52 protein-coding genes and 1 other RNA gene (1 of these 53 running past the window's edge) are annotated in these 57671 nt (G+C 57.5%); 35 read left to right on the top strand and 18 right to left on the bottom strand.

Features of this window, described 5'->3' with window-relative positions; genetic code table 11:
• The 3 genes from inhA to GVL50_RS14280 all read left to right on the top strand — a co-directional run.
• On the top strand, positions 1–73 hold the 3' portion of the coding sequence (inhA, locus tag GVL50_RS14290; protein ID WP_159813762.1) for an isonitrile hydratase. Its footprint begins 614 nt before the window's first position; only the last 73 of its 687 coding nucleotides appear in the window; its start codon lies beyond the left edge, outside the window; it ends in the stop codon at positions 71–73.
• A gap of 215 nt (positions 74–288) precedes the next feature.
• On the top strand, positions 289–1080 hold the full coding sequence (locus tag GVL50_RS14285; RefSeq protein WP_159813760.1) for a CPBP family intramembrane glutamic endopeptidase: 792 nt from the start codon (positions 289–291) through the stop codon (positions 1078–1080).
• Positions 1081–1182: 102 nt separating this feature from the next.
• Entirely contained in the window at positions 1183–2748 is a 1566-nt protein-coding gene (locus GVL50_RS14280; RefSeq protein ID WP_159813758.1) for a PAS domain-containing methyl-accepting chemotaxis protein, read from the top strand.
• A gap of 264 nt (positions 2749–3012) precedes the next feature.
• Here GVL50_RS14280 and GVL50_RS14275 read toward each other — a convergent pair whose 3' ends face one another.
• Entirely contained in the window at positions 3013–3369 is a 357-nt protein-coding gene (locus tag GVL50_RS14275) for a DUF6124 family protein (protein ID WP_159813756.1), read from the bottom strand.
• A gap of 599 nt (positions 3370–3968) precedes the next feature.
• A complete protein-coding gene (locus GVL50_RS14270) occupies positions 3969–4649 on the bottom strand; it encodes an alpha/beta family hydrolase (RefSeq protein WP_159813754.1) in 681 nt (226 codons plus the stop codon).
• A gap of 95 nt (positions 4650–4744) precedes the next feature.
• Here GVL50_RS14270 and ccoN (GVL50_RS14265) point away from each other — a divergent pair, with 95 nt between their 5' ends.
• From ccoN (GVL50_RS14265) to GVL50_RS14175, 19 genes are all read left to right on the top strand, one after another.
• The gene (gene ccoN / locus GVL50_RS14265) at positions 4745–6169 is read left to right on the top strand and encodes a cytochrome-c oxidase, cbb3-type subunit I (protein ID WP_053118803.1); all 1425 of its coding nucleotides are present in this window, start codon (positions 4745–4747) and stop codon (positions 6167–6169) included.
• A gap of 10 nt (positions 6170–6179) precedes the next feature.
• Entirely contained in the window at positions 6180–6788 is a 609-nt protein-coding gene (gene ccoO, locus GVL50_RS14260) for a cytochrome-c oxidase, cbb3-type subunit II (protein ID WP_053118801.1), read from the top strand.
• A 5-nt stretch (positions 6789–6793) separates the two neighbouring features.
• Positions 6794–7009, top strand: a complete 216-nt coding sequence (locus GVL50_RS14255) for a cbb3-type cytochrome c oxidase subunit 3 (RefSeq protein WP_053118838.1) — start codon at positions 6794–6796, stop codon at positions 7007–7009.
• Positions 7006–7959 (top strand): cytochrome-c oxidase, cbb3-type subunit III, encoded by a 954-nt coding sequence (ccoP, locus tag GVL50_RS14250; RefSeq protein ID WP_159813752.1) that lies wholly within the window; start codon positions 7006–7008, stop codon positions 7957–7959. The genes GVL50_RS14255 and ccoP (GVL50_RS14250) overlap by 4 nt, the downstream gene beginning before the upstream one ends.
• 481 nt (positions 7960–8440) lie before the next feature.
• Positions 8441–9883 (top strand): cytochrome-c oxidase, cbb3-type subunit I, encoded by a 1443-nt coding sequence (ccoN, locus tag GVL50_RS14245; RefSeq protein WP_053118794.1) that lies wholly within the window; start codon positions 8441–8443, stop codon positions 9881–9883.
• Positions 9883–10491 (top strand): cytochrome-c oxidase, cbb3-type subunit II, encoded by a 609-nt coding sequence (ccoO, locus tag GVL50_RS14240; RefSeq protein ID WP_053118792.1) that lies wholly within the window; start codon positions 9883–9885, stop codon positions 10489–10491. Before ccoN (GVL50_RS14245) ends, ccoO (GVL50_RS14240) begins: the two co-directional genes overlap by 1 nt.
• Before the next feature lie 5 nt (positions 10492–10496).
• A complete protein-coding gene (locus GVL50_RS14235) occupies positions 10497–10682 on the top strand; it encodes a CcoQ/FixQ family Cbb3-type cytochrome c oxidase assembly chaperone (RefSeq protein ID WP_003175465.1) in 186 nt (61 codons plus the stop codon).
• Positions 10679–11662 (top strand): cytochrome-c oxidase, cbb3-type subunit III, encoded by a 984-nt coding sequence (gene ccoP, locus GVL50_RS14230; RefSeq protein ID WP_053118790.1) that lies wholly within the window; start codon positions 10679–10681, stop codon positions 11660–11662. Before GVL50_RS14235 ends, ccoP (GVL50_RS14230) begins: the two co-directional genes overlap by 4 nt.
• Positions 11663–11831: 169 nt before the next feature.
• On the top strand, positions 11832–12086 hold the full coding sequence (locus tag GVL50_RS14225) for a type II toxin-antitoxin system Phd/YefM family antitoxin (protein WP_178124190.1): 255 nt from the start codon (positions 11832–11834) through the stop codon (positions 12084–12086).
• Positions 12087–12494 (top strand): type II toxin-antitoxin system VapC family toxin, encoded by a 408-nt coding sequence (locus GVL50_RS14220; RefSeq protein WP_159813748.1) that lies wholly within the window; start codon positions 12087–12089, stop codon positions 12492–12494. It begins immediately after the preceding gene.
• Positions 12495–12628: 134 nt separating this feature from the next.
• A complete protein-coding gene (locus GVL50_RS14215) occupies positions 12629–12820 on the top strand; it encodes a hypothetical protein (protein WP_159813746.1) in 192 nt (63 codons plus the stop codon).
• 262 nt (positions 12821–13082) lie between these two features.
• The gene (ccoG, locus tag GVL50_RS14210) at positions 13083–14498 is read left to right on the top strand and encodes a cytochrome c oxidase accessory protein CcoG (protein ID WP_159813744.1); all 1416 of its coding nucleotides are present in this window, start codon (positions 13083–13085) and stop codon (positions 14496–14498) included.
• An 11-nt stretch (positions 14499–14509) separates the two neighbouring features.
• Positions 14510–15049, top strand: coding sequence for a FixH family protein (locus tag GVL50_RS14205; protein ID WP_159813742.1), 540 nt, complete (start codon positions 14510–14512; stop codon positions 15047–15049).
• Positions 15050–15189: 140 nt separating this feature from the next.
• Positions 15190–17640: a heavy metal translocating P-type ATPase gene (locus GVL50_RS14200; protein WP_159813740.1), complete on the top strand. Its 2451-nt coding sequence runs from the start codon at positions 15190–15192 to the stop codon at positions 17638–17640.
• A 22-nt stretch (positions 17641–17662) separates the two neighbouring features.
• Positions 17663–17875, top strand: a complete 213-nt coding sequence (gene ccoS / locus GVL50_RS14195) for a cbb3-type cytochrome oxidase assembly protein CcoS (protein WP_053118779.1) — start codon at positions 17663–17665, stop codon at positions 17873–17875.
• On the top strand, positions 17868–18551 hold the full coding sequence (locus GVL50_RS14190) for a sulfite exporter TauE/SafE family protein (RefSeq protein ID WP_159813738.1): 684 nt from the start codon (positions 17868–17870) through the stop codon (positions 18549–18551). The genes ccoS and GVL50_RS14190 overlap by 8 nt, the downstream gene beginning before the upstream one ends.
• A gap of 171 nt (positions 18552–18722) precedes the next feature.
• Positions 18723–20105, top strand: a complete 1383-nt coding sequence (gene hemN / locus GVL50_RS14185) for an oxygen-independent coproporphyrinogen III oxidase (protein WP_159813736.1) — start codon at positions 18723–18725, stop codon at positions 20103–20105.
• Between the two features lie 132 nt (positions 20106–20237).
• The gene (gene fnr / locus GVL50_RS14180; RefSeq protein ID WP_053118774.1) at positions 20238–20972 is read left to right on the top strand and encodes a fumarate/nitrate reduction transcriptional regulator Fnr; all 735 of its coding nucleotides are present in this window, start codon (positions 20238–20240) and stop codon (positions 20970–20972) included.
• A gap of 78 nt (positions 20973–21050) precedes the next feature.
• Positions 21051–21599, top strand: a complete 549-nt coding sequence (locus tag GVL50_RS14175) for an adenine phosphoribosyltransferase (RefSeq protein WP_024012326.1) — start codon at positions 21051–21053, stop codon at positions 21597–21599.
• Between the two features lie 90 nt (positions 21600–21689).
• Here the strand turns inward: GVL50_RS14175 and GVL50_RS14170 are convergent, their stop codons facing one another.
• The 5 genes from GVL50_RS14170 to dnaX form a co-directional block, all read right to left on the bottom strand.
• Positions 21690–22838: an acyl-CoA dehydrogenase family protein gene (locus tag GVL50_RS14170; RefSeq protein ID WP_159813734.1), complete on the bottom strand. Its 1149-nt coding sequence runs from the start codon at positions 22836–22838 to the stop codon at positions 21690–21692.
• 193 nt (positions 22839–23031) lie between these two features.
• A complete protein-coding gene (gene recR / locus GVL50_RS14165; RefSeq protein ID WP_008088815.1) occupies positions 23032–23634 on the bottom strand; it encodes a recombination mediator RecR in 603 nt (200 codons plus the stop codon).
• Between the two features lie 66 nt (positions 23635–23700).
• Entirely contained in the window at positions 23701–24735 is a 1035-nt protein-coding gene (locus GVL50_RS14160) for an NADP-dependent oxidoreductase (protein WP_159813732.1), read from the bottom strand.
• 269 nt (positions 24736–25004) lie between these two features.
• Positions 25005–25343 carry a YbaB/EbfC family nucleoid-associated protein gene (locus GVL50_RS14155; RefSeq protein ID WP_053118768.1) on the bottom strand — a complete coding sequence of 113 codons (339 nt, stop codon included), beginning with the start codon at positions 25341–25343 and terminating at the stop codon, positions 25005–25007.
• A gap of 67 nt (positions 25344–25410) precedes the next feature.
• Positions 25411–27510: a DNA polymerase III subunit gamma/tau gene (gene dnaX, locus GVL50_RS14150; RefSeq protein WP_159813730.1), complete on the bottom strand. Its 2100-nt coding sequence runs from the start codon at positions 27508–27510 to the stop codon at positions 25411–25413.
• A gap of 145 nt (positions 27511–27655) precedes the next feature.
• Here dnaX and GVL50_RS14145 point away from each other — a divergent pair, with 145 nt between their 5' ends.
• The 4 genes from GVL50_RS14145 (at position 27656) to GVL50_RS14130 (ending at position 31886) form a co-directional block, all read left to right on the top strand.
• A complete protein-coding gene (locus tag GVL50_RS14145; protein ID WP_159813728.1) occupies positions 27656–28405 on the top strand; it encodes an ABC transporter substrate-binding protein in 750 nt (249 codons plus the stop codon).
• A gap of 425 nt (positions 28406–28830) precedes the next feature.
• The gene (locus tag GVL50_RS14140) at positions 28831–30123 is read left to right on the top strand and encodes a site-specific integrase (protein ID WP_159813726.1); all 1293 of its coding nucleotides are present in this window, start codon (positions 28831–28833) and stop codon (positions 30121–30123) included.
• Positions 30124–30365: 242 nt separating this feature from the next.
• On the top strand, positions 30366–30719 hold the full coding sequence (locus GVL50_RS14135; protein ID WP_159813724.1) for a hypothetical protein: 354 nt from the start codon (positions 30366–30368) through the stop codon (positions 30717–30719).
• 285 nt (positions 30720–31004) lie between these two features.
• On the top strand, positions 31005–31886 hold the full coding sequence (locus GVL50_RS14130) for a hypothetical protein (protein WP_159813722.1): 882 nt from the start codon (positions 31005–31007) through the stop codon (positions 31884–31886).
• A gap of 778 nt (positions 31887–32664) precedes the next feature.
• On the opposite strand, the gene GVL50_RS14125 is transcribed toward GVL50_RS14130, so the two are convergent.
• Positions 32665–32973 carry a hypothetical protein gene (locus GVL50_RS14125; protein ID WP_159813720.1) on the bottom strand — a complete coding sequence of 103 codons (309 nt, stop codon included), beginning with the start codon at positions 32971–32973 and terminating at the stop codon, positions 32665–32667.
• Positions 32974–33096: 123 nt separating this feature from the next.
• On the opposite strand from GVL50_RS14125, the gene GVL50_RS14120 reads away from it, so the two are divergent.
• From GVL50_RS14120 to GVL50_RS14110, 3 genes are all read left to right on the top strand, one after another.
• Complete coding sequence (locus tag GVL50_RS14120; RefSeq protein ID WP_159813718.1) at positions 33097–33354, top strand: helix-turn-helix domain-containing protein; 258 nt, start codon at positions 33097–33099, stop codon at positions 33352–33354.
• 234 nt (positions 33355–33588) lie between these two features.
• Positions 33589–34740 carry a DNA cytosine methyltransferase gene (locus GVL50_RS14115; protein ID WP_256671866.1) on the top strand — a complete coding sequence of 384 codons (1152 nt, stop codon included), beginning with the start codon at positions 33589–33591 and terminating at the stop codon, positions 34738–34740.
• 78 nt (positions 34741–34818) lie between these two features.
• The gene (locus GVL50_RS14110; RefSeq protein WP_218586041.1) at positions 34819–35811 is read left to right on the top strand and encodes an HNH endonuclease; all 993 of its coding nucleotides are present in this window, start codon (positions 34819–34821) and stop codon (positions 35809–35811) included.
• On the opposite strand, the gene GVL50_RS14105 is transcribed toward GVL50_RS14110, so the two are convergent.
• The gene (locus tag GVL50_RS14105) at positions 35812–36237 is read right to left on the bottom strand and encodes a very short patch repair endonuclease (protein ID WP_159813716.1); all 426 of its coding nucleotides are present in this window, start codon (positions 36235–36237) and stop codon (positions 35812–35814) included. It lies immediately after the preceding gene.
• A 312-nt stretch (positions 36238–36549) separates the two neighbouring features.
• On the opposite strand from GVL50_RS14105, the gene GVL50_RS14100 reads away from it, so the two are divergent.
• Together GVL50_RS14100 and GVL50_RS14095 are read left to right on the top strand one after the other, a co-directional pair.
• Positions 36550–37104, top strand: coding sequence for a recombinase family protein (locus GVL50_RS14100; RefSeq protein ID WP_159813714.1), 555 nt, complete (start codon positions 36550–36552; stop codon positions 37102–37104).
• Positions 37105–37386: 282 nt separating this feature from the next.
• Positions 37387–38061, top strand: a complete 675-nt coding sequence (locus tag GVL50_RS14095; protein ID WP_159813712.1) for a hypothetical protein — start codon at positions 37387–37389, stop codon at positions 38059–38061.
• Positions 38062–38174: 113 nt separating this feature from the next.
• Here the strand turns inward: GVL50_RS14095 and GVL50_RS14090 are convergent, their stop codons facing one another.
• The 8 genes from GVL50_RS14090 to GVL50_RS14055 all read right to left on the bottom strand — a co-directional run bounded on the left by GVL50_RS14090 (position 38175) and on the right by GVL50_RS14055 (position 49996).
• Complete coding sequence (locus GVL50_RS14090) at positions 38175–39278, bottom strand: ATP-binding protein (RefSeq protein ID WP_159813710.1); 1104 nt, start codon at positions 39276–39278, stop codon at positions 38175–38177.
• Positions 39268–40035 carry a hypothetical protein gene (locus GVL50_RS14085; RefSeq protein ID WP_159813708.1) on the bottom strand — a complete coding sequence of 256 codons (768 nt, stop codon included), beginning with the start codon at positions 40033–40035 and terminating at the stop codon, positions 39268–39270. The genes GVL50_RS14090 and GVL50_RS14085 overlap by 11 nt, the downstream gene beginning before the upstream one ends.
• A gap of 497 nt (positions 40036–40532) precedes the next feature.
• An RNA gene (ffs, locus tag GVL50_RS14080) (signal recognition particle sRNA small type) lies at positions 40533–40629 on the bottom strand.
• 134 nt (positions 40630–40763) lie between these two features.
• On the bottom strand, positions 40764–41927 hold the full coding sequence (locus tag GVL50_RS14075) for a putative zinc-binding metallopeptidase (protein WP_159813706.1): 1164 nt from the start codon (positions 41925–41927) through the stop codon (positions 40764–40766).
• Positions 41928–42238: 311 nt separating this feature from the next.
• Positions 42239–44596, bottom strand: coding sequence for an NAD-dependent DNA ligase LigA (gene ligA, locus GVL50_RS14070; protein ID WP_159813704.1), 2358 nt, complete (start codon positions 44594–44596; stop codon positions 42239–42241).
• Between the two features lie 126 nt (positions 44597–44722).
• Complete coding sequence (gene zipA / locus GVL50_RS14065; RefSeq protein WP_053118755.1) at positions 44723–45586, bottom strand: cell division protein ZipA; 864 nt, start codon at positions 45584–45586, stop codon at positions 44723–44725.
• Positions 45587–45845: 259 nt separating this feature from the next.
• Positions 45846–49334 (bottom strand): chromosome segregation protein SMC, encoded by a 3489-nt coding sequence (gene smc, locus GVL50_RS14060; protein ID WP_159813702.1) that lies wholly within the window; start codon positions 49332–49334, stop codon positions 45846–45848.
• A 2-nt stretch (positions 49335–49336) separates the two neighbouring features.
• Positions 49337–49996: a GntR family transcriptional regulator gene (locus GVL50_RS14055; RefSeq protein ID WP_053118751.1), complete on the bottom strand. Its 660-nt coding sequence runs from the start codon at positions 49994–49996 to the stop codon at positions 49337–49339.
• Between the two features lie 290 nt (positions 49997–50286).
• On the opposite strand from GVL50_RS14055, the gene xdhA reads away from it, so the two are divergent.
• The 4 genes from xdhA (at position 50287) to guaD (ending at position 56449) form a co-directional block, all read left to right on the top strand.
• Complete coding sequence (xdhA, locus tag GVL50_RS14050; protein ID WP_159813700.1) at positions 50287–51741, top strand: xanthine dehydrogenase small subunit; 1455 nt, start codon at positions 50287–50289, stop codon at positions 51739–51741.
• A complete protein-coding gene (xdhB, locus tag GVL50_RS14045; protein WP_159813698.1) occupies positions 51734–54133 on the top strand; it encodes a xanthine dehydrogenase molybdopterin binding subunit in 2400 nt (799 codons plus the stop codon). Before xdhA ends, xdhB begins: the two co-directional genes overlap by 8 nt.
• A gap of 140 nt (positions 54134–54273) precedes the next feature.
• Positions 54274–55131: a xanthine dehydrogenase accessory protein XdhC gene (gene xdhC, locus GVL50_RS14040; protein WP_122592563.1), complete on the top strand. Its 858-nt coding sequence runs from the start codon at positions 54274–54276 to the stop codon at positions 55129–55131.
• Positions 55132–55144: 13 nt separating this feature from the next.
• Positions 55145–56449, top strand: a complete 1305-nt coding sequence (guaD, locus tag GVL50_RS14035) for a guanine deaminase (RefSeq protein ID WP_159813696.1) — start codon at positions 55145–55147, stop codon at positions 56447–56449.
• Between the two features lie 157 nt (positions 56450–56606).
• On the opposite strand, the gene GVL50_RS14030 is transcribed toward guaD, so the two are convergent.
• A complete protein-coding gene (locus GVL50_RS14030) occupies positions 56607–57371 on the bottom strand; it encodes a GntR family transcriptional regulator (RefSeq protein ID WP_159813694.1) in 765 nt (254 codons plus the stop codon).
• Positions 57372–57671: the final 300 nt, after the last annotated feature.

The raw sequence follows: 57671 nt of genomic DNA, 5'->3' as shown, positions 1-57671 counted from the left end.
GCGCGCAGCGCCTTCGTTGAAGTTACGCACGGAAATTACCGAACGTGCGGCGGCGAAACTCAACCTGCACTGATCCCCAACCCTACACAAATCCCTGTAGGAGCTGCCGAAGGCTGCGATCTTTTGATCTTGGCTTTTCAAGATAAAGATCAAAAGATCGCAGCCTTCGGCAGCTCCTACATGTTGTGTGTGCCGAGTATCTGTCCCGGTTTGCCGCCACACTTCACTTGTCCCCACGCCCTCGCCCGTGTAGAAAGCCCTTCCACAAAATGTGCACAGGGACTTTCGATGAAGGCTTTGCCATGGCTCTATCTGGCCCTTCTCAGCCTCGGTTACGGTTTGGCACTGAGCCACGGCCAACTCGGCTGGCTGGCGTTGATCTCGGTTGGGCTGCTGTTGTTCGCGGGCTTTGCCGTGCGCCAGCAACAGGTGCCGGTCGGGCGGTTTCTCGGCCACGGTCTGTTCATCGTGCTGGCGTTAGCGCTGGCGCTGCACTGGTTGCCGGGCTTCTCCAGCGCTCGGGTTATCGATCCGCAACGCTTCACCGATGACGCCGTGCCATTCGCGATGTACCTCAATCTCGACAAACCGTTGATTGGCTTCTGGCTGTTGCTGGTCTGCCCATGGATTGTCGCGCGGCGTTCGTTGCGACTGACGGTCTACGCCACCGTCGTCGCCCTGACCTTGAGCGTGATCCTCGCCCTCGGCGGCGCGGTATTGCTCGGCGTGATCGCGTGGGCGCCGAAGTGGCCCGATCAGGCCTGGCTATGGGTGCTGAACAATCTGCTGCTGGTGACGCTGGTCGAGGAAGCGCTGTTTCGCGGCTATATACAGGGCGGTCTCAGCCGTCGTTTGAAAAACCTGCCGTACGGCGAAAACCTCGCCCTACTGCTCGCCTCGTTGATTTTCGGCCTGGTGCATCTGGGTGCCGGTTGGCAGTGGGTGTTGCTCGCGAGTCTGGCCGGTGTCGGTTATGGCCTTGCCTACCGTTTCGGCGGACTGGGCGCGGCGATTGCCACGCATTTCGGCCTGAATCTGCTGCACTTCGCGCTGTTTACCTATCCGATGCTCGCCGGTTGAAGCAATGGCCGTTTTGCGACGCCATTCTTGAATCTGAAAAATAATTTCAATAAAACGCCGCGACCGCCGACAACCTTTCAAAGCCTTGCGGATTGAAAAACCATGCGTAATAACCAGCCCATCACACAACGCGAACGGACGTTCCCGGCTCAGCAGCGGTTGATTTCCACAACCGACGCCAAGGGCGTGATCACCTACTGCAACGACGCTTTCGTTGAAATCAGCGGGTTTTCGCGTGAAGAACTGATCCGCGCGCCGCACAACCTGGTTCGTCACCCCGACGTCCCGGCGGCGGTGTTTTCGCACATGTGGGGCACATTGAAACAAGGCTTGCCATGGATGGGCATTGTCAAGAATCGCTGCAAGACCGGTGACCATTACTGGGTTAACGCCTACGTAACACCGGTGTTCGACGGCAATCAGGTGGTCGGTTACGAGTCGGTGCGGATCAAACCCACCGCCGAACAGATCCGCCGCGCCGAAGCGCTCTATCAACGCATCAACCAAGGCAAGTCGGCGATTCCTTCCAGCGATAAATGGCTACCGGTGCTGCAAGACTGGTTGCCGTTCATTCTGGTCAGCCAACTGAGCTTCGTGATCGGCGCGACCCTCAATTCGCACTGGGGCTTCGCCCTCGCCGCCGGTTTGTCGGTGCCGCTGGGCCTGATGGGCCTGCAATGGCAGCAACGCGGGCTGAAACGCCTGCTGCGTCTGGCCGAACAGACCACCTCCGACCCGCTGATCGCACAGATGTACACCGACAGCCGTGGCGCGCAGGCGCGTCTGGAAATGTCGATCCTCAGCCAGGAAGCACGCCTGAAAACCTGCCTGACCCGCTTGCAGGACACCGCCGAACACCTGACCGATCAGGCCAGGCAATCCGACGTCCTCGCGCACAACAGCTCCAGCGGTCTGGAACGTCAACGCGTGGAAACCGAACAGGTCGCCACCGCCGTCAACCAGATGGCCGCGACCACGCAAGAAGTCGCGAGCCACGTGCAGCGCACGGCTGACGCGACGCAGGAAGCCAATCGCCTGACCGGTCGCGGTCGTGACATCGCTGGCGAAACCCGCGAAGCCATTCAGCGCTTGTCCGTCGTCGTCGGCGAGACCGGCCTGACCGTCACTCAACTGGCCAAGGACAGCGACGAAATCGGCGGCGTGGTTGATGTGATCAAAGGCATCGCCGATCAGACCAACCTGCTGGCGCTCAACGCCGCGATTGAAGCCGCACGTGCCGGCGAGATGGGCCGTGGTTTTGCCGTGGTGGCTGACGAAGTTCGCCAGTTGGCGCAACGCACCAGCGAATCGACCGGGCAGATTCACGCTCTGATCGCCAAGTTGCAGCAGACGGCTTCGAGTGCCGTGCAGACCATGGAAGCCGGGCATCGTCAGGCTGAAGAAGGTGTGGCGCGGGTACTGGAAGCGGATCAGGCATTGGTCGGGATCAGTGAAGCGGTGGCCAACATCACCGACATGACCACGCAGATTGCAGCGGCGACGGAAGAGCAAAGTGCGGTGGCTGAGGAGATTAGCCGCAACATCAGCAATATTTCGGAACTGGCGGATCAGACGTCGGAACAGGCGCACAACTCGGCGTTGCTGAGTGAAGAGCTGACGAAGACGGCGAATACGCAGTACTCGTTGGTGGAGCGGTTTAACCGCTAAAAGCAAAAGATCGCAGCCTGCGGCAACTCCTACAGGGATCGATGTAGGAGTTGCCGCAGGCTGCGATCTTTAGATCTTCAAAGCCCGGACAAGCGAAAGCTTTCCGGGCTTTTTATTGCCTAAGTGAAATCAATGAAACTGGCAGGCCTGATCGCGAACAGGCTCACTCCTACATTGAAGCTGCGGTGATCACAGCTTTTGCGCCCGATTACGCCCCCGCTGTAGGAGTGAGCCTGCTCGCGATCAGGCCTGAACTGTTGGTGCCTATTCCTTGGGCACCACGTTATCCAGTGCCTGATTGACCGCCAACTCCCCCAGCATCACAACCTGCGCAATGCCCAACAGCGTATTGCGGCTGGGGCCTTCCAACATCCCGGCGAAGTCACCGAGCATGACCGTGGCCGAGGCCAATGACTCACAGGCATTCGCCAATAAGGATTCAGTGTCGGTTTGCGGATTGACCATGAACATGCTGCTGGGACTATAAGGCGTGGCCATGATCTGCGTGGGTGCGAGGTAATGGTCGAGGGCGCGTTCGGCGGCGGCGTGGAGCTTCTTTGAATCGAATGATTCGTACGGTGAAGCCGGATCTGTGACCAGCGGTTTTGTGGTTTCGGACATAAGCTGAAACTCCTCGAAGCACTGCGAAAAAATGACACCGTATCAGGCCGCCTTCGCGAGCAAGCTCAGCTCCTACAAAATCAAGATCAAAAGATCGCAGCCTTCGGCAGCTCCTACATGGAATTCGCGGCGCAGCCGCCCCACTCAACAGGATGAGCGTTAGCTCGGCTGCTGCTGTTGATTTTGATTTTGATTTGGATCTTGATCCACAAGCGACGTCGGAAGGCTGAGTGGAGGGATTCATCCGGGGGTGGGAGCGCAGCGACCGTTTGGCGCAGCCAAACACATCGAGAGGAGGTGCAGCGCAGCAAACCGGAGGCGATGCGCCCGGATGGATCCCGCAGCGAAGGAACCCCGAGCCCCAGCGAGCGGGCCGAACGTAGGAGCAAGCGTTTTTTGCTTACTTTTTTAGGCGCTTGTAAAAAAGTGAGTCGCCGTAAGGGCGAAACCGTAAGTGGCCGTTACCGCAGCAATGGATATGTACTCAAAAAATATGTAGCAGCTGATATCCATCCCCCTCACCCCAGCCCTCTCCCCCAAGGGGGCGAGGGGGAAAGGGAGCAGATCTTCATGCAGTTCAAAATCTCAGCCCGGCTCGGTCACTTGCTGAGAAACTCGGATACTTTCTGCGCAGCACTGGCCAAATGCTGTTCATGCGTAAAACCTGAAGCCTTGAGCGGTTTCAAATCATGATCCCCGGCCACCAGCCAACACACCTTGATACTCGGCGATAACGCATACGCCTCCACGGCTTCACGATTGCCAAGCGCATCCCGCTCCCCCTGCACAATCAACGTCCGCGTCCGCAAAGAAGCCAAATGCTCAACCCGAGGCTTCTCCGGCTTCCCCACCGCATAAAACGGATACCCCAGACACACCAACGCATCCACGCCCAATTCGTCAGCCAAAAGACTCGCCATCCGCCCCCCCATCGACTTCCCGCCAATCGCCAAAACCCCAGTGACATGACGTCGCACTACAGCAAACACCTCACGCCAGCACTCCAACAGCTTCGGCGCCGGATTGGGCGGACGTTTACCACCGTCAACGCGCCGTTGCGCCATATACGGAAACTCAAACCGCAACACGTTAATCCCAAGAGCAGCAAGGCGCCCAGCCATGTCGTTCATCCAGTCGCTGTCCATCGGCGCACCAGCACCGTGAGCCAGGATCAACGTCGCCGCAGCTTCCCCATGAGCAGCATCCCAAAGCCACCCATGATCACGCACGCACTGCGCCCATTGATCCCCGTCAATACTGGCCTTGTGCTGTTTGTCCATGCTTGCCTCGCTTTTAGTCTGCCTATAACTCCAGACGAAGGATTCGCCGCGTCTTTTGCGCGGGCTCACTTCGGCTGAACCGTGGATGGGGAACCATGAACACTTCTATCAGTACCGCCTACAACTACAAGGTGGTCCGCCAATTCGCCATTATGACGGTGGTGTGGGGCATCGTCGGCATGGGGCTCGGGGTTTTTCTCGCGGCCCAATTGGTCTGGCCCGAACTCAACTTCAATTTGCCTTGGACCAGTTTTGGCCGCCTGCGCCCGCTGCACACTAACGCGGTGATCTTCGCGTTCGGCGGCTGCGCACTCTTCGCCAGTTCGTTTTACTCGGTGCAACGCACCTGCCAGACCCAATTGTTCGCGCCAAAAATTGCCGCGTTCTGCTTCTGGGGCTGGCAATTGGTGATCCTGTTGGCGGCCATCAGCCTGCCACTGGGTTACACCAGCTCCAAGGAATACGCCGAGCTGGAATGGCCGATCGACATTCTGATCACCATTGTCTGGGTCGCCTACGCCATCGTGTTCTTCGGCACGATCATGCAGCGCAAAACCAAACACATCTACGTGGGCAACTGGTTCTTCGGCGCGTTCATCATCACCGTGGCGATTCTGCACATCGTCAACAACCTTGAGTTGCCGGTGAGTTTCACCAAGTCCTACTCGGTGTACGCCGGTGCAACCGACGCGATGGTGCAATGGTGGTACGGGCACAACGCCGTAGGCTTTTTCCTCACCGCCGGTTTCCTCGGGATGATGTACTACTTCGTGCCGAAACAGGCCGAGCGTCCGGTGTACTCGTATCGTCTGTCGATCGTGCACTTCTGGGCACTGATCACCCTGTACATCTGGGCCGGCCCGCACCACTTGCACTACACCGCGCTGCCGGACTGGGCACAGTCGCTGGGCATGGTGATGTCGCTGATTCTGCTGGCACCGAGCTGGGGCGGCATGATCAACGGCATGATGACCCTCTCGGGCGCCTGGCATAAGTTGCGCAGCGATCCGATCCTGCGCTTCCTCGTGGTCTCGCTGGCGTTCTACGGCATGTCGACCTTCGAAGGTCCGATGATGGCCATCAAAACGGTCAACGCCCTCTCCCACTACACCGACTGGACCATCGGCCACGTCCACGCCGGCGCGCTCGGTTGGGTAGCGATGATTTCCATCGGCGCGCTGTACCACATGATCCCGAAAATCTTCGGCAAAGCGCAGATGCACAGCATCGGCCTGATCAACGCGCACTTCTGGCTCGCGACCATCGGCACCGTGCTGTACATCGCCTCGATGTGGGTCAACGGCATCGCGCAAGGCCTGATGTGGCGCGCCATCAACGAGGACGGCACGCTGACCTACTCCTTCGTCGAAACCCTGGTGGCCAGCCACCCTGGCTTCATCGTGCGGCTGATTGGCGGGGCGATCTTCCTCAGCGGCATGTTCCTGATGGCTTACAACACCTGGCGCACCGTGCGGGCCTCGCAGCCTGCTGACGTCGTCGCTGCCGCGCAGATGGCCTGAGGAGTCCGCCATGAAACACGAAACGATTGAAAAGAACGTCGGCCTGCTGATGTTGCTCATGGTGCTTGCCGTGAGCATCGGCGGCCTGACCCAGATCGTCCCGCTGTTCTTCCAGGACGTCACCAATAAACCGGTCGAAGGCATGAAGCCTTACACCGCGCTGCAACTGGAAGGCCGCGACATCTATATCCGTGAAGGTTGCGTCGGCTGCCACTCGCAGATGATCCGCCCGTTCCGCGCCGAAACCGAACGTTACGGACACTACTCGGTGGCCGGTGAAAGCGTCTGGGATCACCCGTTCCTGTGGGGCTCGAAACGTACCGGGCCGGATCTGGCCCGGGTCGGCGCGCGCTACTCGGATGACTGGCACCGTGCGCACTTGTACAACCCGCGCAACGTCGTACCGGAATCGAAAATGCCGGCCTACCCATGGCTGGTCACGCAAGCGGTCGACAGCAGCCACACCGAAACCAAGATCAAAGTCATGCGCACCCTCGGCGTGCCGTACACCGACGATGACATCGCCGGCGCGGTGGCCAGCCTCAAGGGCAAGACCGAAATGGACGCGCTCGTCGCCTACCTGCAAGTGCTTGGCACTGCGATCAAGAGCAAGAGGTGAGCACGATGGTCTTTGAAATGAGCGCAGGGCTGATCCGTGGTTTAGGCACCGTTGTCGTGTTTGTAGCGTTCGTCGGTTTGACCTTGTGGGTGTTCAACCGCAAGCGCACCCCGGAGTTCGCCGAAGCACGTCTGCTGCCGTTCGCCGACGAGCCACAGCCCGAAACGACCCCAGCATTTGAAACAACCCAAGCACCTGAACCAAGGAGTACCCGGCCATGACCACCTTCTGGAGTACGTGGATCTGCGTACTGACCATCGGCAGCCTGATCGGTCTGACGTGGTTGCTGATCGGCACCCGCCGGGGCGAGACCAAGGGCAGCGTCGACCAGACCATGGGCCACAGCTTCGACGGCATCGAGGAGTACGACAACCCGCTGCCGCAGTGGTGGTTCATGCTCTTCGCCGGCACGCTGGTATTTGCCGTGGGCTATTTGATTCTGTATCCGGGTCTGGGCAACTGGAAAGGCATCCTCCCGGGATACGAGGACGGCTGGACCGGTGTTCACGAGTGGGAAAAGGAAATGAGCAAGGCTGACGCCAAGTTCGGGCCGATCTTCGCCAGGTTCGCCGCCATGCCGGTGGAAGAAGTGGCGAAGGATCCGCAGGCGCTGAAAATGGGTGGCCGCCTCTTCGCTTCCAACTGCTCGGTGTGCCACGGCTCGGACGCCAAAGGCGCGTTCGGCTTCCCTAACCTCGCCGACAGCGACTGGCGTTGGGGCGGCGACGCCGAGACCATCAAGACCACCATCATGGGTGGCCGGGTCGCGGCGATGCCGGCGTGGGGCGAAGTGTTGGGCGAGGCCGGGGTGAAGAACGTGGCCGCGTATGTGCGTCATGATCTGGCCAAGTTGCCGTTGCCCGCCGACAGCAAGGCTGACCTGCAAGCGGGCCAGCAGGCGTTCAGCACCACCTGCGTAGCCTGTCATGGGGCAACCGGCCAAGGCACCGAAGCCATGGGCGCGCCGAATCTGACGCACCCGGCCGGGTTTATCTATGGCACCAGCCTGACCCAACTCGAGCAGACCATTCGCCATGGTCGTCAGGGTCACATGCCGGCGCAAAACGAGCTGCTGGGCAACGATAAAGTGCAATTGCTGGCGGCTTATGTGTACAGCCTCAGCCACATATTGAATACAGAAAAACTGATTACTGAAGACAACCAGAAGTAAGCATTGCGTACACTTCTGCCGCACGATTCTCCGTGCGGCAGTTTCCCACCCCTTTGCGACGCATTGTCGCACCCCTTAACAGCCTCGCCTTTCGGTTCCCCGAATTCGGGTCTAAGCTTGCTCGATGCGGACTGGCTCATGCCGGTTGCAGGTCGATCCTGAGCGTTGTGTTCGATGAATTGGCTGACAGATTCGCCGCAAAGGCCAGTAGATACCGGCTGTCGCGCCGATTGCCATTCGTCACCCAAACCGGTCGTTTGAACACACCTCGTTACAAGCGACCTGAACCCCTCGCTTTTTTCATCCGCAGCGACTTTTTTTTCCAGGGCATTTTTGTCCTTACGCGGCGCATGGAAAGGCCGCAGAATCAGCGTTGGAAAGCATTGACCCAGGTCATGGCGCGTTGCAATGACCCCCTGCTCTCTGCATACTTGCGGCCGATTTTAATCCTAATAAAACACCCAAACCGTGGAACCTTAGAATGAGCACAGCAATCAGTCCGACTGCTTATAACTATAAGGTAGTCCGCCAGTTCGCCATCATGACGGTGGTCTGGGGGATCCTTGGCATGGGGCTCGGTGTCTTCATCGCCTCGCAACTGGTTTGGCCGGAGTTGAACTTCGGTCTGCCGTGGACGAGCTTTGGACGCCTGCGCCCGTTGCACACAAACCTGGTGATTTTCGCCTTCGGTGGTTGTGCACTGTTTGCCACTTCCTACTATGTCGTGCAGCGAACCTGCCAGACGCGACTGATTTCCGACAGCCTCGCGGCCTTCACCTTCTGGGGATGGCAAGCGGTCATTGTCGGCGCGATCATTACCTTGCCGCTGGGTTACACCACCACCAAGGAATACGCGGAACTGGAATGGCCGATCGCCATTTTGCTGGCCATTGTCTGGGTCACCTACGGTCTGGTGTTCTTCGGCACCATCACCAAGCGCAAAACCAAGCACATCTATGTGGGTAACTGGTTCTACGGCGCGTTCATCGTCGTCACGGCGATGCTGCACATCGTCAACCACGCGTCCCTGCCGGTGAACCTGTTCAAGTCCTACTCCGCCTACTCCGGCGCGACCGATGCGATGATCCAGTGGTGGTACGGCCACAACGCCGTAGGTTTCTTCCTGACCACCGGTTTCCTCGGGATGATGTACTACTTCGTGCCGAAACAGGCCGAACGTCCGATCTACTCGTATCGTCTGTCGATCGTGCACTTCTGGGCACTGATCACCCTGTACATCTGGGCGGGCCCGCACCACCTGCACTACACCGCACTGCCGGACTGGGCACAATCGCTGGGCATGGCGATGTCGATCATCCTGCTGGCACCTAGCTGGGGCGGCATGATCAACGGCATGATGACCCTCTCGGGCGCCTGGCATAAGCTGCGCACCGACCCGATCCTGCGCTTCCTCGTGGTCTCGCTGGCGTTCTACGGCATGTCGACCTTTGAAGGTCCGATGATGGCGATCAAGACCGTCAACTCGCTCTCGCACTACACCGACTGGACCATCGGCCACGTACACGCCGGCGCTTTGGGATGGGTGGCGATGATCTCGATCGGCGCGATCTACCACATGATCCCGAAACTGTTCGGTCGCGCGCAGATGCACAGTGTCGGCCTGATCAACGCGCACTTCTGGCTCGCGACCATCGGCACCGTGCTGTACATCGCTTCGATGTGGGTCAACGGCATCACTCAGGGCCTGATGTGGCGTGCAATCAACGATGACGGCACCCTCACCTACTCGTTCGTTGAAGCGCTGCAAGCCAGCCACCCGGGTTACATCGTGCGTGCCTTGGGCGGTGCTTTCTTCGCCAGTGGCATGTTCTTGATGGCTTACAACGTATGGCGCACCGTGCGCGCCTCGAACGCTGTTGAAGCTGAAGCCGCCGCCCAGATCGCTGTCGTTGGAGCTCACTGATGAAGCATGAAGCTGTCGAGAAGAATATTGGCCTGCTGGCCTTCTTCATGGTCATCGCCGTCAGCATCGGTGGCCTGACTCAAATCGTTCCGCTGTTTTTCCAGGACGTCACCAACAAGCCGGTCGAAGGCATGAAGCCACGCCCCGCCCTTGAACTGGAAGGCCGCGACGTCTACATCGCCAACGGCTGTGTCGGCTGCCACTCGCAGATGATCCGTCCGTTCCGCGCTGAAACCGAACGCTATGGCCACTACTCGGTGGCCGGTGAAAGCGTCTGGGATCACCCGTTCCTGTGGGGTTCCAAACGTACCGGCCCGGATCTGGCCCGTGTCGGCGCGCGTTACTCAGATGACTGGCACCGCGCGCACTTGTACAACCCGCGCAACGTGGTGCCTGAGTCGAAAATGCCGGCGTACCCGTTCCTCGTGGAAAACAAGCTCGACGGCAAGGAGACGGCCAAGAAAATGGAAGTATTGCGCACGCTCGGCGTTCCTTACACCGACGAAGACATCGCCGGTGCTCAGGATGCCGTGAAGGGCAAAACCGAAATGGACGCGCTGGTGGCCTATCTGCAAGGCCTGGGCACCATCATCAAAAGCAAACGGTGATTTAGATGGATATCGGGATGATTCGTGGCCTGGGCACCGTTGTTGTGATGGTGGCCTTCATCGGTCTGGCGCTGTGGGTGTTCAGCCCCAAGCGCAAGTCGGAGTTTGAAGACGCGACCTTGCTGCCTTTCGCGGATGATCCCGAAGCCATCAAGCACGTCGAGCAAGCTTCTAGGAGTAACAAAGAATGACTACATTCTGGAGTCTGTACGTCACAGTCCTCAGTCTCGGTACGATCTTTTCCCTGACCTGGCTGCTGCTGTCGACCCGCAAGGGCCAGCGCAGTGAACAGACGGAAGAGACGGTCGGGCACTCCTTCGACGGGATCGAGGAGTACGACAACCCGCTGCCAAAATGGTGGTTCATGCTGTTCGTCGGCACCATCATTTTTGCCTTGGGTTACCTGGTGCTGTATCCGGGTCTGGGCAACTGGAAAGGCCTGCTGCCGGGGTACAACTACCTCGATAACGACAAGCAGACCGCGTTCGCCAACGGCCAGACCGGCTGGACCGGCGTGCACGAGTGGGAAAAGGAAATGGCCCGTTCGGACGCCAAGTTCGGTCCGATCTTCGCCAAGTTCGCCGCCATGCCGATCGAAGAAGTCGCCAAGGATCCGCAAGCACTGAAAATGGGGGGCCGTTTATTCGCCTCCAACTGCTCGGTGTGCCACGGTTCCGACGCCAAGGGCGCTTACGGTTTCCCGAACCTGACCGACGCCGACTGGCGCTGGGGCGGCGAACCGGAAACCATCAAGACCACCATCATGGGCGGTCGCCACGCGGTGATGCCGGCCTGGGCTGAAGTGATCGGCGAGCAAGGCGTTGCTGACGTTGCCGCGTTCGTGGTGAGCAACCTCGATGGTCGCAAGCTGCCGGAAGGCACCAAAGCGGATGTCGCCAACGGCCAGAAACTGTTCGCCGGCAACTGCGTGGCGTGCCACGGCCCGGAAGGCAAAGGTACGCCAGCGATGGGCGCACCTAACCTGACTCACCCGGCCGCGTTCATCTACGGTTCGAGCTTCGCGCAATTGCAGCAGACCATCCGTTACGGCCGTCAGGGCCAGATGCCTGCGCAGGAACAGCTGCAAGGGAACGACAAGGTTCACTTGCTGGCCGCGTACGTTTACAGCTTGTCCCACGGTGAAAAAGCCCCGGAAGCGAACGCCGAGTAAGGCTTACGCTTGAAACAAAAAACGGCCCCGCCAACTCACATTGGCGGGGCCGTTTTGTTTGCTCCTTTCGGTGTTCGACCAATGGTGACGCTCTTCTGCAATTGAAGGTTGTCGGATCTCCAAGTCGGTAGTAACGTTTCTACAAAATCTTTCGGGAGAGGTCCTCATGATGGCCATCACCACCATTTCCAGCCGTGAATTCAATCAGGACACAAGCGGTGCCAAAAAAGCCGCGCTTCAGGGGCCGGTAATCATCACCGACCGAGGCAAACCTGCTCACGTGCTGCTAAGCATTGAGGAGTACGAAAAACTGACCGGCACTAACGCAAGCATTGTCGATCTCCTGGTCATGCCCGAAGCGGCCGATATCGAGTTCGAAGCCGAGCGTGCCGTGATCACTCACCGCCCTGTGGATCTGTCCTGAATGTATTTACTCGATACCAATGTGATTTCCGAACTGCGCAAACCCAAGGCCGATAAAAACGTGGTGGCCTGGGCCAATACCGTTATTGCCCCACGCCTGTTTATTTCAGCCATTACCTTGAAAGAACTGGAAACCGGCGTCCTGCGCATGGAGCGTCGCGATCCGGTACAGGGCAAGGTTTTGCGCACCTGGCTCAAGCGTCACGTCATGCCGGCGTTCGATGCGCGGATCCTGCCGGTGGATGCCGCCGTTGCCCTGCGCTGCGCCAGCCTGCACGTGCCGGACAGTGCCAATGAAAGCGACGCACTGATTGCCGCCACGGCATTGGTGCACGGGCTGACGGTAGTGACGCGCAATGTGGCTGATTTTGCTTCCAGCGGTGTGGCGTTGATCAATCCATGGGAATGAGTGACTGGCCGGTTGCCTGCTCATATTTGGCAATTGAAATTCGATGGGCACATTCGCCGACAAGCGATAACGTCTGGACTCAACTGCAATGACGCAGTTAGTACCGCAAAAAATTCAGACAAGGATGCTGAGCAATGACCCAACAAGACGAAACCCTGAACACCGAACCATCGATCCCGGAAGGTGCACCCACACAACTGAATGACTCGGCGGGCACGACTGATAACCTGAACAGACAAAAGCGTTCCGTCGATAACGAAAGCGCTGCTGATAGAAAGCGCGGCAGTGGTGGCCTCGACAGCCTCGGCGGTGGCCGACTGCCTTGATCGGTGAGTGAAAACAGGGCAGTGCCTGCACTGCCCTCCTCAGCTGTCACGATACCGGCAACAGCCATCGTCTATAGTCAATTGACCTGCATCATGCTTTGCTGCAATCGCTACACCATTCACGCTCTTCCCCCAACGCGACCAAAGGTCGCACCCTTGAGCTAGAGAGACAGGCGTATCATTGCGCCACTGCAATACCCCCTTTTGACCGCGGTTGGCACGTATCGACCGAGGCATTTTTCCACTGCCGTGGGATGCAATGATGAGCAACCAGATTCCGGTACACGACGTCACACCACCGAGCAAAAACGCGAGCAACAGCGTTGACCTTTACGCCTCACGAGAAAAAATCTACACCCGCGCTTTCACTGGCCTGTTTCGCAACCTGCGGATGATGGGCGGCGCCGCACTGTTTCTGCTGTATTTCGGTACGGTCTGGCTGAATTGGGGCGGCCATCAGGCGGTGTGGTGGAACTTGCCCGAGCGCAAATTCTTCATCTTCGGCGCCACCTTCTGGCCACAGGATTTCATTCTGCTGTCCGGCCTGTTGATCATCGCCGCGTTCGGCCTGTTCTTCATCACCGTGTACGCCGGTCGCGTCTGGTGCGGTTATACCTGTCCGCAAAGCGTGTGGACGTGGATTTTCATGTGGTGCGAGAAGGTCACCGAAGGCGACCGCAACCAGCGCATCAAACTCGACAAGGCGCCGATGAGCGCCAACAAACTGCTGCGCAAAGCCGCGAAACATGCGATGTGGCTGCTGATTGGTTTTGTCACCGGCATGACCTTTGTCGGTTACTTCTCGCCAATCCGCGAACTGGTTTTTGAATTCTTCACCGGCCAGGCCGATGGCTGGTCGTACTTCTGGGTCGGTTTCTTCACCCTCGCCACCTACGGCAACGCCGGTTGGTTGCGCGAGCAAGTGTGCATCTACATGTGTCCGTATGCGCGCTTCCAGAGCGTGATGTTCGATAAAGACACGCTGATTGTTTCCTACGATCCGCGCCGGGGTGAAAGCCGTGGCCCGCGCAAAAAAGGCATCGACTACAAGGCGCAGGGCCTCGGTGATTGCATCGACTGCACCATGTGCGTTCAGGTCTGCCCGACCGGCATCGACATTCGCGACGGTCTGCAGATCGAGTGCATCGGTTGCGCCGCGTGCATCGACGCCTGCGACAGCATCATGGACAAGATGAATTATCCGCGCGGCCTCATCAGTTACACCACCGAGCACAACCTGTCCGGGCAGAAAACCCATAAACTGCGACCGCGCCTGATCGGCTATGCCGTGGTGTTGCTGGCGATGATCAGCCTGTTGGTGACCGCGTTCTTCATGCGCTCGCTGGTTGGTTTCGACGTCAGCAAGGATCGCGTGCTGTACCGCGAAAACGCTGAAGGCCGGATCGAAAACGTCTACAGCCTGAAGATCATGAACAAGGATCAGCGCGACCACACCTATGTGCTGGAAGCCAGCGGTCTGCCGGATCTGCGCCTGCAAGGCAAACGCGAGATCAAGGTGCCGGCCGGGGAAATTTTCAGCATGCCGGTCGAACTGTCGAGCGCCCCCGAACAACTGCCATCGAGCACCAACGAGGTGAAATTCATCCTCAAGGATGCCGATGACAACAGCGTCCACGTTGAAGCCAAGAGCCGATTCATCGGCCCACAAATCCGTTGAGAGAACTGAACATGCCCGCAGCAAACGCCGCAAGCCCTTGGTACAAGCACCTCTGGCCATGGATCATCATCGGGATTCTGGCCTGCTCGGTGACCCTGACCTTGTCCATGGTGACCATCGCGGTAAACAACCCGGACAACCTGGTGAACGACAACTACTACGAGGCCGGCAAAGGCATCAACCGTTCGCTGGATCGTGAGTTGCTCGCGCAGAACCTGAAGATGCGCGCCAACGTGCATCTGGATGGCGTCACGGGTGAAGTTGATCTGCGTTTGAGCGGTGACAGTCAGCCGAAGACATTGGAACTGAACCTGATCTCGCCGACCCAGCCGGAGAAGGATCGCAAGATCGTCCTGACTCGCAGCGAATCTGAAACCGGCCGTTACCTCGGACAACTGAACGACAAGGTTGAAGGGCGTCGTTTTGTTGAGTTGCTCGGTACTCAGGATGACCATATCTGGCGCATGTTCGAAGAAGAACTGGTCAGCCACGACAAGGATCTGCTGCTGGGTGATGAACCCCTCCAGGGCGCCGAAGACCTGAAAAAATAAACAACTCCTGTGCCTGATCGTTCCCACGCTCTGCGTGGGAACGCAGCCAAGGACGCTCCGCGTCCCAGCCGAAGCGGACGCGGAGCGTCCGGGGAGGTATTCCCACGCGGAGCGTGGGAACGATCATCGGAACAAGTGCCATGACCAGCCCACTCCCCTGCTACCACTGCGCCCTGCCCGTTCCGTCGGGCAGCCGCTTCACCGCTGTCGTACTCGGGGAATCCCGCGAATTCTGCTGCCCGGGCTGCCAGGCCGTGGCCGAAGCCATCGTTGCCGGCGGCCTCGACAGTTATTACCAGCATCGCAGCGAAGCCTCGGCCAACCCCGAAGCGCTGCCGGTGCAACTGACCGACGAACTGGCGCTGTACGACCGCGCCGACGTGCAACAACCGTTCGTGCGCCATGCAGGCGAGCTGGCCGAAACCACGTTATTGATGGAAGGCATCAGTTGCGCCGCGTGCGGCTGGCTGATCGAGAAACATCTGCGCACCCTGCCTGCCGTGGCCGAAGCACGGCTGAACCTGTCCAACCATCGCCTGCACGTGAGCTGGGCCGATGCGCAGTTGCCGCTGAGCCAGATCCTCGCCGAACTGCGTCACATCGGTTACGCCGCCCACCCGTATCAGGCAGACCGCGCCAGCGAACAACTGGCCAGCGAAAACCGTCTCGCCCTGCGCCAGCTCGGCGTCGCTGGATTGCTGTGGTTTCAGGCAATGATGGCGACCATGGCGACCTGGCCGGAATTCAACATCGACCTCAGTCCTGAGCTGCACACGATTCTGCGCTGGGTCGCGCTGTTCCTCACCACGCCGATCGTCTTCTACAGCTGCGCGCCGTTCTTCAAAGGCGCAATGCGTGATTTGCGCACCCGCCACCTGACCATGGACGTCTCGGTGTCGCTGGCCATCGGCAGCGCCTACATCGCCGGGATCTGGACGGCGATCACGGGCGTCGGCGAGTTGTACTTCGACGCGGTTGGCATGTTCGCGCTGTTCCTGCTCGCCGGCCGTTATCTGGAACGTCGCGCCCGCGAACGCACTGCGGCCGCCACCGCCCAGTTGGTCAATCTGTTGCCCGCGTCGTGCCTGCGTCTGGACGGTAGCGGCCAGAGCGAGCGCATTTTGCTCAGCGAACTGCGCACGGGCGACAAGATTCTGGTGCAAGCCGGATCGATCCTCCCGGCCGACGGCAAGATCATTGATGGCCAATCAAGCATCGACGAATCGCTGCTCACCGGCGAATACCTGCCGCAACCGCGCACACTGGGCGATGCGGTCACCGCCGGCACCCTTAATGTCGAAGGGGCGCTGACGGTTGAAGTGCAGGCGCTGGGGCAAGACACGCGCCTGTCCGCCATCGTCCGCCTGCTTGATCGCGCTCAGGCAGAAAAACCGCGACTGGCAGAAATCGCCGACCGCGCCGCGCAATGGTTCCTGTTGCTGTCGCTGATCGCCGCTGCGGTCATCGGCCTGCTCTGGTGGGAGCTGGATTCCTCGCGCGCGTTCTGGATCGTCCTCGCCATGCTCGTCGCGACCTGCCCGTGCGCGCTGTCGCTGGCGACGCCGACCGCCCTCACCGCCGCCACCGGCACCCTGCACAAACTCGGTTTGCTGTTGACGCGCGGCCATGTGCTGGAAGGCCTGAATCAGATCGACACAGTGATTTTCGACAAGACCGGCACCCTCACCGAGGGCCGCTTGGTATTGCGTTCGATCCGCCCGCTCGGCGCAATGGACAGCGAGCAATGCCTGAGCCTCGCCGCCGCGCTGGAAAACCGTTCAGAACACCCGATTGCCCGAGCTTTCGGTCGCGCACCGCTGGCGGCAGAGGAAGTTCACAGCACACCGGGGCTCGGCCTCGAAGGCTTGGTCGGCGAGCAGCGTTTGCGCATCGGTCAGGCGCAATTTGTCTGCGCCCTCAGCGGCGCGGCAGCACCGACGATGCCGGACGAAGCAGGCCAATGGCTGCTACTTGGCGACGCACAGGGGCCGTTGGCGTGGTTCGTCCTCGATGACCGCTTGCGCGATGACGCCCCCGCCCTGCTCGCGGCGTGCAAGGCTCGCGGCTGGCGCACCTTGTTGCTATCGGGCGACAGCTCGCCGATGGTCGCCAGCGTCGCCGCCGAGTTGGGCATCGACGAGGCCCGTGGTGGTTTGCGTCCTGACGACAAACTGCAAGTCTTGCAACAGTTGCACAAGGAAGGTCGCAAGGTGCTGATGCTTGGCGACGGTGTGAATGACGTGCCGGTACTGGCAGCGGCTGACATCAGCGTGGCGATGGGCTCGGCCACCGATCTGGCGAAAACCAGCGCCGATGCGGTGCTGCTGTCCAATCGCCTCGACGCGCTGGATCAAGCTTTCACGTTGGCGCGACGCACCCGTCGGGTAATCATCGAGAACTTGCTGTGGGCCGCGCTGTACAATGGCCTCATGTTGCCGTTCGCCGCCCTCGGTTGGATCACGCCGGTGTGGGCCGCGGCCGGCATGTCGATCAGTTCGTTGACCGTGGTGCTCAACGCTTTGCGCCTGACTCGCCTGCCGGGTTCGCCGCACACCAGCACCCGTTCGGAAACCCGCCCGCTGCCGGCCTGAGCCGCGCGGGCATGGAGTACAGATGCCAGCTCTCTACGTGATGATCCCCGCCGCACTGCTGATCGTGGCCATCGCCGTTTACATCTTCTTCTGGGCGGTGGACAGTGGTCAGTACGACGACCTCGACGGCCCGGCCCACAGCATCCTGTTCGACGATCAGGATCCGCAACACACCGCTGCCGTCGACGAAGTCAACGCGACCAAACCGGACGACAAGGCCCCACCCCATGCTTGAACTGGCGCCACTGCTGGTCTCGGCGCTGATCCTCGGCTTGCTTGGTGGTGGCCATTGCCTGGGCATGTGCGGCGGCTTGATGGGCGCGCTGACCCTGGCGATTCCCAAAGAGCAACGCAGCCGGCGTTTTCGTCTGCTGCTGGCGTATAACCTCGGGCGGATTCTCAGTTATGCCACGGCGGGATTGTTGATCGGGCTGGCGGGCTGGGCGGTTGCCAACAGTCCTGCGGCAATGTTCATGCGCGTACTGGCCGGTTTGTTGTTGATCGCCATGGGTTTGTACCTGGCCGGTTGGTGGAGCGGCCTGACGCGGATCGAAAGCCTCGGGCGCGGGTTGTGGCGGTACATTCAGCCAGTCGCTAACCGTTTGTTGCCCGTGTCGAGTGTGCCGCGTGCGTTGTTGCTTGGCGCCTTATGGGGCTGGCTGCCGTGTGGACTGGTTTACAGCACGTTGCTGTGGTCGGCGAGTCAGGGCAATGCGCTGGACAGTGCGTTGTTGATGCTCGCGTTTGGCTTGGGGACGTGGCCGGTTTTACTCGCCACGGGCCTTGCGGCAGAACGCGTTACTGCGCTGTTGCGCAAGCGCAGCGTGCGCATGACGGGTGGGCTGCTGGTCATCCTGTTCGGCATCTGGACCCTGCCCGGCCCGCATCAACATTGGCTCATGGGGCATTAAGATCAAAAGATCGCAGCCTTCGGCAGCTCCTACAGAGTTACACATTCCAAAGTAGGAGCTGCCGAAGGCTGCGATCTTTTGATCTCCTGCGGTTGATGCAAATCAAGTGCCTCATCGCCGCACCCCGATAGACTCCCCCCACACTGCCAGCCTATTCGGGGGAATGCCCGCATGCTCGACGCCATTCGTTGGGACTCTGATCTGATTCGCCGTTACGATCTCGCGGGACCGCGCTACACCTCGTATCCGACGGCCGTGCAATTTCACAGTCAGGTCGGCTCGTTCGATCTGTTTCACGCTCTGCGCGACAGCCGCAAGGCCCTGCGCCCGTTGTCGCTGTATGTGCACTTGCCGTTCTGCGCGAACATTTGCTACTACTGCGCCTGCAACAAGGTCATCACCAAGGATCGCGGCCGCGCCCTGCCGTACCTGCAACGTCTGGAGCAGGAAATCCAGTTGATCGCCTGCCACCTCGACCCCGCACAAAAAGTCGAGCAACTGCACTTCGGCGGCGGCACCCCGACCTTTCTCAGCCACGATGAACTGCGTCAGTTGATGGCGCACCTGCGCAAGCATTTCAATCTGCTGGATGATGATTCCGGCGATTACGGCATCGAAATCGACCCGCGCGAAGCCGACTGGTCGACCATGGGCCTGCTGCGTGAACTCGGTTTCAATCGCGTCAGCATCGGCCTGCAAGACCTTGATCCGGCCGTACAACGCGCCGTCAATCGCCTGCAAAGTCTGGAAGAAACCCGCGCGGTGATCGATGCGGCGCGCACCCTGCAATTTCGCTCGATCAACATCGACCTGATTTACGGCCTGCCCAAACAGACCCCGGACAACTTCGCCCGTACCGTCGAGGAAGTCATCAGCCTGCAACCGGATCGGCTCTCGGTGTTCAACTACGCGCACTTGCCGGAACGCTTTATGCCGCAGCGGCGGATCAACACCAGCGAACTGCCGAGCCCGGCGCAGAAACTGGAGATGTTTCAGCGCACCACCGAACAATTGATCGCCGCCGGTTACCGCTACATCGGCATGGATCACTTCGCCCTGCCCGATGACGAACTGGCGATTGCTCAGGAGGAGGAAACCCTGCAACGCAACTTCCAGGGCTACACCACCCACGGCCATTGCGATCTGATTGGTCTGGGGGTTTCGGCGATCAGCCAGATTGGCGACCTGTACTGCCAGAACAGCAGCGATCTGAACGAATACCAGAACAGCCTCGCCGCCGCGCAACTGGCGACCAGCCGTGGCTTGGTGTGCAACGCCGATGATCGGCTACGACGCGCGGTGATTCAGCAACTCATCTGCAACTTCAGTCTGGATTTCGCCGAGATCGAGCAGCAGTTCAACATCGATTTTCAGGGTTACTTCGGCGCGCTATGGCCACAATTCCAAGGCATGGCCAACGATGGCTTGATCACTCTGGATCGTGATTGCATCGCGATTCTGCCGGCGGGACGCTTGCTGGTGCGTTCGGTGTGCATGGTGTTTGACGCTTACCTGGAGCAGCAAAACCGCCAGCGTTTTTCCCGGGTGATCTGAGCGCCCAGCAAAATGAACCAGTCCGGACAGCGAGACTTTGCCGGCAGGCCAGACGCGCCACACACTGGCCTGAACGTCCTCTTGTGGGTTACCCTTACGTCTTATGTGTGATTTCCCACAAGGATTAAAGAAATGTCCGAGCCAGTTAAACTGCGCGCTCATAACCAGGCCCATTGCAAGGATTGCAGCCTGGCCCCTCTCTGCCTGCCACTTTCTCTGAATCTGGAAGACATGGATGCGCTGGACGAGATCGTTAAACGTGGCCGCCCGTTGAAAAAGGGTGAGTTCCTGTTCCGCCAGGGCGACACATTCGATTCCGTTTTTGCAGTACGCTCCGGCGCTCTGAAGACCTTCAGCCTGAGCGATTCCGGCGAAGAACAACTGACTGGCTTCCACTTGCCAAGCGAGCTGGTCGGCCTGTCCGGCATGGACACCGAGAAACACCCGGTGTCCGCCCAGGCACTGGAAACCACCTCGGTTTGCGAAATCCCCTTTGAACGCCTCGACGAACTGGCCCTGCAATTGCCGCAGTTGCGCCGTCAGTTGATGCGCGTGATGAGCCGCGAAATCCGCGATGACCAGCAAATGATGTTGCTGCTGTCGAAGAAAACCGCCGACGAGCGTATCGCCACGTTTTTGGTCAACCTGTCCGCGCGCTTCCGCGCTCGCGGTTTTTCGGCCAATCAATTCCGCCTTGCAATGTCGCGTAACGAAATCGGCAACTACTTGGGTCTGGCGGTGGAAACCGTGTCCCGCGTGTTCACTCGCTTCCAGCAAAACCAGCTGATCGCCGCCGAGGGCAAGGAGATTCACATCCTCGACCCGATCCAGCTCTGCGCGCTGGCCGGTGGTTCGTTAGAAGGCTGATCTCGATCCGCGGTTGAGCGAAGCGTTTCAGCCGCGGGTATACTGCGCCGTTTGCAGCCCTGCCAGGACACCTCGACGATGGTCTTCGACTCCTTCGACATCAAATCCCTGATCCGCCCCGTGATCGACTTCCCGAAACCGGGCGTGATCTTTCGCGACATCACCCCGCTGTTCCAATCGCCCACGGCCCTGCGCCTGGTGATGGACAGCTTCGCCCACCGCTACGTGGAAGCCGATTTCACCCACATCGGCGCGATGGATGCGCGCGGTTTTCTGATCGGTTCGGTACTGGCCTATCAGTTGAACAAGCCACTGGTGCTGTTCCGCAAGCAAGGCAAACTGCCGGCGGACGTGCTCGCTGAAGGTTACGCGACCGAATACGGCGAAGCGTTTCTGGAAGTGCACGCTGATAGCCTGTGCGAAGGCGATTCGGTGGTGATGTTTGATGATTTGATCGCCACCGGCGGCACGCTGATTGCGGCGGCCAACCTGATTCGTCGCATGGGCGCGCGGGTGCATGAGGCGGCGGCGATTATTGACCTGCCGGAGCTGCAAGGTTCGCAGCGACTGCAGGACATGGGTATCCCGACCTTCTGCCTGACGCAGTTTGCGTTGACCGATAAGTAATCAAGAGCAAAAGATCGCAGCCTTCGGCAGCTCCTACATTGGGATGTGCGTTTCCCTGTAGGAGCTGCCGAAGGCTGCGATCTTTTGACTTTAAAGCCCCATCTGTTTGCTGATGATCTCGTTCATCACTTCCCGCGTCCCGCCGCCAATCGACAAGATGCGGTTATCCCGATACAGCCGCTCCACCAGACTCTCGCGCATATACCCAAGCCCACCAAGAATCTGCACCGCCTCCGTGGTAATCCGATCCGAGGTGTCCGTGGCAAAGTTCTTCGCCATGGAAATCTCCTTGATCACACTTTGCCCCGCCGCCATTTTTGCCGCTTGCCGATAAGTGAATTCGCGCGACACCTCCAGCGCCGTAGCCATTTCGGCCAGTCGATGCTTGATCACCTGAAACTTGCCAATCGGTTTGCCAAAGGCTTCACGCTCGCGCGCCCACTTCAGGCTCTGTTCCAGCGCCAGTTGCGCGGTCATGTTGGCCATCAGCGCCAAGGCCAGGCGTTCGCTCTGAAAATTGCCCATGATGCAGGCGAAGCCCATGTTCTCGGCGCCGATCAGATTTCCTACAGGCACACGGCAATCGTCGAAGAACAATTCAGCCGTGTCCGACGCCCACCAGCCCATTTTCTTCAACTGACGACCCACGGTGAAACCGGGTGTGCCCTTCTCGATCATCAACAGGCTGATGCCACCGAAGCCTGGCGCACCGGTGCGTACCGCGACGGTGTAGAAATCCGCGCGCACGCCACTGGTGATAAAGGTTTTGCTGCCGCTGACCCGATAGAAATCGCCGTCACGCACGGCGCGGGTTTGCAGGTTGGCGACGTCAGAGCCGCCACCGGGCTCGGTAACCGCCAAGGCGCTGATCTTTTCGCCGCTGAGCACTTGCGGCACGACGCGATCTCGCACTTCAGGGCGCGCCCATTTGGCGATCGGCGGCAGACCGATATCCAGCGAGCCAAGCCCCGCTACCAGGCCACCAGAGCCGCAGCGCATCAATTCCTCACTGGCGGCGACCTTGGCGAAGAGATCGCCCTCATGGCTGCCACCGAGCGCTTCCGGGTAGCCGATGCCGAGGATGCCGGCGGCACCAGCCTTCAGGTACAGCTCACGGGGGAAGCTTTCGGCTTCTTCCCACTGGTCAATGTCCGGCAGGACCTCACGTTCGACGAAACGTCTGACGCTGTCGCGGACTAATTGATGGCTGGGATCGAAGTATTCCTGAAAGGCAGGCATGGGCGAGCTCCACGGAAGGATTCGCCGAACTTAACCGAGCGCTTGCTTGGTTTTCAACAGAATTGTGTGAATCAGGTAGACCGAGGTGAGCCATTCGCGAGCAAGCCCTCTCCCACATTGGTTTTGTGTCGTTCGCAAATCCTCTGTGGGAGCGGGCTTGCTCGCGAAGGCGTCAGAACAGGCAACCCAGGATTCAGAGGGAAATCGGTTTCCGCCCGGCAAACGAATGCGCCAGCGTGCCGCCATCCACCAGTTCCAGTTCGCCACCCAACGGCACACCGTGAGCAATCCGCGAAGCGATCAGGCCTTTGTTCTGCAACAACTGCGCGATGTAATGCGCTGTGGCTTCACCCTCAACCGTAGGATTGGTCGCAAGGATCACTTCAGCAAACGTCCCTGCCTCCTCAATCCGCGCCATCAGTTGCGGAATACCGATCGCCTCAGGCCCGAGACCGTCCAGCGGCGACAAATGCCCCTTGAGCACAAAGTAGCGGCCACGGAAGCCAGTTTGCTCGACCGCATAGACATCCATCGGCCCTTCGACAACGCACAGCAACGTGTCGTCGCGGCGGGTGTCGGCGCATTGCGGGCACAGATCGTCTTCGGTCAGCGTGCGGCATTGGCGGCAGTGACCGACCCCTTCCATGGCTTGGCTCAAGGCCTGGGCCAGACGCAGACCGCCGCTGCGATCTCGCTCGAGCATCTGCAACGCCATGCGCTGGGCGGTTTTCTGACCCACGCCGGGCAAGGTGCGCAGGGCGTCGATCAGTTGGCGAATCAAAGGGCTGAAGCTCATGGGTAAAAAGTCCGACAAAACAACGAGACGCGGTTTATACCCGCGCCTCTGGCCAGCGTCAAATACTCAGTCCTGAGCGACCCGCACCACCAGTTTGCCGAAGTTACGTCCCTCCAGCAGACCGATAAATGCTTCCGGCGCCTGCTCCAGGCCATCGACCACGTCTTCGCGGAATTTCACCTTGCCATCGCGCACCCACGGCACCATCGCGCTGATGAATTCCGGCTGACGATCGCCGTAGTCATCAAAGACGATGAAGCCCTGAATGCGTACGCGTTTGGTCAGCAACGTACGCTGCAGCATCGGCAGACGATCCGGGCCTTTCGGGGCTTCAGAGGCGTTGTAACCGGCGATCAGGCCGCACAGCGGGATGCGCGCTTTGGGGTTGAGCAACGGCACGACCGCGTCGAATACGTGGCCGCCAACGTTTTCGTAATAGATGTCGATGCCATTCGGGCACGCCTTGGCCAGTTGCTCGGCGAAGTCGTCAGCCTTGTGATCGATGCAGGCTTCGAAGCCCAATTCCTCGACCACGTATTTGCACTTCTCGGCACCACCGGCGACACCGACCGCGCGCAGGCCTTTGATCTTCGCCACCTGGCCGACCACCGAACCGACAGCACCGGACGCGGCAGCGACGACGAGGGTCTCGCCTTCTTTCGGCTGACCGATGTCCATCAATCCCATGTACGCGGTCATGCCGGGCATGCCCAGCACACCGAGGGCCATCGACGGGCTCGGCAACCCGGACGGGATCGGGATGATGTTGCGGCCATCGCTGATGCTGTGGCTTTGCCAGCCTGTGGCACCGACCACCAGATCACCCTTATGAAACTTCGGATGACGCGAGTCTTCGACGCGACTGACAGCGCCACCGGTCATCACCTCGCCGATTTCGACGGGCGCGGCGTAGGACGGTGCATCACTCATGCGCCCACGCATGTAGGGGTCGAGGGACAGGTAGAGGGTTTTCAGCAGTATCTGGCCGTCCTGCAGATCGGGCAGCGCTTCGCGTTCGAGACGGAAGTTTTCCGGGGTCGGCGCGCCAACCGGACGCGAGGCGAGGACAAAGCGTTGATTGAGGGTAAGAGGGTCGGACATGTCAGCGTCTCCTGTGAATGATGAATTCAGCGGGTATAGGGAGCAGACCGTTGAGGCGGTGGGGTGTTCGATGTTTCGTACGACATTCATGTAGGAGCTGCGGCACGCTGCGATCTTTTGATCTTGCTTGTGAAAACAACAGGATCAAAAGATCGCAGCCTCGTTTCACTCGACAGCTCCTACAGGGTGCGGTGTTAATGAGGCAGAAACAAAAATGCCAGGCGCAATGCCTGGCATTTTGTGTAGCTCATCTGCCGCCGGTTGGCGAATCAGAATGGCAGTTTCATACCCGCAGGCAAGTTCATGCCGGCGGTCATGCCGCCCATTTTTTCCTGGCTGCTGGCTTCGATCTTGCGCACGGCGTCGTTGACGGCGGCGGCGACCAGGTCTTCGATCACTTCACGGTCGTCTTCGTCCAGACCCGGCAGCAGGGTTGGGTCGATGCTGACGCGCTTGAGGTCGTGACGACCGGTCATCACCACGGTGACCATATCGCCGCCGGCCTTACCGGTGACTTCGGCGTTGGCCAGTTCTTCCTGCATCTTGGCCATTTTTTCCTGCATCTGCTGCGCCTGCTTCATCAGGCCGGCCATGCCACCTTTCATCATGGGAATCACCTCAAAAGTACTTGGATCAAAACAGCGCCCGGCCATGGAGGCCGAGCACCTTCAGTTATTAGCCTTGGGCGACCAAGGCGTCGACAGGTTCAATAGTATCGTGTCGCACCACCGCGCCAAACTGCTGAACCATCTGCTGGATGAACGGATCGCCATGAATCGACTCCTCCGCTTCGCGCTGACGGTTGGCCCGGCGACGGGAGGCGGCCTGAGCCGGGGTCTCCTGCTCGGGTTTGATCAGCTCGATGGTCAGCGTCAGCGTGCGACCGTGGAACTGGTTCAACGCATCGTTCAGACGTCGCTGCTGCGTGGCGTTGAACAGCGCACTGTGCGCCGGATCGAGGTGCATCAGCCAATGATCGCCATCAACCGCGATCAACGTACAGTTGGCGGCGATGCTGCCGGTCATGCCGGAGATCGGCAGTTTCGGGAACAGCTCAAGCCATTGCAAGGCCAGACCGGTGGCTGGCGCCGCTGCGGGCTCAGGTTCGGGTTCCGGCTCTGGATCGGCAGCGTGTTCGCTGGCCAGTTCGTCGAGGTAGCTGTACGCCGAGTCCATGTCCGGCTCGATGTAATCCTCGTCCAGCGGCGGCTCATCGTCCATGTCGGTGCCCGGCGTGGCGGCATCGACGTCAGCGACTGAAGGCTCTGGAATTGGCGCGGCGGCCCATTCCGGCGCGTCAGGAACGACGCTGTCCGGGGTCGGCAACGGCATCGGCGGCAACTCGGGTTGCTCAGCAGCGGTCTCCAGCATAGGCTCGACGGCAGGTTGCTGAGCTGGCTCGGGTTCTGGCTCGGCCTCGGCTTCTACCGGGTCGTTCCACGGCAGATCGACAACGGCTTCAGCGACGACGGGCGTTGGCTCTGGCTCTGGCTCGGCAACTGGAGCAACTGGAGCAACCGGCGCAGGCTCTGGAGCCGGCGCAGGTGCTGTTACAGGAGCCGGCGTCGGGGCAACAGCCGCAGCAACCACCGGCGCAGGTTTAGGCGCGGCAGCCACTGAATTTGCGGAATCAACTGTGGCCTGGCTGATCCCCACTGGCTTTAGCGGTTGCCTCGGGGCGTCCGCCGTATCAGCCGGCCGGAAGGCCAGCATTCGCAGCAGCACCATTTCGAAACCGCCGCGCGGGTCCGGCGCCAGCGGCAAATCGCGGCGGCCGATCAGGCCCATCTGGTAATAGAACTGCACGTCTTCGGCCGGCAAGGCTTGCGCCAGCGCCAACACGCGATCGCGATCGCCATGGCCGTTGTCGACGCCTTCCGGCAGCGCTTGCGCGATAGCGACGCGGTGCAGAACGTTAAGAATTTCCGAGAGCACGCCGTTCCAGTCAGGGCCCTGCTCGGCCAGGTGGCGCACCGCTTCAAGCAATGCCTTGGCATCGCCTTCAATCAACGAATGCAGTATGTCAAAGACCTGACCGTGATCCAGCGTGCCGAGCATCGCCCGCACGTCGGTGGCGAGCACCTTGCCTTCACCGAAAGCAATGGCCTGATCGGTCAGGCTCATGGCGTCACGCATCGAACCGTCAGCGGCGCGACCGAGCAGCCACAGCGCGTCGTCTTCGAACGGCACGCTTTCGGCGGTTAGAACGTGGGTCAAATGCTCGACCACGCGCTCCGGCGTCATGTTCTTCAGTGAGAACTGAAGGCAGCGCGACAAAATCGTTGCTGGAAGTTTCTGCGGGTCGGTGGTCGCGAGGATGAACTTGACGTACGGCGGCGGTTCTTCGAGGGTTTTCAGCAGCGCATTGAAGGAATGGCTGGAAAGCATGTGCACTTCGTCGATCAGGTAGACCTTGAAGCGCCCACGGCTCGGCGCGTACTGCACGTTGTCGAGCAACTCGCGGGTGTCTTCGACCTTGGTGCGGCTCGCGGCGTCGATCTCGATCAGGTCGACAAAGCGGCCCTCGTCGATTTCACGGCACACCGAGCACTCGCCGCACGGGCTGGAAGTGATACCTGTCTCACAGTTCAGGCATTTGGCAATGATCCGCGCAATCGTGGTTTTACCCACCCCGCGCGTCCCGGTAAACAGGTACGCGTGGTGCAGCCGCTGGCTGTCCAAGGCATTGATCAGAGCTTTGAGCACATGGGTCTGGCCGACCATTTCGCGGAACGAGCGCGGACGCCATTTACGTGCAAGAACCTGATAACTCATCGAAAACCGTCGCAGCGAAGGAAGCAGAAGCGGCTAATGCTAGCGGAGCAAGGGCAAAATTGCATCCGATGTCCTCGTCTAATGTGGCTAAGCTCCATGAGCAGAGGCTTTTATCGGCTCAGGACAGGGAATTACCGGAGCGTTTATGCGTTGGGCCGTGGGGGCACTGCTGGGATTCAGCCTGAGCGTGGCGGCCGCCGAGCCACCGCTGCGCTTTGCCATGCCCGACAGTTGGGCGATGCCGATGGTGCAATACGAACGCGGCCGCCCGACCCAGGGCATCCTCTACGACATCATGCTCAGCCTCGCCACCCAAGTCGGCGCGCCGGCCGAGTTTCACGTGCTGCCGCGTGCCCGGGTGCAGAGCGCCATGGAGCACGGCGAGATTGATGTGCGCTGCTATGCCGCGCAGTCGTGGCTGCCGAATCAGTCTGGGGATTACATCTGGAGTCTGCCGCTGTTGTTCCAGCGTGATCTGTTGGTCAGTCGCAAGGATCAGCCCGTCAGCATCAACCCCGCCACCCTGCCCCGCCAATCCATCGGCACCGTGCTTGGCTACATCTACCCTACCCTGCAACCACTGTTCGATACCGATCACTTGCACCGCGAAGATGCGCGCAATCAGGAGCAGGTGTTGGAGAAGTTGCTGGCCGGGCGTTATCGCTATGCGGTGAGCAATCAGTGGACGCTGGACTGGTTTAATCAGCGACTGACGCCGGCGCAGCAACTGCAAGCGGTGGCGGTGTTGCAGGAGCAGAAGGTTGGTTGTTATGTAAGGAACGACCCGAAGGTGCCGGTGCAACGGATCTTGCGCACGTTGTTGCGGATGAAAATGTCGGGGGAGATTGATGAGATTATCCGGCTTTACACCGGCCACCCTGAGAGCGATCGCTAACCCCTGTAGGAGTGAGCCTGCTCGCGATGGCGGTGTATCAGCCAACACATTTATAGCAGACAGGACGCCATCGCGAGCAGGCTCACTCCTACAAGGGATCTGTGTGAACCGCTTAATCGCAGACACAAAAAAACCGCAGTGGGTGAAACCCATGCAGTTCTGGTTGAAGCGTTCGATTGTTCGTTAAGGTGGCGACCCCACCAGCCACACCCCGGCACACAATGTTCCCGCTGTGGCTGCTGCCTTCCGGCTCTGACCAGGTGGCATGCCAGCATGTTCGGCAATCGTTGCGGGCCTTACGGGGCAAGGGTTTCAGGCTCTTTGGGTTGCAATATCTCTACCGTGCAAACTCCCTGCACGGCAGTAAAAGCTCGGGGTGTAGCCAGCACTGTCACACTTTGCTGTCACACTTTGGTGTCACACCCATGGCTTACCTGATCAAGCGCGGGGCGCTCTATTACCTCAATCTCAAGCTGCCCAAGCACCTCTTCCCGAGGTGTCACACTTTACGTTTGAGCCTGAACATCCGGCAGCGGCAGAACGCCCTGTTCCTCGCTGCTTCACTCGCCCAGCAAGTCCACAGCCACTTGAACGCCCACCCCATGGCCGACCTTCAGACGCTGCGTAGGCTGTGTTCGGAATGGCGAGATGCTACCCCAACGCAGCCAATCCAGACTACTCCAAGGAAGGCGCCAGCGGCCACCATGAAGCGGAATAGCGACGGCCCTACCCTCGCCAGCTTATCCAAGCTCTATATAGAAGAAGGAAAACGTGGTGGCACATGGCGTGAGGTCAGCACGCACGAAGTCGAACGCTCATTACGAGACTTGTTCGAACTGATGGGTGACATGCCCGTGGAAGCATTCGACGTCCAGCAAGCCCGCCTGTTGAAAGATCGTTTGAGTCGCTGCCCGCAATACTTTGGCCTACGCCCCGAGTACGAGGGCAAGACCCTAAAGCAGGTGGTTGAGTCAGGCGCCACTTACAAGACCATCACAGCCGTTACCGTGAACAATCGCTTACGCAAACTCTCTGCCTTCCTGAACTGGTGCAAGACAAATGGATATGTAGCGGATAATCCTCTGGTGGGCATGAAGGTGATGACTGGATCGGCCAAGGAGGCACGGTTGTCCTTTGATCGACACGATCTGACCACCCTGCTCAATCTGGATGCACTCAAAACAGAAGCCCGAAAGCATCCATGGCGCTACTGGTTGCCGCTCCTAGGGCGAGCCACTGGGGCACGATTGGAAGAACTCTGCCAATTGCGGGTGGATGACTTCATCGAGCAACAGGGCATGCAGTGCATCCGCATCGATGACAGCTGTGAAGGCCAGAACCTGAAGAACTCCAGCAGCCGTCGTGTTCTTCCCCTGCACCCTTCTCTGATCGAGCAGGGCTTGTTGCAACACGCTGACTCAGTCAGGGCAAATGGGGATGATCGCCTATTCCCCAAACTGGAAGCAGTGCGAGGAAAGCTCGGGCACGCAGCCTCGAAATGGTTTGGCCGCTATAAGGCGAAACTGGGTATCACCGATCCACGCAAAACCTTCCACAGTTTCCGCCACACCTTCATCGATGATCTGCGTGATGCTGGCGTGCAAGACTCACTGATCAAACGAATGGTGGGACATGAAGACAGCTCCGTCACCTTCGGCATCTATGGCAGCAGAATCCCGATCAAAGCGATGGCCGAGGCGTTGACGCACATTCAATAACCCCGAATTACCATCGATAAACCCGAGCATAACCTGCACTGGATTCGTCGTGTTCTGAGGAACAACTGTCGTTCAGTCCAGTGTTTACGGGCTTACATGGCTGTCTGGACTAAGCAGGGGCCTTTCTCTCCGATGGAAATTGGTTTTGGAGCGAATGGGGCATAATGTCTGGCATCACATTGAGCCCCGCTAGTGATGCCTTCATGATATTTTGCTGTTGTGAATACTCTCAAGGGACAGACATGAAAAACCACGTCTTCTTTACTTGCCTGTCTATAGCTGCAATCACCGGCTGCGGCTCCTCAAAATCTGAACTTGAAGATCAGGTAAAATTCCACGCGGCACTCTTCCACGGGATAGGAGACGTGACGACACTTCGAGTTTCAGGTCTGTCCACTCTAAAGTCCGGAAAAACCGAAGGCGTATGCGGCACGGCCTTCTATGACTTGAAAGGCAATAGCAATAATAGGCAAAGTCCGACCAGATTCATGCTTTTAGTCAGCCCTGCTAAGATCGTTTTACTTGAAAACGACTGGCTTTCTGGAAAAAATAGAGCATTCTCCAGCGATTGGAACGAGTTTTGCGAAAAAGGATAATCGTACTCTTACAAGCTGGAAACGGGGGCTTCTCGCAAGCGCACTTAATCCCATGAAAGCCCAGAAAATATTCAAGTCGTCAATAGGCAGCTTGACAAGAGCAGTATAAAAGTGCATTATGCTCGCCTGTCTCGACGGACAGACCGACACCTCGAAGAGCCTCACTCAAACACGGTTACAGTAGTGTTTTAGATTGGGGCTTTTTTGTGTGCGGCATTTAACCAATAAAACCGGCAATACCCGAGGTAACGCCTATAGACCGAACTAATCACAGGAGAACAATCCATGTCACACCCATTCGTTTTGAATCTGATTCCCACCGTCCACGCTGCAAATGATGATGCGTCCTCCACGTCGCCATCCATCCTTGATCCTCGCGAAGAAAAAGTTCTCGCACTCCATAGAACGGGCATGTCTCGACGCAAGATAATTGAAGCAACAGGTGAAACCGAGCATTACGTTCGCCAAGCCATCAAGGGCGTGCCTGTAGTTGAAAAGCTCCCAACATCCCCGTTCGAGCGTGCAGTCGCCCTGTGTTATCCGATGGCGATTCGTCGCACTGGAATCAGGGACTACGAGTTTCGATCCACGATGAACGAATGCTACGGTGTTGACTGGGATACTGAAAAAGGTAAATACAAGGGGCGTTATACCGCTGACCATCTCAAGCGAATGAGAGAACGGATTCGTGAACGTGCTACAGCAGAAGGACAGTCGGCCATCTTCGTTATGGACTGGATCAATACAAGCGAGCCAGTCAAGTCGAACACTGTAATCACGCAATGTGTTTTGAATGTACAAGATGCCATTCAAGAGGCTGTAGATGAATTCATGCAGGCATCTGGAATACAGAATGTCGAAGAAGGAGTTGATCTTGCACTGGCCAGAAGAAAGCAAAAGTTTGCAGCGCGACGGTACATCCTCAAGCTGGCAGTAAAAGGGTTTTCTAAGGAACCTGTTGGACTCCTACAGGAACGCACGCTGGATCAGGTCAACCAGCTCGCAGGCACTCCAGATGCTCCCGGTGTAAACGTTTCAGTGATCAAGACCCATCACCCTGAGCCAAAGTGGCATGATGCATTTTTGGACTACTGTGAAGGACAAGGCTGGTTGCACCCTGATCATTATCCAGAAGTTGAACTCGCCATTTCAGGAGCAGGATACTGACAGGAAGGATCACCCACTCACGCCCACCATATATATACTATGGGTGGGTGGGTGCTTCGCCCTCCACCCGAGTATTACTCCAGACGGTAACGTCTGAGTGGGATACCCATGCTTCATGGACAAAAGTCGTATCGTCCCGATTCTGGATCAGCACTCCAATTAATAAAATGATATCAACACACATCAAAGCTCTTCGCTTTTGATCTGCTACACCGAAGGTGACGTGCAATGACTGTCAGCGTCAGCTGACGGGATACTACCGAATGCGGACGCATTCACTTCTGCACCAACAAACAAGAGCAAGATCACAAGCAAAGAGCTGGATTTGTGTAAAGTTCATTTAGTTACTGGAGTACATCCGAAGGACTGTCGGCGTGCACGCCGTAGTCGAATACAGTTTAAAGCTCACGCTTTCGGTGCAAGAACCTTGGCGGAGCCAGGAGTTAGTAACCCTTCAAGCTCCGCTTGGGTGAGGCCAATACCGATCAGGATCACCACTTGGAAGTGCGATCAGTCTCAACCCAACTGTGTTGTTTCGCACTTGGTACCTTGCTCTCCATGATCTGACTGATTTGCCAGTCAATCTTTCTGTTGTGCCTATCGTTGCTTCGCATCGTGATACCCCAGATCAGCAACCAGATGCCACAGGTTGGTATGCACAACAACAGGTGCAAGATGTGATTCGTATTCTTCTTCTGGCTGGTCAGGTAATACAATCGATCATTCATGATTATTCCGTGTACATGCTGTTCAAAGATTAGATTTCAGTGCGATCGGATTACCGTAGGTAGAAATACAGAAAGACTACGAGCAGTACTACGAATATCACTCGACCTTGAAGTACATCGTAGTCCAGTTCGTCTTTCTTGACCTGTTTGTATGTATCGGCGTCACTAAATCCCTGTGTTTTGTACAGCATGATCTGATTAATCTGCTTGTCGATTCTTTTGTTGTGGGCGTCATTGTTTCGCATGGTTATCCCCCACACGATCAACCATAGCCCTCCCGTCAGTACCGTCAGAATCACATGCAAGATGTGGTTGGTGCTTCTCTTCTGGCTGGTCAGTACAAACAGCTTTTCGTTCATGGTTCATCCTTGCGACATGGCTGGTGGTTTGAGTGGTGGCGCTTGGCACTAAATTTATCCCAAATTCAGATATCTGAATACCAGATATAGGTTGGTAGGCTGCCCACTCGTAGCCAGTCATCCATGTCCAAGACGATCTATAGACCCGAACACGCAGTGCTTTTGTCGCTGCTGAAGAAGTACAGGAAAGCGGCTGGCCTTACTCAAGTCCAGTGCTCAAAGGCTCTGGATCGTCCACAGTCCTTTATGAGTGACGTCGAAAGCGGAACACGTCGCTTGGACATCGTGCAGCTTCGCGATCTGTGTGATGTCCTGGGAATTGGTCTTAAAGACCTCATCGTAGAATTTGAAAAGACATTGGTTGATGGCAGCCTGAGTTGAACTAGGATTTCTGTTTTACCTCAGCGATGCTTCATTGGTCGGAGAGGCAGGCTATCTATTGAAGATTCGCTTACCCTTCGCTCCCCTTTCAGGTTGACTCGCTGCTCGCGTAAAATGTACTGTAGGTATATACAGTAAGCAGGGCGTTGCTGGACGCTACTCCAGAAAATTCTGTTCGAAGAAGGGGGGCAACGATGAAATCTGTCACCTTCTGCCCTGGTTGGGCTTGTCTTGATGGTTTTGCTCAGGACGCCTGCCCTATACTCCGGCGATGAAAAAATATCAGCTATGCGAATCAATATGACGCCTAACAAATTCCGTGTGATCGACCTTTTTTCCGGTGCTGGTGGCATGACGCTCGGCTTCACCGATGAGAGATTCTGCGGTGGATTCGAGTGTGTTCTGTCGGTCGATAATGATGCGGCAGCGATGCGAACGCATGAGCAGGCATACGCCGCTCCAGCGGTGGTAGGAAACATTGAGGATTGGCTACAGACAAGCCCTGACATTCCTGCTGCAGATATCGTCATCGGAGGCCCGCCTTGCCAAGGTTTTAGCCTTCTCAACAAAAACAGAACGGGGGATGGCCGTCGAGCACTGTGGGAGCCATACATGGACGTTGTGGAGCAGTGTGGTGCCAAAATGTTCGTGATGGAAAATGTCCCCGAGCTACTTCGCTCAAGCGAGTTTTTGGATATCCAATCTCGGGCAATATCCATGGGCTTTGAGATGATCTTCGAGGTCGTGAACACTGCCGATTATGGCGTGGCCCAAACTCGAAAACGGCTGATTATTATTGGGTGGAAAAAAGACCTGATCGAAACACCAGAGTTGCCGGTTAAGACGCACTCCAAGAATCCAGATGATCGATTTCTCCATCCATGGAGAACGGTCAAAGATGTGATAGCAGATTTGCCGGAGCCCGAAGGCATTCAAATTCGAGATTGTGCTCCTCCTTTGAATTTGCATTTTGGCCGCACTCCTACAGAGAAAAGTCTTGCTCGCTACAAGGCTGTTCCTCCTGGTGGCAATCGTTTTGATTTACAGCGAAATGCACCTGAGATTACTCCAGCATGTTGGATTCGGAAGACGTCCGGTGGAACTGATCTGTTTGGACGACTTTGGTGGGATAGGCCGAGCGTGACGATCAGAACTGAGTTTTTCAAACCAGAGAAAGGCCGTTACTTGCATCCAGAAAAGCATCGTCCGATAACTCACCGCGAAGCGGCAAGGATTATGGGATTTCCGGATGATTTCCCTTTTCAGGGGACGAAAATTGAAATTGCCCGGCAGATAGGGAACGCTGTCCCGCCTCTTCTCGCTGGCGCCATTGCGAAAGTCGTATTGAGGGTGCTGAGTGCGAAGTCTGAAGCAAAGGCGGCATAGTTAAGCTTACCAGTCTTGATTGCCTGAAACCTTATATGCTGGATTAGGTGTTGATAGCCTGCTGCATTTGAATTTTATGTGCTTGATTTAGTTGGCGACTCGTTCGTCATGGGAGATGAAGAGTTGGCAAGGCGTTCAGCAAAACTGCAGAGTGACCCAGAAAGCTTGCGATGTGCCTTGTTGGATCTGATTAAAAATTTCGGTTCTGAGCTGAAGAATACTGACCTTCGTGTAAGAGTTATCGCGTTAATACCCAGCTTTCACGCTCTTCGGGACTTGGGGAACTCTTTAATTCCTAAAGCGAGTGCGGCATCCGCTAGAGAGCGCATAATTTTTTATCTTGTCGCCTATCCACGCAAAGTCATCAAAGGTGATGAGCTGATGGTGGTCTCCGGCATTGACGATTGGCCAAGGCGTGTTCGTGAGCTTCGTGTTGAGCATGGTTGGAGCATCGTTACAGGAGTGACGGCACAACAAATGGTTAAGGCTGGAGACCTCGATCTGACCGCGCTAGGTATCGAGTCATTGAAGGTTGATGACTATGTATTGCTTAATGAGACGCAGGATAGGGATGCCGCAGTTCGTTGGAACATTGCAAATGAAATTCGTAACGAGAAGCTTGCTGCGAAAGATAGGTTGCTGCTTTTTTTTCAAAAGAATGTGGGGCGACCTGTCACAGGTGAAGAGCTTCGATATGTTGCCAAAGGTTCAACCGAATGGGCTCGCAGAGTGCGAGAGTTGAGAACGGAAGAGGGATGGTTTATTGCCACCAAAACGACAGGGCGCCCGGACTTACCGATTGGTGCTTATGTGCTTGAAGACATGAATCAAACACCGCCGCATGATCGAAGAATACCCGATGATGTTAGAGGTAAAGTGCTCGTCAGAGATGGACACTCCTGTCAGCACTGCACATGGGATCACACGAAGTGGAACGCCTCAGACCCGAGGCACCTTGAGTTGCACCATGTTCTTCATCACGCAAAAGGTGGGAAGAACTCGGTGGAGAATCTTATTACGCTATGTACTATTTGCCATCATAAGGTGCATAGAAAAGAAAAGTTCGAGTGATCACGTTTGCCCTTTCTGTTTTTGACACAGCTGTTGAAGAAATTGATTAAGTGTGTCCGGCCCTTTTTTTAGCTGGCATTCCCAAATGATCAAAACTCGCCAACCCAAGAGCTCTAAGGCTTTTACGTTTTCCGTGTCTCTTGCCACGTTACGTAGAAGTTTTTCGTTCCAGAACTCGAACCTGGTCTTGGGCATTGTCGCGTAGCGACATCCTGAATGGTGATGCCAGAAACAACCATGGACAAATATACATGTCCGGTATTTTGGCATCACAATGTCGGGTTTCCCGGGTAGCATTTTCTGATGTAGTCGAAATCGATAGCCATGAGCGTGTAGGAATTTCCTGACTATCATCTCCGGTCGGGTATTTGCGCTCCGAACGGTCGCCATCATTCTTGATCGAGTCGCTTGATCTACGAAATCCACACTGGCTACCTTTTTGGCAATTCAGTACATGAATGATATCGCCCTCTCGATTGTTCGCAACGCCACCGATGGTGCTATGACCGGACTGGTCGCGTGCTGGAATAGTCCATCATTGATATCCGCTGATGTGTCGTTGGGCGTTCTGGGAAAAAATCGTAGCGACGCGACAAGCGGTGGGATTGTGTTCAATGGGTGTACCCTGTGACCACTGATCGGGTGAATACAAATCAGCGTATTCATAGAGTTGTTTTGACGATTGAATACAGGCAAAGTGTAAACCTCTAGACCCTATGACTACAGGAGCACACGAAAATGGTTGACGTTGCTTACATCCGAGTTTCATCCGTTGACCAAAACGTAGATCGTCAGCTTGACGGCCTGACCTTCACCAAGACATTCACAGACAAAGTGAGTGGCGCCACAACTGAACGTCCAGCCCTTCAAGACATGATTGGCTATGTGCGTGAAGGCGACACAATCCATGTGCATTCGATTGACCGTTTGGCTCGTAGTCTGGAAGACCTGTTGAAGCTGGTGAAGGATTTCACCGATAGGGGTGTAGCCGTGAAGTTCCACAAGGAGTCTCTCCACTTCACAGGTGAGCACAACGCAATGCAGGAACTGATGCTGTCAATGATCGGCGCTGTAGCTCAGTTTGAACGCTCAATGATCAAAGAGCGCCAACGTGAAGGCATCGCCAAGGCCAAGGCCAAAGGAGTCTACACAGGACGCACCAAGGCCGTATCCAATGATGACATTCACAAAGCGATCACAGTGGACAAGCTGAGTTACAGGGACGCAGCAAAAGCTCTTGGTGTGTCCCTGTCGTCTGTTCAACGTGCAATGAAGCCCGCCATCAAGGCTTGATACAACACCGCTCATAGAGCCTCTGAGGGGGCTCAGGGTTATTTGTATATTTGTCAGCTTTCCATTTGAGCCCGTCACTTCTTGCTTAGCACCTGGCTTACCGTGACCGCCTCCAGAAAGACCCACAGAGGCGAAGTCACAGCTTATTTTTCCCAGCCACCACACAGCATGCTAATGAAGTGCTAAGGCCGCTCCGGCGGCGGCTGGGGTTTTGCGTGCAGAATCATTAGTCAGGATTCGACCAGTGCTACGATTCGTCCCTTCTGAGAACGGAGCAGGTGTATGACTACCACATGGAGGCTGAAGCAACTTCAGGAATGGATTAAAACGAATCGGCCTGATGACGACCAGACCGCAGACTTGCCGAAGTCGCTAAGCCGATCAGCCTTCATTGTTAAATATCATGCTCGACTGGCAAGGGACGCATTCGCAGAGTTCAAGCAACCTGATGGCAGTCACGACAAAATGTTTGTCGCAATGATGAGCTTTGAGCCTAAGTTCAGTATGGCTGCTCTCGCCCATGAAGCTAACATCATTGCCACTATTCACACCGTGCGAAACTACGCTGATATCTTCTCTCAGCTTGTTAACTCGCTTGTGATGAAAGCACCCATGCTTGAGAAGGATTGTACGTTTGGTAAGGTCGCCAAGGACATACCAGAATCAGCACTCAAACAAGGCATGCTTGATTTGAACTCGTCCTACTGGTTCCGTTACCTTGCAGCATTCAGCAACATTTCTAAGCATCGTCGTCTAATCCAGAGTAAGCCTAGCGTAAACTTTGAAGAAAATATGAGCGGTCTTAAAGTAGAGGTGTTTTCTTTCCAGCTCTCCTACAAAGAACCTGAAACTGATTTCTCACAATGCTGGGGCCATGACCTGCTAGAAGAGACATACAATGTCTATCGTCAAATTTTGATGCTTGGGCAGAAACTGAACAATCAAATTATTCAGTGACAGTGCAAGGCCCGCTCTTGGCGACTTTTCAATCCTGCTACATTAAAAACTGCCACCAACTAGAAGGGCTATCATCTGATAACCCTTACCAGTGCCGGTCCAAAATCTTTAGCTCACCTATTGATTTGGAATGGAACTTCAAATCTAAACGTATTTGTTGCCAATGGCGTAGCCCCAAACATCTGCCCCCCTAACCTACGGCTTGTTGCAGAAATCTGGATATCATGGGCATCAGCCACTATTTTTGCGAGATAAAGACCTACACCCTCGCCTTTTCTCAAAGATTTAGACCAGCGCCCCCGATATTTTTTAGTGAAGATCAAATCAATTTCATCATCTTCAATGGGAGGCCCCTGAGAAACCACCTCGACCTCAACTCGATCTTGCATTTCACGCAGACGGACAGCAACATCACCTACAAGACAATACTTCACCGCGTTGCTAATAAGGGAAAACGGAATTATCTTGAAGCTTTCTCTTAGATTAAAATTCCTATAACACTCACCACGAAAAATGACTTTAGTCTTAACCCCATCTTCATCAGCTTCGAAACCTGACAGGATCGAGGTTAGCTTTCTCAAGATGCCATGCAGAGACATTGAAGCAGGCCTACCAAAACGTGCAGCTGCCGGATTGAAGTAAATAGAAACCAAGTCAAAGTAGTCATTGAGCAGACCAGCAGCCTTCACCAATGATTTCATTTCTGTAGAAGCCTGCTCAAGCTGTGCGTCAACAGCCCTCACAGCCGATGAGCTAGTTTGGTCAAGGAGCCGAACTGATATACTTTCAAGCTGTCGCGCCAACCGAATCGGATCGTGCAAAGGATCAAGAAGCTCTGACTGCCGCTCCAAAATATAGTTATCAATCACCTTATCAAGCTTACTGAGAGAATTAACCCAACTATGAAATCTCCGCTCATCTAGATTTCTACCCTTCAACTCCAGCTTGAGCTCACGCGATATCTTAGTTCCGACTTGTTCTCCCTTCACACCGAATACAACTATTCGAGTTTCACCTACGGAAGCAGCAAAGTAAGACAATCCATGAGGACATAAACTTTCGCCCGACGTGCTATTAGACAAACATACTTTGGATAACTTGCATTTTTTCTCACATGTTTTAGAGAACCCCGCATCACCGGGCAGAACTAGCTGCCCAATAGAAACGGGCCACGGCGTCGATACAGAACCCGTACTGAAAACCTCTTTAAGCAACATGGCGATAAATCCTTACAAGATCCACCGTCGCCTCAAAGAGCTTGGGAAATACAGCACCATCTAATTTTAGTGCCTTCCGAGGATCATCTTGATTCTCGACCAATACGCTTAGTGAACCTAAGTATTCGTTTCGCTTAGCCTTATCCAGAGCACTACTCTCAGCCACCACCAACTGTTCAATACGTTCAACGCTGAATTTTTCAATAAAAAACTGATCTATGAGATCAGAGCACTTTTGTGCTGTCATTGGCTTCTTCGCAACATCATCAGCCTGCTCAAAAAACTTAGTTGCAAGAACGTCATATTGCTTATTAGAAACAGCGCATATCTTCTGATTAGGATTCAGCCTTCTCAACGAAGACAATAGTTTAAGACCACCCTCCTCCGGATCATCCTTAACGATGCCTTTGATATCCAGAAATATTACATCATAGGTTGCCAAAACTGCAACATCTGACAAACTAACCTGCTTATAAGTACTAATCTGATAACCCGCTTTCTTTAATTCAGCAACTGGGAAATCCGAGATCTCGTCATCAACAAATGCGACCTTACCAAGAGCCTTGGCATCAACTTTATTTGGGCTTTTAGAAATTCTCTCCACCACCTCAGGCAGCGACATCCCTGTAGCCCTCTTGGAAGAAATCCATTTACGAAATGCAAGTACTACACCAACCACGGGCACAGCTATCCCAAAGAAATTTGCCAACCCACTTGCACTTTCAAACCAAGATACGACCCCTGAAACATATTCCATTATCTCACTCTCTTAATTTTTTTTAATCACCGCAAACAAATTCTAGCTCAACCACAACAGCAAGCACCCCACCTCATACCCCGCCCCCACTAAAATTATTAATACGAATCTTTGGCAGCTTTCTTAATAAACACTCAATAGAGTAGAACTAATTAATCCACCCCATTCGAGCGGCTTTAGCATTCACGCAGTACCAGCCCAAGAAGATCCGACAATTTCTATGCACTGACCATACGGGCAAAATGCCATGACACGCATGTGCATTCAAGCACCATTTCAGTACTTGGTGTTGTAGCTTTCACACGCACGCGCCCCAAAGGCCGAGGCGCCTCATAGGAGCGAAAGCTGGATCACCTGTAGGAATATTTGCTAAAAAATTTGGGGGCGATAGGATAGGCGCCTGAGTGCACCACTTAGGTGTACCTAAACGCTGTCACATTTCGAGATTTTTTACTGAAAAATCCTTGAGAATTCAAGGACTTAAAGATAGGTGGCGACCCCACCAGCCACACCCCGGCACACAATGTTCCCGCTGTGGCTGCTGCCTTCCGGCTCTGACCAGGTTCACGGGTAATCGTTGCGGGGGGACCGATGGGGTCACCATAACGACGCTTGCCTGTCGGCGAGCCGCGCCATTGTACCTATCTGAGACGAAGTTACAACCGTTGGTTTCAGATTAAAAATATGAACAAGGTCAAGGACATAAAGATCGCAGCCTGCGGCAGCTCCTACAGGGCCAGTACCTCGTCCGCTTTGCCGCCCGCCTGCTGGATCACCAGATGAATAAAGTGCAGCTTGGCAATCGCGGCCGCCGGCAGCACGAACGGGTAAAAATCCGGCTGGCCCATGCTGCGTGACAATTCATTGAGCATGCCGGCCAACTCGATCCACGCATTAACAAACGCCAGGAACGCCTCGCCACCGGGATGTTGCGGGTCGTACAGCGTGCTGCTCGGAAACGGCTGGTAATCGAAATCCATTTCCCGCGCGCTCATGCCAAAACCCAGCGCCGTGTCCACCGCGTCCATCATGTGCAGGTAATGCGCCCAGGTTTCCGCCCAGTCTTCCCACGGGTGCATGGTCGCGTATGCGCTGACGTAGCGCTGCGGCCAGTCGAGTGGCGCGCCTTGCTGGTAATGACGATCGAGCGCCTCGGCGTAACTGGCGCGCTCGTCGCCGAACAGGTTACGGAATGAATCGAGCCACGGGCCGTTGGCGATCAGCCGATCCCAATAGTAATGCCCGACCTCGTGACGAAAATGCCCGAGCAGCGTGCGATACGGTTCGTGCATCTGCGCCCTCACCCGCTCGCGGTGGGCGTCGTCGGCTTCTTTGATGTCGAGGGTGATCAGGCCGTTCGCGTGGCCGGTCATCGGCGCATTGCCTTCGAGGTCGACGCCGATGAAATCGAAAGCGAGGCCGCTGTCTTCATCCACGGTTTTTGGGATGACCTGCAAGCCAAGAGTGATCAGTTGCGCGACGAGGCGGCGCTTGGCAATTTCGACCTTGCGCCAGCGCTCGGGATTTTCCGGGTCGGACAGATCGGGGATGGTGCGATTGAGGCTGCAAGCGACGCACAAGGCATTGTCGACGTTGGCCGGCAGCAGCCAGTTGCACGCGGCGGGCGTGTCGAGGTTGGCGCAGTGGCGAAACAGGCCTGCGTCGGGATCAGCATCCAGCGTCCAGGTGCCGTTCTCCACACCGGACGACAGGGAGGTGATGCGGCTTTCTTCCGGCTGGTAGCCGAGCAAGGCATTGCAGGCCAGGCACTGGCTGTTGCGAAAAAACAGCGACTGACCGCAGCGGCACGGCCAGACTTTGCTGTTGCGCGAAGATTCGCCCATGAACGGCGCGATGATGCGAGAACTGAGTTGCTCGAAAAAACGGTGCATGGCGATCTCTCCCTGGGGCTTGCAGAGACTAGATCATTCTGGCGCGATGATCGTTCCGACGCTCTGCGTGGGAATGCATCCAGTGACGCTCTGCGTCACAGCGGACGCGGAGCGTCCGGGGCGGCATTCCCACGCGGGAGCGTGGGAACGATCAAAGTGACAGCACCATTGTGGCGAGGGGATTTATCCCCGATGGGTTGCGAAGCGACCCCAATCCATACGACGCGGTTAATCAGGTGCACCGCGTTGTCTGGTTTTGCGACGACTGCGTCGCCGAACGGGGATAAATCCCCTCGCCACAGGGCTTTGTGTCAGACCTGAAGGCCATGGGTTTTGAGGAAGGCGATAAAGGTTTCTTCGTCCATCACTTTTACGCCCAGCTCATTGGCTTTGGTCAGTTTCGATCCGGCACCGGGGCCGGCCACCACGCAATGAGTTTTCGCCGAGACCGAACCGGCAACCTTCGCCCCCAGGCCTTCGAGGTGATCCTTAGCCACATCCCGGCTCATCAACTCAACCTTGCCCGTCAGCACCCAGGTCTCGCCGGACAACGGCAAGCCTTCGACGACTTTCTTCTCGCTCTGCCAGTGCATGCCGAAATCACGCAGCTGTTTTTCGGATGCCTCAGCCAGTTGCCGATTCTCCGCAACCGCAAAAAACTCGCGAACCGAATTCGCCTGTTTCTCCGGCAACGCCTGACGCATGTCTAGCCAGTCAGCGTTCATCACCGCTTCCAGCGAACCAAACTTGTCCGCCAGTTTCTGCGCGCCACCCGGGCCGACCGAAGGAATGTGCAGCTTGTCGAGGAAACCGCCGAGCGTGGTGCTGGCCGCGAATTCTGCGCCCAACTCGCCCTGATCCTGAATCTGCAAACCATGCCCAAGCAGTTCAGTGATCACCTGCTGGTTATGCGCATCTTCAAAGAAGCTGTGAATCTCGTGCGCCACTTCCAGACCGACATCCGGCAGGTACGTCAGCACTTGCGGCAGCGCCTGCTGCACGCGCTCCAGCGAACCCAGCGAGCGCGCCAGCACCTTGGCGGTCTCTTCGCCGACATCGGGAATGCCCAGCGCATAGATGAAGCGCGCCAGCCCCGGCTTCTTGCTTTCTTCGATGGCTGCCAGCAACTTGTTGCTGGAGACCTCGGCAAAGCCTTCCAGATCGACGATGTCGTCGAACTTCAGCGCATACAGATCCGCCGGCGAATTGACCAGACCTTCATCGACCAATTGCTCGACGCTCTTATCGCCCAAGCCTTCAATGTCCATCGCCCGACGCGAGACGAAGTGGATGATCGCCTGCTTCAGTTGCGCGCCACAGGCCAGTCGACCCACGCAGCGATACACCGCGCCTTCGCTGACGGTTTCCTTGCCCTTGCTGCGCTTGATCAGCTGTGTGCGCTCGACGTGCGAGCCGCACACCGGGCAGCTCTCGGGAATCGCCACTGAGCGGGCGTTGTCCGGACGACGCTCAAGCACCACTTGCACCACTTGCGGAATCACGTCACCGGCACGGCGAATGATCACGGTGTCGCCGATCATCAAGCCCAGACGCGCGACTTCGTCCATGTTGTGCAGCGTGGCGTTGGCCACCGTGACGCCGGCGACTTTGACCGGCTTCAGACGCGCGACCGGCGTAACAGCGCCAGTGCGACCGACCTGAAATTCCACATCGAGCAACTCGGTGAGTTCTTCCATCGCCGGGAATTTATGCGCGATCGCCCAGCGCGGTTCGCGGGCGCGGAAGCCGAGTTCGCGCTGATCGGCAATGCTGTTGACCTTGAACACCACGCCGTCGATTTCATAGGTCAGCGCGTTACGGCGTGCGCCGATGTCGCGATAGTAATCCAGGCATTCGTCGATTCCTTTTGCCAGTTTCAGCTCATGGCTGATCGGCATGCCCCACTTCTGCAATTGCTTGAGGTTGCCGATGTGGGTGTCGGAAATGTCGTGGGAGACTTGGCCGATGCCGTAGCAGCAGAATTCCAGCGGACGGTTGGCGGTGATCTTTGAATCGAGCTGACGCAAGCTGCCGGCGGCGGCATTACGCGGGTTGGCGAAAGTCTTGCCGCCGACTTCCAGTTGCGAGGCGTTGAGGCGCTCGAAACCGGCCTTGGACATGAACACTTCGCCGCGCACTTCCAGGGTCGCCGGCCAGCCTTCGCCGTGCAGCTTCAGCGGAATGTTGCGCACGGTGCGCACGTTGACGCTGATGTCTTCGCCGGTGGTGCCGTCGCCGCGTGTGGCGCCGCGCACCAGCACGCCGTCCTGATAGAGCAGGCTGACCGCCAGGCCATCGAGTTTCGGCTCGCAGCTATATTCCACCGCCGCGCCGCCGCCGAACAAATCGCCGGCAGGGATATCCAGACCTTCGGTGACGCGACGATCGAACTCGCGCATGTCGCTTTCTTCGAAGGCGTTGCCGAGGCTGAGCATCGGTACTTCGTGACGCACCTGAGTGAACGCGGTGAGCGCCACGCTGCCGACGCGCTGGGTCGGCGAGTCGCTGGTGATCAGTTCCGGATTGGCCGCTTCCAGCGCCTTGAGCTCGTGGAACAACCGGTCGTATTCTGCGTCCGGAATGCTCGGCTCGTCGAGGACGTGGTAACGGTAGTTATGCTGATCGAGTTCAGCGCGCAGCTCGAGAATGCGGTTTTTGGCGGCGGTCATGGGTGTTCTCTCATAAAGCAAAAGAGCAGCCAAGGCTGCTCAATCTTTTAATCATTGTAGGAGCAAAGCTTGCTCGCGATGGCGTCCTTGAGATCGCTTCGCGAGCAAGCTCTGCTCCTACAGGTCTTAGCGCTTCTGGGTCAATGCGCGGCGTTCGAATTCGACGATGCGCTGACGGTAGTGCTCGATGGTCTGCGCGGTCAGCACGCTACGCTGGTCATCTTTCAGCTCGCCATTGAGTTCCTGCGACAGCTTGCGGGCTGCGGCGACCATCACGTCGAAGGCTTGCTTCGGATGACGCGGGCCTGGCAGGCCGAGGAAGAAACTCACCGCCGGGGTGCTGAAATGGTCGATGTCGTCCAGATCAAAAATGCCCGGTTTGACCGCGTTGGCCATGGAGAACAGCACCTCACCGTTGCCGGCCATGCTTTCGTGACGGTGGAAAATATCCATCTCGCCAAAACGCAGACCGCTTTCCAGAATGTTCTGCAACAGCGCCGGGCCTTTGAAGCCGGCGGCGTCGCGGCAGATCACGCTGATCACCAAAACTTCTTCAGCTTGCGGCTGATCTTTTTCGACCACGGCCGGTGCAGGCTTGCTGTCGTCGGCGAAATCATCGTCACGGCTGCTGAAGCTCGGGCCGTCATCCAGATCCAGATCGAGGTTCAAGTCACCCTGCGCCGAACCTTTGCTGCCACGCTTGCCACGTTTATTGCCGGAATCGCGAGGCTCGCGTGCTTCGCGGGCCGGCATGCTCACCGACGGCAAATCGTGTTCGTCCAGCTGCGGTTCTTTATGCGTGTCCAGCACGCGGGCCGGGCCCAACAGCTCAGCGCTGGTGTCCTCGTCCGGCAGGTTGGACAGACTTCGGTCAAGACGGAACTTCAGTTTTCCCTTGCCGCCGCGCATACGGCGCCAGCCATCGAAAAGAATACCGGCTATCACTATGATGCCGATGACGATCAGCCACTCGCGCAGACCGATTTCCATGTAATCCCGTGCCTCTATAAAAAATGCTGAAAAATAAGGGGTTTACACTGTGCAAACCGCTTTAAAACGTGGCGCCAACTCTATGTTCTGACAGGCGTTTTGCCCACGTATACGAAAATTTGACATTAAACTAGCACGACCAAAGGCAACTTTACACCGTCTGTCTCATTGGCTTGCACGAATATGTCGATTGGCCAGCAAGTCGAAGTCGGTAAAAAAGTCCTACAACCCTCTAATACCTTTCCGACAGCGTGCGGGCTCAGGCGTCCACCATCGCCATTGCCTCCTCGACATCCACCGCCACCAGTCGCGAACAACCCGGTTCATGCATCGTTACACCCATCAACTGCTCGGCCATTTCCATGGCGATTTTGTTGTGGGTGATATAGATGAACTGCACGGTCTGCGACATTTCTTTGACCAAGCGTGCGTAGCGTCCAACGTTAGCGTCATCCAGCGGCGCGTCAACCTCATCGAGCATGCAGAACGGCGCCGGGTTCAACTTGAAGATCGCAAAAACCAGTGCCAATGCGGTCAGGGCTTTTTCCCCGCCGGAGAGCAAATGGATGGTGCTATTCTTCTTCCCTGGCGGCTGCGCCATGATCGTTACCCCTGTATCGAGTAGATCTTCGCCCGTCAGTTCCAAATACGCGCGCCCGCCACCGAAAACTTTTGGGAAAAGCGCCTGTAAACCGCCATTGATCTGATCAAAGGTATCTTTGAAGCGGTTACGGGTTTCCTTATCGATCTTGCGGATAACGTTTTCCAGCGTCTCCAGTGCTTCGACCAGATCAGCGTCCTGCGCATCCAGATACCGCTTACGCTCAGACTGCTGCGTGTATTCGTCGATGGCCGCGAGGTTGATCGCGCCCAGGCGTTGAATCCGCGCATTGATGCGTTCGAGTTCTTCTTCGGCTTCGCGTTCACTGGCTTGCGCGGTTAATGTCGCAAGTACGCCGTTGAGATCGTAGCCGTCTTCGAGCAATTGATCCTGCAAGGCCTTGCGGCGCACGGTCAGGGCTTGCCATTCCATGCGCTGCTGTTCGAGTTGGCCGCGAATCAATTGCGATTGTTGTTCAGCCTGAGTCCGGCGTTTTTCCGCGTCGCGCAATTCGCGGTCAGCGTCTTCCAGGGCGATCTGCGCGGTCTTGAGTTCTTCGTCGACGGTCATGCGCTTGTCGAGCAGCTCTTCGAGTTTCAGGCGCAGCTCTTCCAGCGGCGCCTCGCCCTCCTCCAGGTTCAGACTCAACTGTTCGCGTTTTTCAGTCAGGCGCTCGGACTGCATTTCCAGACGCTCGAGCGCCTGACGCGTGGAGTCATGCTGCGCGCGCAACGAGCCGAGTCGCACGGCCAATTGATGCGCATGATCCTTGTGCTGCCGCGCTTCCTGACGCACACGATCAAGGCGTTCGCGCAGGCTGTCACGCTGGGCCAGCAGCAACTCGCGCTGCTCAGTGTCCAGCGCCATGGCATCCAGCGCTTCCTGCAAGTGCATGCGCGCTTCGCCGACTTGTTCGTGCTCAAGCTCGCGTTGTTCGCCGAGTTCGATCAGCTCTTCATCGAGACGGGTGCGACGCAGAGTCAGCTGTTCGGCCTTGGCTTTGCCGGCGGACAACTGAGCTTTCAATTCGCCTTGCTGGCGCGCTTCGTCTTGCAGCAAACGACGCAAATGTTCGCGACCGTTTTCCTGCTGACGCTGTTGCGCACGCAGGGTTTGCAGACGGGTTTCCATGGCTTCGACGGTGGTTTCTTTCTCTTCGCGTTCGAGGTGCAGCGCTTCGATTTCCTGGCCACGGGCGAGCATGCCGCTCTCCGCTTCGCTGGCACGTCGTACGCGCAGGAAATGCCGACCGACCCAGTAACCGTCGCGGCTGATCAAACTCTCGCCAGCGCTCAACTGCCCGCGTAAAGCCAAGGCTTGCTCAAGGCTGTCGACCGGTTTGACCTGACCGAGCCATGGCGACAGATCGATCTGCGCGTCGACTTTATCCAGCAAGCTGCCCGCCACTCGCACGCCATCGCTGGCCGGGCTGAGCAGGCGCAGATCGCCCTGAGTGAAACCGGACAAATCGAAGCCACTGAAGTCGTCGACCAGCACCGCTTGCAGATCGGCGCCGAGCACGGTTTCCACCGCCAATTCCCAACCGGCCTCGACCTTCAAACCTTCAGCCAGGCGCGGACGCTCGGTGAGGTTGTGCTCCTTCAGCCACTCGGCGGTGCCGGTGCCTGGATCGAGCGCGGCTTGCTGCAAGGCTTCAAGGGATGCGAGCCGACCATTGAGGCGCTGCAAATCGCCCTGCGCCTGCTGCTGCGCGGTCAGCGCTTGCTGCAATTCCTGGCGCAGTTGTTCGAGTTTTTCGACCTGCGCTTCTTCGCTGGTCTGCAAATCTTCGAGGGTCGCTTCGGACTCGGCGAGCTGCTCGTTGAGCTCCATGATCGCCGCGTCTTCCGGGTCGGCCGAGAGCAACGCGCGCTCTTCGCTGAGACGTTTCTGTCGGTCAGCGAGGCGCTCCATGCTGCTTTCCAGCTGCTGGATGCGCGACTGCTGCACCTCGGCCTGACGGCGCGGTTCGGCGGCAGTCAGGTTGAAAGCGTCCCACTGTTCCTGCCAGCCGTGCATGACGCTTTCGGAATCTTCCAGCGCCGCAGCGGCTTCTTCGGCGGCCGCGCTGGTGACTTCTTGCTCGGGGGTGAGCATGTCCAGCTCTTCGCCGAGGGTCAGCAGCAGAGTGCGGTCGTGGCCCAGATGCGATTCGGTTTCGAGGCGGGCGCGCTCGGCTTCTTTCAGATCGTCCTGCAACTGCCGCAGACGTTGCTGGCCGTGCTGGATGCTCTGTTCGACCCGGGCGATGTCACCGCCGACCGAATAGAAGCGCCCTTGCACCAGATTGAAGCGCTCGGACAGATCATGGTGACCGTCGCGCAAGCGTTCGATGGCCGCATCAGCATTTCGCTGCTCAGCGACCAAAGCTTCGAAACTGATTTCCTGGGTGCCGATGATCGACTCGCGCTGACCGACCTGATCATTCAGATCCTGCCAGCGCAGGGCCGACAGTTGCGCCTTGAGCTGACGCTCCTCGGCTTTGAATTCTTGGTACTTCTTCGCCGCTTCGGCCTGACGGTGCAGGCGTTCGAGTTGACGCTCGAGCTCATCGCGCAAGTCAGTCAGACGCGCGAGGTTTTCGTGGGTGCGGCGGATGCGGTTTTCGGTCTCGCGACGGCGCTCTTTATATTTCGAGATGCCCGCGGCTTCTTCAATAAAGTTACGCAGGTCTTCGGGCTTGGATTCGATCAGCTTGGAGATCATCCCCTGCTCGATGATCGAGTAGCTGCGCGGGCCGAGACCGGTGCCGAGGAAGATATCGGTGATGTCGCGACGACGGCATTTGGTGCCGTTGAGGTAATACGTGGTCTGGCTGTCGCGGGTGACTTTGCGGCGAATCGAGATTTCGGCGTAGGCCGCGTATTCGCCCAGCAGCGTGCCGTCGGAGTTGTCGAAAACCAGCTCGATACTGGCCTGACTCACCGGCTTGCGGCTGGTCGAGCCGTTGAAGATGACGTCGGTCATCGACTCGCCACGCAGGTTTTTCGCTGAGCTTTCGCCCATCACCCAACGGACGGCGTCGATGATGTTCGACTTGCCGCAACCGTTCGGCCCGACCACCGCCGCCATGTTACTGGGGAAGTTTACCGTGGTCGGGTCGACGAAGGATTTGAATCCCGCGAGTTTGATGCACTTGAGCCGCACGCTTAAGCGCCCGTCAAGGCAGCAACCACCAGATCGCAGCTGCGCTGGCCGTAAGCCGTGAGCACGATGCGGATCTGCGGCAAATCACGGGCCAGCACGGCGGCCAACAGGCGTTCGAACAGTTCGAGGAACTCGCTCATTTCCGCCTTGCGCTGTTCGAGGGCGAGGAAGTAGGCGCGGCTCATCGCCGGCTGCAGGTTCTCGACCGTTTCTTGCAGGTAAGGATTGTTGGCGAACGGATAGGCGGCGCGCATCACGCTGAAGCTGTCATCGACAAAGCTGCGGATGTCCTGACGCTCGTAGCTGGCGGTAAGGCGCTGCTGGATCTGCACGAACGGCGCCATGTCCGACTGGACTTGCCAGCCATTGGCCACCGAGTTGCCGAGCAGGATGTACAGCTCGCTCATCAGCGTGCACAGGCTCTGCACCTTATGCGGCGTCATTTCGGTGACGTGCGCACCACGGCGCGGCAGGATCGCGATCAGGTGGCGGCGTTCAAGGATCAGCAAGGCTTCACGAACGGAGCCGCGGCTGACATTGAGGGCCAGCGTGACCTTTTGTTCCTGGATGCGCTCTCCCGGCTTCATTTCGCCACGAATGATGCGTTCGGCGAGGTGGTGAGCGATTTGCTCGGCGAGGCTGTCCGGCGCCTTGAACGTCATGGTTGTCCTTCAAACTCTATCGATCTGCACAAGCGGCGCAGTGTAGCGCAAATGCGGGCTCATGGCGGAGTGCCCACTCAGCGGTTTTTGGCACGATTCCCGCAGATTTCTTTAGAAAACCAAACAAAAAACCAGGCTGACCAATGAAGGTCAATACTGAATAGACACGTTGTTGATCGACGAAATGGATTTTCCTGACCTTTAAGTCAGAAAACCATTGACCGAAAAGTCAGACCTGCTAAATTCGGCTCAAGTCGGTTAACAACAATAATGAGTCTGCGAGGCCTTCCGTGATCCAGTTTTTACTTAACCAGGAACTCCGTAGCGAGCACGCCCTGGACCCGAATCTGACCGTGCTCAATTACCTGCGTGAACACGTTGGCAAATCCGGCACTAAAGAAGGTTGCGCCAGCGGTGACTGCGGCGCCTGCACTGTAGTGGTCGGCGAGTTGCAAACGGATGACGATGGCCGCGAACACATTCGCTATCGCAGCCTCAACTCGTGCCTGACCTTTGTTTCGTCGCTGCACGGCAAACAGTTGATCAGCGTCGAAGACCTCAAGCACAAAGGTGAACTGCACAGCGTGCAGAAAGCCATGGTCGAGTGCCACGGTTCGCAGTGCGGTTTCTGCACCCCCGGTTTCGTCATGTCGCTGTTCGCCCTGCAAAAGAACAGCGATGCGCCCGATCACGCCAAGGCCCACGAAGCGCTGGCCGGCAACCTCTGCCGCTGCACCGGCTACCGGCCGATTCTGGCGGCTGCCGAACAATCCTGCTGCGGCAAGCAACCGGATCAGTTCGATGCCCGCGAAGCGGACACCATTGCTCGTCTGAAAGCTATCGCCCCGACCGATATCGGCGAACTGAACAGTGGCGACAAGCGCTGCCTGGTGCCGCTGACCGTCGCCGATCTGGCCGACCTTTATGACGCTTATCCCCAAGCGCGCCTGCTCGCTGGCGGCACCGATCTGGCGCTGGAAGTCACCCAGTTCCACCGCACCCTGCCGGTGATGATCTACGTCGGCAACGTCGCGGAAATGAAGCGCATCGAAACCTTCGATGACCGCATCGAAATCGGCGCCGCCACCGCCCTCTCCGACTGCTACGAAGCGTTGAACGCCGAGTACCCGGACTTCGGCGAACTGCTGCACCGCTTCGCCTCGCTGCAAATCCGCAACCAGGGCACCCTCGGCGGCAACATCGGCAACGCCTCGCCGATCGGTGACTCGCCACCGCTGCTGATCGCCCTCGGCGCGCAAGTGGTGCTGTGCAAAGGCGAAACCCGCCGCACCTTGAACCTCGACGATTACTTCATCGACTACAAGGTCACGGCCCGTCAGGAAAGTGAGTTCATCGAGAAGATCATCGTGCCGCGCGCCACGGCTGAACAGTTGTTCCGCGCCTACAAAGTCTCCAAGCGTCTGGACGATGACATCTCCGCCGTCTGCGCCGCGTTCAACCTGCGCGTCGAAAACGGCGTGATCACCGATGCGCGCATGGCCTTCGGCGGTATGGCCGCGATCCCGAAACGCGCTGCCCACTGTGAAGCTGCGCTGATCGGTGCGCCGTTCAACAACGCTGTGGTCGAACGGGCCTGCGCCGCACTGGCGGAGGATTTCACGCCGCTCTCGGACTTCCGCGCCAGCAAGGAATATCGCCTGCTCAGTGCGCAAAACCTGCTGCGTAAATACTTCATCGAACTGCAAACACCGCACATCGAGACTCGGGTGACCGCTTATGTCTAACCATCACGGCGTAGAGAAAACCCAAGCTGAACTGGCTGAATTGTTCGCCAAGGATCTGACCTCCGGTGTCGGCCGCAGCGTCAAGCACGACAGCGCCGCCAAGCACGTGTCCGGTGAAGCGCAGTACATCGATGACCGCCTGGAATTCCCCAACCAGTTACACCTGTATGCACGCATGTCGGACCGCGCCCACGCGAAAATCATCAGCATCGACACTTCGCCGTGCTACGCCTTCGAAGGCGTGCGCATCGCCATCACCCACGAAGACGTGCCGGGCCTGAAAGACATCGGCCCGCTGATGCCGGGCGACCCGCTGCTGGCCATCGATGACGTGCAGTTCGTTGGTCAACCGGTGCTCGCCGTTGCGGCGAAAGATCTGAAAACCGCGCGCAAAGCCGCGATGGCCGCGATCATCGAATACGAAGACCTCGAACCGGTGCTCGACGTGATCGAAGCCTTGCGCAAACGCCACTTCGTCCTCGACAGCCACACCCACCAGCGCGGCGACTCAGCCTCTGCGTTGGCCACTGCTGAACACCGTATTCAAGGCACGCTGCACATCGGCGGTCAGGAACACTTCTACCTGGAGACGCAAATCTCCTCGGTAATGCCGACCGAAGACGGCGGCATGATCGTCTACTGCTCGACGCAGAACCCGACCGAAGTACAAAAACTGGTCGCCGAAGTGCTCGACGTGTCGATGAACAAAATCGTCGTCGACATGCGCCGCATGGGCGGTGGTTTCGGCGGCAAGGAAACTCAGGCCGCCAGTCCGGCGTGCCTGTGCGCGGTGGTTGCGCACCTCACCGGTCAGCCGACCAAGATGCGCCTGCCGCGCGTTGAAGACATGCTGATGACCGGCAAGCGTCACCCGTTCTACGTCGAATACGACGTTGGCTTCGACAGCACCGGGCGCCTGCACGGGATCAACATGGATCTGGCCGGCAACTGTGGCTGCTCGCCGGACTTGTCCGCGTCGATCGTTGACCGTGCGATGTTCCACTCGGACAACTCGTACTACCTCGGCGACGCGACCATCAACGGTCATCGCTGCAAGACCAACACCGCGTCGAACACTGCTTACCGTGGTTTCGGTGGCCCGCAAGGGATGGTCGCGATCGAAGAAGTGATGGACGCGATAGCCCGTCACCTGCACCTCGATCCGCTGGCTGTGCGCAAGGCCAACTACTACGGCAAGACCGAGCGCAACGTCACCCATTACTACCAGACCGTCGAGCACAACATGCTCGAGGAAATGACCGCCGAACTGGAAGAAAGCAGCCAGTATCACGAGCGTCGCGAAGCGATTCGTCGCTACAACGCCAACAGCCCGATCCTGAAAAAAGGCCTGGCGCTGACCCCGGTGAAATTCGGTATTTCCTTCACCGCGAGCTTCTTGAACCAGGCCGGCGCGCTGATCCACATCTACACCGATGGCAGCATCCATCTGAACCATGGCGGCACCGAAATGGGTCAGGGCCTGAACACCAAAGTTGCGCAGGTCGTGGCTGAAGTGTTCCAGGTGGAAATCGATCGCGTGCAGATCACCGCGACCAACACCGACAAGGTGCCGAACACCTCGCCGACCGCGGCGTCCAGCGGCGCTGACCTGAACGGTAAAGCGGCGCAGAACGCGGCGGAAATCATCAAGAAACGTCTGGTCGAATTCGCTGCGCGTCACTTCAAAGTCACTGAAGAAGACGTTGAATTCCACAACGGCCATGTGCGGGTTCGCGACCACATCCTGACCTTTGAAGCGCTGATCCAGCAGGCGTATTTCAATCAGGTCTCGCTGTCGAGCACCGGCTTCTACAAGACCCCGAAAATCTACTACGACCGCAGCCAGGCGCGCGGCCGTCCGTTCTACTACTTCGCCTTCGGCGCGGCATGCTGCGAAGTGATCGTCGACACCCTGACCGGCGAATACAAGATGCTGCGCACCGACATCCTGCACGACGTCGGCGCCTCGTTGAACCCGTCCATCGACATCGGTCAGGTTGAGGGTGGCTTCATCCAGGGCATGGGCTGGCTGACCATGGAAGAGCTGGTCTGGAACAACAAAGGCAAGCTGATGACCAACGGCCCGGCCAGCTACAAGATCCCGGCCGTGGCGGACATGCCGCTGGATCTGCGGGTGAAACTGGTGGAAAACCGCAAGAACCCGGAAGACACGGTGTTCCATTCCAAGGCTGTCGGTGAACCACCGTTCATGCTCGGGATTGCTTCGTGGTGCGCGATCAAGGATGCCGTGGCGAGCCTCGGGGATTACAAGCATCAGCCGCAGATTGATGCGCCGGCGACGCCGGAGCGGGTGTTGTGGGGTTGTGAGCAGATGCGGCAGTTGAAGGCGGTGAAGGCCGTCGAAGCTGAGACCGAGTTGGCTCCGCTCTAAAGACCGAGGCGCGGCCATTCGCGAGCAAGCTCGCTCCCACAGGGATTTGTGCTGACTGTTGGACTTGTACAAATCCAAATGTGGGAGCGAGCTTGCTCGCGAAGAGGCCCGAACAGACAACGATGTTGTAGGGGTGAACTATGTACAACTGGATCGACGCCCTCGCCGACCTGCAGAACCAGGGCGAACCCTGTGTGCTGGTGACGATCATCGAAGAACTCGGCTCGACGCCACGCAACGCCGGCTCGAAAATGGTCATCAGCGCCAACCAGAGCTTCGACACCATCGGTGGCGGGCATCTGGAATACAAAGCCATGCAGATCGCCCGCGAGATGCTCGCCAGCGGTAAGCAGGACACCCATCTGGAGCGTTTCAGCCTCGGCGCGAGTCTTGGCCAGTGCTGCGGCGGCGCCACCGTGTTGCTGTTCGAACCGATGGGCCAGGTGCAGGCGCAAATCGCCGTGTTCGGTGCCGGCCACGTCGGCCGCGCTTTGGTGCCGCTGCTCGCCAGCCTGCCCTGCCGGGTGCGCTGGATCGATTCGCGTGATGCCGAATTCCCCGAACACATCCCCCACGGCGTGCGTAAAATCGTGTCCGAAGAGCCTGTGGATGAAATCGATGACCTGCCCGCCGGCAGTTATTGCATCGTCATGACCCACAACCATCAGCTCGACCTTGAACTCACTGCCGCGATCCTCAAACGCAACGACTTCGCCTACTTCGGCCTGATTGGCTCGAAGACCAAACGCGCGAAGTTCGAACACCGTCTGCGCGATCGCGGTTTCGACAGTGGCGTCGTGCAACGCATGCGCTGCCCGATGGGCATTGGCGAAGTCAAAGGCAAACTGCCTGTGGAAATCGCCATCTCCATCGCCGGCGAAATCATCGCCACCTATAACGCCAACTTCGGCCAGCAGACTGCCAGCGCCGAACCGATTGCCAAACTGCTGCCGGTTTCACGGCGCAGTCAGGCCGCCAAACTCAAAGCCTCAAACTGATTAGAGAACCCTCATGCCTTTGACTCGCAAAGCCTACCGCGCCGCCATCCTGCACAGCATTGCCGACCCCGCCGAAGTCGGGATCGAAGCCTCCTACGAGTATTTCGAGGATGGCCTGCTGGTGGTCGATGGCGGCAAGATCAGCGCCCTTGGCCACGCCAGTGATTTGCTGCCGACCCTGCCGGCGGACATCGAAATCACCCAATATCAGGACGCCCTGATCACCCCGGGCTTCATCGACACGCACATTCACTTGCCGCAAACCGGCATGGTCGGCGCCTACGGCGAACAACTGCTCGACTGGCTGAACACCTACACCTTCCCGTGCGAAAGCCAGTTCGGCGACAAGGCCCACGCTGACGACGTCGCGGACATCTTCATCAAGGAACTGCTGCGCAACGGCACCACCACCGCGCTGGTATTCGGTAGCGTGCATCCGCAGTCGGTGAATTCGTTCTTTGAAAAGGCCGAGCAGCTCGATCTGCGCATGATCGCCGGCAAGGTGATGATGGACCGCAACGCGCCGGATTATCTGACCGATACTGCCGAATCCAGCTACGTCGAAAGCAAAGCGCTGATCGAGCGCTGGCACGGCAAGGGTCGTCTGCACTATGCCGTCACCCCGCGTTTCGCACCGACCAGCACCCCGGAGCAACTGACCCTCGCCGGGCAACTGCTGACTGAATACCCGGATCTGTACATGCAGACCCACATCAGCGAGAACCTCAAGGAAATCGAGTGGGTCAAGGAGCTGTTCCCGGAGCGCAAGGGCTACCTCGACGTTTACGACCATTACAAATTGCTTGGCGAGCGCTCGGTGTTCGCCCACGGCGTGCACTTGTGCGACGACGAATGCGCGCGTCTGGCGGAAACCGGCTCGGCGATCTCGTTCTGCCCGACGTCGAACTTCTTCTTGGGTAGCGGCTTGTTCAATCTGCCGATGGCCGAGAAGCACAAACTCAACGTCGGTCTGGGCACTGACGTCGGCGGCGGCACCAGTTTTTCGCTGCTGCAAACGCTGAACGAAGCGTACAAAGTGATGCAACTGCAAGGTGCGCGACTGAGCCCGTTCAAGTCGCTGTATCTGGCGACGCTGGGCGGCGCGCGGGCGCTGCGTCTGGAAGACAAGATCGGCAACCTGCAACCGGGTTCCGACGCTGACTTCCTGGTGCTGGATTACAACGCTACACCGCTGCTGAGCTACCGCTTGAAGCAGGCCAACAACATTGCCGAGTCGTTGTTTGTGTTGATGACACTGGGCGATGACCGCACGGTGCAGCAGACGTATGCGGCGGGGGCTTTGGTGCATCAGCGCTAAGCTTTTTCCCAGGCATAAAAAATCCCCCGGCGGTGTACACCCCGGGGGATTTTTATTGCCTGTCAGATCGTCTTCGCGAGCAAGCCCGCTCCCACAGGGGGAATGCATTTCAAATGTGGGAGCGGGCTTGCTCGCGAAGGGGCCGACTCGGTATCACTTAGAGCTTGGCGCTCGAGCGACCAGGCTTCTTGGTCTGCAACAAATGCGAAAACACCGCATGCAAATCATCCGACGCGCTTTCTTCGTCGAGGTTGAGCTTGCTGTCGATGTGATCCATGTGATGCATCATCAAACGCACCGCCAGATCGCCGTCGCGCTTTTCAATCGCGTCGATCAACTGGGTGTGTTCGTCGTAGGAACAGTGCGAACGGTTGCCGCTTTCATACTGGGCAATGATCAGCGACGTCTGCGACACCAGGCTGCGCTGGAAGCTGATCAACGGCGCGTTCATCGCCGCTTCCGCGAGTTTCAGGTGGAATTCGCCCGACAGACGAATACCGGCGCCGCGATCACCGCGCGAGAAGCTGTCGCGCTCATCGTTGACCATCTGCCGCAGCTCGGCGATCTGCTCGGCGGTGGCGTGTTGCACCGCCAGTTCAGTGATCGCGCGCTCGACCAGACGACGGGCGAGGAACACCTGCCGCGCCTCTTCAATGCTCGGGCTGGCGACGACGGCGCCACGATTCGGCCGCAACAGCACGACGCCTTCATGGGCCAGACGCGACAGCGCGCGGCGAATGATGGTGCGGCTGACCCCAAAGATTTCCCCCAGCGCTTCTTCGCTCAACTTGGTGCCGGGCGCCAGACGCTGTTCGAGGATGGCCTCGAAGATATGCGCGTAGACAATATCGTCCTGGGTTCCGCTGCGGCCGGCTTTGCCTGCTCGCGGTTGTTTCTTGAGGGGTTGCAACTGTTCGTTCATGGGCACTCGAGTCGGGAGAACTGCGGCGAATAGACCGTGACTGTAATACGGCACAGTAGGTCGCTGGCAAGTATCGCGTAAAAAACACCGCGATTGTACACAATGGATGGTGGCAACACGACTGTACGGCTGTTTGTGAGTTCGGCTGTATTGCAACGATCCGTTACGATTGAGTTTAGGCTTGATCCCGAAATCCGCCGCCCGACCACAATTCCCCCCTGTGGGAGCGGGCTTGCTCGCGAAAGCGGTGTATCCGTCGCCATTTGCGTTGGCTGACACACCGCCTTCGCGAGCAAGCCC

The organism is Pseudomonas sp. 18058, from assembly GCF_902706155.1.
Classification (GTDB): domain Bacteria; phylum Pseudomonadota; class Gammaproteobacteria; order Pseudomonadales; family Pseudomonadaceae; genus Aquipseudomonas; species Aquipseudomonas rustica.
The sequence above is the reverse complement of the archived record's forward strand: the minus strand, read 5'-3'. Positions and strand labels throughout refer to the sequence as shown.

Excerpts from the sequence above, each read along its gene's own strand:
- GVL50_RS14170 (WP_159813734.1), bottom strand. The coding sequence starts at position 22,838 with ATGCCTGCCTTTCAGGAATACTTCGATCCCAGCCATCAATTAGTCCGC.
- GVL50_RS14075 (WP_159813706.1), bottom strand. The coding sequence starts at position 41,927 with ATGCACCGTTTTTTCGAGCAACTCAGTTCTCGCATCATCGCGCCGTTC.
- ccoN (WP_053118794.1), top strand. The coding sequence starts at position 8,441 with ATGAGCACAGCAATCAGTCCGACTGCTTATAACTATAAGGTAGTCCGC.
- GVL50_RS14115 (WP_256671866.1), top strand. The coding sequence starts at position 33,589 with ATGGTTTTGCTCAGGACGCCTGCCCTATACTCCGGCGATGAAAAAATA.
- fnr (WP_053118774.1), top strand. The coding sequence starts at position 20,238 with ATGTCCGAGCCAGTTAAACTGCGCGCTCATAACCAGGCCCATTGCAAG.
- recR (WP_008088815.1), bottom strand. The coding sequence starts at position 23,634 with ATGAGCTTCAGCCCTTTGATTCGCCAACTGATCGACGCCCTGCGCACC.
- GVL50_RS14090 (WP_159813710.1), bottom strand. The coding sequence starts at position 39,278 with ATGTTGCTTAAAGAGGTTTTCAGTACGGGTTCTGTATCGACGCCGTGG.
- GVL50_RS14145 (WP_159813728.1), top strand. The coding sequence starts at position 27,656 with ATGCGTTGGGCCGTGGGGGCACTGCTGGGATTCAGCCTGAGCGTGGCG.
- ccoP (WP_053118790.1), top strand. The coding sequence starts at position 10,679 with ATGACTACATTCTGGAGTCTGTACGTCACAGTCCTCAGTCTCGGTACG.
- GVL50_RS14190 (WP_159813738.1), top strand. The coding sequence starts at position 17,868 with ATGCTTGAACTGGCGCCACTGCTGGTCTCGGCGCTGATCCTCGGCTTG.
- ccoO (WP_053118792.1), top strand. The coding sequence starts at position 9,883 with ATGAAGCATGAAGCTGTCGAGAAGAATATTGGCCTGCTGGCCTTCTTC.
- GVL50_RS14255 (WP_053118838.1), top strand. The coding sequence starts at position 6,794 with ATGGTCTTTGAAATGAGCGCAGGGCTGATCCGTGGTTTAGGCACCGTT.
- ccoG (WP_159813744.1), top strand. The coding sequence starts at position 13,083 with ATGAGCAACCAGATTCCGGTACACGACGTCACACCACCGAGCAAAAAC.
- hemN (WP_159813736.1), top strand. The coding sequence starts at position 18,723 with ATGCTCGACGCCATTCGTTGGGACTCTGATCTGATTCGCCGTTACGAT.
- xdhC (WP_122592563.1), top strand. The coding sequence starts at position 54,274 with ATGTACAACTGGATCGACGCCCTCGCCGACCTGCAGAACCAGGGCGAA.
- GVL50_RS14225 (WP_178124190.1), top strand. The coding sequence starts at position 11,832 with ATGGCCATCACCACCATTTCCAGCCGTGAATTCAATCAGGACACAAGC.
- GVL50_RS14100 (WP_159813714.1), top strand. The coding sequence starts at position 36,550 with ATGGTTGACGTTGCTTACATCCGAGTTTCATCCGTTGACCAAAACGTA.
- GVL50_RS14175 (WP_024012326.1), top strand. The coding sequence starts at position 21,051 with ATGGTCTTCGACTCCTTCGACATCAAATCCCTGATCCGCCCCGTGATC.
- GVL50_RS14120 (WP_159813718.1), top strand. The coding sequence starts at position 33,097 with ATGTCCAAGACGATCTATAGACCCGAACACGCAGTGCTTTTGTCGCTG.
- GVL50_RS14205 (WP_159813742.1), top strand. The coding sequence starts at position 14,510 with ATGCCCGCAGCAAACGCCGCAAGCCCTTGGTACAAGCACCTCTGGCCA.
- GVL50_RS14130 (WP_159813722.1), top strand. The coding sequence starts at position 31,005 with ATGTCACACCCATTCGTTTTGAATCTGATTCCCACCGTCCACGCTGCA.
- GVL50_RS14285 (WP_159813760.1), top strand. The coding sequence starts at position 289 with ATGAAGGCTTTGCCATGGCTCTATCTGGCCCTTCTCAGCCTCGGTTAC.
- GVL50_RS14140 (WP_159813726.1), top strand. The coding sequence starts at position 28,831 with ATGGCTTACCTGATCAAGCGCGGGGCGCTCTATTACCTCAATCTCAAG.
- GVL50_RS14215 (WP_159813746.1), top strand. The coding sequence starts at position 12,629 with ATGACCCAACAAGACGAAACCCTGAACACCGAACCATCGATCCCGGAA.
- GVL50_RS14125 (WP_159813720.1), bottom strand. The coding sequence starts at position 32,973 with ATGAACGAAAAGCTGTTTGTACTGACCAGCCAGAAGAGAAGCACCAAC.
- zipA (WP_053118755.1), bottom strand. The coding sequence starts at position 45,586 with ATGGAAATCGGTCTGCGCGAGTGGCTGATCGTCATCGGCATCATAGTG.
- GVL50_RS14280 (WP_159813758.1), top strand. The coding sequence starts at position 1,183 with ATGCGTAATAACCAGCCCATCACACAACGCGAACGGACGTTCCCGGCT.
- ccoS (WP_053118779.1), top strand. The coding sequence starts at position 17,663 with ATGCCAGCTCTCTACGTGATGATCCCCGCCGCACTGCTGATCGTGGCC.
- ccoN (WP_053118803.1), top strand. The coding sequence starts at position 4,745 with ATGAACACTTCTATCAGTACCGCCTACAACTACAAGGTGGTCCGCCAA.
- ccoO (WP_053118801.1), top strand. The coding sequence starts at position 6,180 with ATGAAACACGAAACGATTGAAAAGAACGTCGGCCTGCTGATGTTGCTC.
- ccoP (WP_159813752.1), top strand. The coding sequence starts at position 7,006 with ATGACCACCTTCTGGAGTACGTGGATCTGCGTACTGACCATCGGCAGC.
- GVL50_RS14095 (WP_159813712.1), top strand. The coding sequence starts at position 37,387 with ATGACTACCACATGGAGGCTGAAGCAACTTCAGGAATGGATTAAAACG.
- GVL50_RS14135 (WP_159813724.1), top strand. The coding sequence starts at position 30,366 with ATGAAAAACCACGTCTTCTTTACTTGCCTGTCTATAGCTGCAATCACC.
- GVL50_RS14030 (WP_159813694.1), bottom strand. The coding sequence starts at position 57,371 with ATGAACGAACAGTTGCAACCCCTCAAGAAACAACCGCGAGCAGGCAAA.
- guaD (WP_159813696.1), top strand. The coding sequence starts at position 55,145 with ATGCCTTTGACTCGCAAAGCCTACCGCGCCGCCATCCTGCACAGCATT.
- GVL50_RS14155 (WP_053118768.1), bottom strand. The coding sequence starts at position 25,343 with ATGATGAAAGGTGGCATGGCCGGCCTGATGAAGCAGGCGCAGCAGATG.
- dnaX (WP_159813730.1), bottom strand. The coding sequence starts at position 27,510 with ATGAGTTATCAGGTTCTTGCACGTAAATGGCGTCCGCGCTCGTTCCGC.
- GVL50_RS14200 (WP_159813740.1), top strand. The coding sequence starts at position 15,190 with ATGACCAGCCCACTCCCCTGCTACCACTGCGCCCTGCCCGTTCCGTCG.
- ligA (WP_159813704.1), bottom strand. The coding sequence starts at position 44,596 with ATGACCGCCGCCAAAAACCGCATTCTCGAGCTGCGCGCTGAACTCGAT.
- GVL50_RS14085 (WP_159813708.1), bottom strand. The coding sequence starts at position 40,035 with ATGGAATATGTTTCAGGGGTCGTATCTTGGTTTGAAAGTGCAAGTGGG.
- GVL50_RS14160 (WP_159813732.1), bottom strand. The coding sequence starts at position 24,735 with ATGTCCGACCCTCTTACCCTCAATCAACGCTTTGTCCTCGCCTCGCGT.
- GVL50_RS14275 (WP_159813756.1), bottom strand. The coding sequence starts at position 3,369 with ATGTCCGAAACCACAAAACCGCTGGTCACAGATCCGGCTTCACCGTAC.
- GVL50_RS14220 (WP_159813748.1), top strand. The coding sequence starts at position 12,087 with ATGTATTTACTCGATACCAATGTGATTTCCGAACTGCGCAAACCCAAG.
- GVL50_RS14235 (WP_003175465.1), top strand. The coding sequence starts at position 10,497 with ATGGATATCGGGATGATTCGTGGCCTGGGCACCGTTGTTGTGATGGTG.
- xdhB (WP_159813698.1), top strand. The coding sequence starts at position 51,734 with ATGTCTAACCATCACGGCGTAGAGAAAACCCAAGCTGAACTGGCTGAA.
- GVL50_RS14055 (WP_053118751.1), bottom strand. The coding sequence starts at position 49,996 with ATGACGTTCAAGGCGCCGGACAGCCTCGCCGAGCAAATCGCTCACCAC.
- GVL50_RS14270 (WP_159813754.1), bottom strand. The coding sequence starts at position 4,649 with ATGGACAAACAGCACAAGGCCAGTATTGACGGGGATCAATGGGCGCAG.